Source organism: Buttiauxella sp. JUb87 (genome assembly GCF_004361975.1).
In the GTDB taxonomy this organism is placed as follows: Bacteria; Pseudomonadota; Gammaproteobacteria; order Enterobacterales; family Enterobacteriaceae; genus Buttiauxella; species Buttiauxella ferragutiae.
Genome location: NZ_SNVY01000009.1, coordinates 57672 through 115342, shown reverse-complemented (window position 1 = coordinate 115342; position 57671 = coordinate 57672). Strand labels below are relative to the sequence as shown.

The 57671-nt window shown below is 50.1% G+C and carries 58 protein-coding genes (2 of these 58 cut by a window edge); 38 read left to right on the top strand and 20 right to left on the bottom strand.

Annotation, left to right across the window (positions count from 1 at the left end):
• Positions 1-294: the beginning of an aspartate--ammonia ligase gene (asnA, locus tag EC843_RS21225; RefSeq protein WP_133523026.1), read on the bottom strand. The gene continues 699 nt to the left of window position 1, outside the view; 294 of the gene's 993 nt are visible here — the first part of the coding sequence; it begins with the start codon at positions 292-294; the stop codon falls past the left edge of the window.
• A gap of 156 nt (positions 295-450) precedes the next feature.
• On the opposite strand from asnA, the gene asnC reads away from it, so the two are divergent.
• From asnC to phoU, 22 genes are all read left to right on the top strand, one after another.
• Positions 451-909 (top strand): transcriptional regulator AsnC, encoded by a 459-nt coding sequence (gene asnC / locus EC843_RS21220; RefSeq protein ID WP_034499887.1) that lies wholly within the window; start codon positions 451-453, stop codon positions 907-909.
• A gap of 89 nt (positions 910-998) precedes the next feature.
• Positions 999-1448 carry an FMN-binding protein MioC gene (mioC, locus tag EC843_RS21215; RefSeq protein ID WP_064541961.1) on the top strand — a complete coding sequence of 150 codons (450 nt, stop codon included), beginning with the start codon at positions 999-1001 and terminating at the stop codon, positions 1446-1448.
• Positions 1449-1820: 372 nt separating this feature from the next.
• Positions 1821-3710 (top strand): tRNA uridine-5-carboxymethylaminomethyl(34) synthesis enzyme MnmG, encoded by a 1890-nt coding sequence (mnmG, locus tag EC843_RS21210; RefSeq protein ID WP_064541964.1) that lies wholly within the window; start codon positions 1821-1823, stop codon positions 3708-3710.
• 66 nt (positions 3711-3776) lie between these two features.
• A complete protein-coding gene (rsmG, locus tag EC843_RS21205) occupies positions 3777-4400 on the top strand; it encodes a 16S rRNA (guanine(527)-N(7))-methyltransferase RsmG (protein ID WP_064541966.1) in 624 nt (207 codons plus the stop codon).
• 619 nt (positions 4401-5019) lie between these two features.
• Complete coding sequence (atpI, locus tag EC843_RS21200) at positions 5020-5400, top strand: F0F1 ATP synthase subunit I (protein ID WP_064541969.1); 381 nt, start codon at positions 5020-5022, stop codon at positions 5398-5400.
• A gap of 8 nt (positions 5401-5408) precedes the next feature.
• On the top strand, positions 5409-6227 hold the full coding sequence (gene atpB, locus EC843_RS21195; RefSeq protein ID WP_064541971.1) for a F0F1 ATP synthase subunit A: 819 nt from the start codon (positions 5409-5411) through the stop codon (positions 6225-6227).
• Between the two features lie 48 nt (positions 6228-6275).
• Positions 6276-6515, top strand: a complete 240-nt coding sequence (gene atpE / locus EC843_RS21190; protein ID WP_000429386.1) for a F0F1 ATP synthase subunit C — start codon at positions 6276-6278, stop codon at positions 6513-6515.
• A 61-nt stretch (positions 6516-6576) separates the two neighbouring features.
• Positions 6577-7047 (top strand): F0F1 ATP synthase subunit B, encoded by a 471-nt coding sequence (gene atpF, locus EC843_RS21185; RefSeq protein ID WP_034499875.1) that lies wholly within the window; start codon positions 6577-6579, stop codon positions 7045-7047.
• Between the two features lie 14 nt (positions 7048-7061).
• A complete protein-coding gene (atpH, locus tag EC843_RS21180) occupies positions 7062-7595 on the top strand; it encodes a F0F1 ATP synthase subunit delta (protein WP_064541974.1) in 534 nt (177 codons plus the stop codon).
• Between the two features lie 12 nt (positions 7596-7607).
• A complete protein-coding gene (gene atpA / locus EC843_RS21175) occupies positions 7608-9149 on the top strand; it encodes a F0F1 ATP synthase subunit alpha (RefSeq protein WP_064541978.1) in 1542 nt (513 codons plus the stop codon).
• Positions 9150-9199: 50 nt separating this feature from the next.
• Positions 9200-10063 (top strand): F0F1 ATP synthase subunit gamma, encoded by an 864-nt coding sequence (atpG, locus tag EC843_RS21170; RefSeq protein ID WP_064541981.1) that lies wholly within the window; start codon positions 9200-9202, stop codon positions 10061-10063.
• A gap of 28 nt (positions 10064-10091) precedes the next feature.
• Complete coding sequence (atpD, locus tag EC843_RS21165; protein ID WP_064541984.1) at positions 10092-11474, top strand: F0F1 ATP synthase subunit beta; 1383 nt, start codon at positions 10092-10094, stop codon at positions 11472-11474.
• 20 nt (positions 11475-11494) lie between these two features.
• Positions 11495-11914, top strand: a complete 420-nt coding sequence (locus EC843_RS21160; RefSeq protein ID WP_064541987.1) for a F0F1 ATP synthase subunit epsilon — start codon at positions 11495-11497, stop codon at positions 11912-11914.
• 314 nt (positions 11915-12228) lie between these two features.
• Positions 12229-13599 (top strand): bifunctional UDP-N-acetylglucosamine diphosphorylase/glucosamine-1-phosphate N-acetyltransferase GlmU, encoded by a 1371-nt coding sequence (gene glmU / locus EC843_RS21155; RefSeq protein ID WP_133523025.1) that lies wholly within the window; start codon positions 12229-12231, stop codon positions 13597-13599.
• Between the two features lie 182 nt (positions 13600-13781).
• On the top strand, positions 13782-15611 hold the full coding sequence (glmS, locus tag EC843_RS21150) for a glutamine--fructose-6-phosphate transaminase (isomerizing) (protein ID WP_064541993.1): 1830 nt from the start codon (positions 13782-13784) through the stop codon (positions 15609-15611).
• A gap of 206 nt (positions 15612-15817) precedes the next feature.
• Positions 15818-16705, top strand: a complete 888-nt coding sequence (locus tag EC843_RS21145) for an AraC family transcriptional regulator (protein WP_243739175.1) — start codon at positions 15818-15820, stop codon at positions 16703-16705.
• 62 nt (positions 16706-16767) lie between these two features.
• Positions 16768-18528 carry an amidohydrolase gene (locus EC843_RS21140; RefSeq protein WP_064541999.1) on the top strand — a complete coding sequence of 587 codons (1761 nt, stop codon included), beginning with the start codon at positions 16768-16770 and terminating at the stop codon, positions 18526-18528.
• Positions 18529-18857: 329 nt separating this feature from the next.
• Positions 18858-19898, top strand: a complete 1041-nt coding sequence (pstS, locus tag EC843_RS21135) for a phosphate ABC transporter substrate-binding protein PstS (protein ID WP_064542002.1) — start codon at positions 18858-18860, stop codon at positions 19896-19898.
• A gap of 79 nt (positions 19899-19977) precedes the next feature.
• Positions 19978-20940 carry a phosphate ABC transporter permease PstC gene (gene pstC / locus EC843_RS21130; protein WP_064542005.1) on the top strand — a complete coding sequence of 321 codons (963 nt, stop codon included), beginning with the start codon at positions 19978-19980 and terminating at the stop codon, positions 20938-20940.
• Positions 20937-21827: a phosphate ABC transporter permease PstA gene (pstA, locus tag EC843_RS21125; RefSeq protein ID WP_064542010.1), complete on the top strand. Its 891-nt coding sequence runs from the start codon at positions 20937-20939 to the stop codon at positions 21825-21827. Before pstC ends, pstA begins: the two co-directional genes overlap by 4 nt.
• A gap of 47 nt (positions 21828-21874) precedes the next feature.
• A complete protein-coding gene (pstB, locus tag EC843_RS21120; protein WP_064514930.1) occupies positions 21875-22648 on the top strand; it encodes a phosphate ABC transporter ATP-binding protein PstB in 774 nt (257 codons plus the stop codon).
• Between the two features lie 13 nt (positions 22649-22661).
• The gene (gene phoU, locus EC843_RS21115) at positions 22662-23387 is read left to right on the top strand and encodes a phosphate signaling complex protein PhoU (protein WP_034460681.1); all 726 of its coding nucleotides are present in this window, start codon (positions 22662-22664) and stop codon (positions 23385-23387) included.
• A 64-nt stretch (positions 23388-23451) separates the two neighbouring features.
• Here phoU and EC843_RS21110 read toward each other — a convergent pair whose 3' ends face one another.
• From EC843_RS21110 to EC843_RS21100, 3 genes are read right to left on the bottom strand one after another with little or no spacing between them, the layout of a single operon-like run.
• Positions 23452-24708: a PTS ascorbate transporter subunit IIC gene (locus EC843_RS21110; protein ID WP_064514855.1), complete on the bottom strand. Its 1257-nt coding sequence runs from the start codon at positions 24706-24708 to the stop codon at positions 23452-23454.
• A 12-nt stretch (positions 24709-24720) separates the two neighbouring features.
• Complete coding sequence (locus EC843_RS21105; protein WP_064542013.1) at positions 24721-25008, bottom strand: PTS sugar transporter subunit IIB; 288 nt, start codon at positions 25006-25008, stop codon at positions 24721-24723.
• Positions 25009-25023: 15 nt separating this feature from the next.
• The gene (locus EC843_RS21100) at positions 25024-25467 is read right to left on the bottom strand and encodes a PTS sugar transporter subunit IIA (RefSeq protein WP_064542016.1); all 444 of its coding nucleotides are present in this window, start codon (positions 25465-25467) and stop codon (positions 25024-25026) included.
• Positions 25468-25737: 270 nt separating this feature from the next.
• Here EC843_RS21100 and EC843_RS21095 point away from each other — a divergent pair, with 270 nt between their 5' ends.
• Positions 25738-26772 (top strand): LacI family DNA-binding transcriptional regulator, encoded by a 1035-nt coding sequence (locus EC843_RS21095; RefSeq protein WP_064542019.1) that lies wholly within the window; start codon positions 25738-25740, stop codon positions 26770-26772.
• 47 nt (positions 26773-26819) lie between these two features.
• Here EC843_RS21095 and yieH read toward each other — a convergent pair whose 3' ends face one another.
• A complete protein-coding gene (yieH, locus tag EC843_RS21090) occupies positions 26820-27485 on the bottom strand; it encodes a 6-phosphogluconate phosphatase (protein ID WP_133523024.1) in 666 nt (221 codons plus the stop codon).
• A gap of 305 nt (positions 27486-27790) precedes the next feature.
• On the opposite strand from yieH, the gene EC843_RS21085 reads away from it, so the two are divergent.
• Entirely contained in the window at positions 27791-29128 is a 1338-nt protein-coding gene (locus EC843_RS21085) for an NCS2 family permease (RefSeq protein WP_064542024.1), read from the top strand.
• 60 nt (positions 29129-29188) lie between these two features.
• On the opposite strand, the gene EC843_RS21080 is transcribed toward EC843_RS21085, so the two are convergent.
• Together EC843_RS21080 and EC843_RS21075 are read right to left on the bottom strand one after the other, a co-directional pair.
• Positions 29189-29530 (bottom strand): RamA family antibiotic efflux transcriptional regulator, encoded by a 342-nt coding sequence (locus EC843_RS21080; RefSeq protein ID WP_064542027.1) that lies wholly within the window; start codon positions 29528-29530, stop codon positions 29189-29191.
• A 21-nt stretch (positions 29531-29551) separates the two neighbouring features.
• Positions 29552-30667 (bottom strand): MBL fold metallo-hydrolase, encoded by a 1116-nt coding sequence (locus EC843_RS21075; RefSeq protein WP_133523023.1) that lies wholly within the window; start codon positions 30665-30667, stop codon positions 29552-29554.
• Positions 30668-30853: 186 nt separating this feature from the next.
• Here EC843_RS21075 and EC843_RS21070 point away from each other — a divergent pair, with 186 nt between their 5' ends.
• Positions 30854-31426: a TetR/AcrR family transcriptional regulator gene (locus tag EC843_RS21070; protein WP_121814648.1), complete on the top strand. Its 573-nt coding sequence runs from the start codon at positions 30854-30856 to the stop codon at positions 31424-31426.
• Here the strand turns inward: EC843_RS21070 and EC843_RS21065 are convergent.
• The 7 genes from EC843_RS21065 to rpmH all read right to left on the bottom strand — a co-directional run bounded on the left by EC843_RS21065 (position 31423) and on the right by rpmH (position 36838).
• Complete coding sequence (locus tag EC843_RS21065; protein ID WP_121814649.1) at positions 31423-31989, bottom strand: NADPH-dependent FMN reductase; 567 nt, start codon at positions 31987-31989, stop codon at positions 31423-31425. The two genes, EC843_RS21070 and EC843_RS21065, sit on opposite strands and share 4 nt — an antisense overlap.
• Positions 31990-32023: 34 nt before the next feature.
• Positions 32024-32752, bottom strand: coding sequence for a hypothetical protein (locus tag EC843_RS21060; RefSeq protein ID WP_133523022.1), 729 nt, complete (start codon positions 32750-32752; stop codon positions 32024-32026).
• A gap of 227 nt (positions 32753-32979) precedes the next feature.
• The gene (mnmE, locus tag EC843_RS21055; RefSeq protein ID WP_064542047.1) at positions 32980-34344 is read right to left on the bottom strand and encodes a tRNA uridine-5-carboxymethylaminomethyl(34) synthesis GTPase MnmE; all 1365 of its coding nucleotides are present in this window, start codon (positions 34342-34344) and stop codon (positions 32980-32982) included.
• 106 nt (positions 34345-34450) lie between these two features.
• Complete coding sequence (gene yidC / locus EC843_RS21050) at positions 34451-36097, bottom strand: membrane protein insertase YidC (RefSeq protein WP_064542050.1); 1647 nt, start codon at positions 36095-36097, stop codon at positions 34451-34453.
• A gap of 2 nt (positions 36098-36099) precedes the next feature.
• On the bottom strand, positions 36100-36357 hold the full coding sequence (gene yidD, locus EC843_RS21045; protein ID WP_074388504.1) for a membrane protein insertion efficiency factor YidD: 258 nt from the start codon (positions 36355-36357) through the stop codon (positions 36100-36102).
• Positions 36321-36680 carry a ribonuclease P protein component gene (rnpA, locus tag EC843_RS21040; protein WP_034499799.1) on the bottom strand — a complete coding sequence of 120 codons (360 nt, stop codon included), beginning with the start codon at positions 36678-36680 and terminating at the stop codon, positions 36321-36323. The genes yidD and rnpA overlap by 37 nt, the downstream gene beginning before the upstream one ends.
• A 17-nt stretch (positions 36681-36697) precedes the next feature.
• On the bottom strand, positions 36698-36838 hold the full coding sequence (rpmH, locus tag EC843_RS21035; protein WP_003849659.1) for a 50S ribosomal protein L34: 141 nt from the start codon (positions 36836-36838) through the stop codon (positions 36698-36700).
• Between the two features lie 627 nt (positions 36839-37465).
• On the opposite strand from rpmH, the gene dnaA reads away from it, so the two are divergent.
• Genes dnaA through gyrB form a run of 4 tightly spaced genes read left to right on the top strand, consistent with a single transcriptional unit; the run spans position 37466 to position 43476 of the window.
• Positions 37466-38854 (top strand): chromosomal replication initiator protein DnaA, encoded by a 1389-nt coding sequence (gene dnaA / locus EC843_RS21030; RefSeq protein ID WP_064542053.1) that lies wholly within the window; start codon positions 37466-37468, stop codon positions 38852-38854.
• Positions 38855-38858: 4 nt separating this feature from the next.
• The gene (gene dnaN, locus EC843_RS21025; RefSeq protein WP_064542055.1) at positions 38859-39959 is read left to right on the top strand and encodes a DNA polymerase III subunit beta; all 1101 of its coding nucleotides are present in this window, start codon (positions 38859-38861) and stop codon (positions 39957-39959) included.
• On the top strand, positions 39960-41033 hold the full coding sequence (gene recF / locus EC843_RS21020; protein WP_064542058.1) for a DNA replication/repair protein RecF: 1074 nt from the start codon (positions 39960-39962) through the stop codon (positions 41031-41033). It begins immediately after the preceding gene.
• A 28-nt stretch (positions 41034-41061) separates the two neighbouring features.
• On the top strand, positions 41062-43476 hold the full coding sequence (gene gyrB, locus EC843_RS21015) for a DNA topoisomerase (ATP-hydrolyzing) subunit B (protein ID WP_064542061.1): 2415 nt from the start codon (positions 41062-41064) through the stop codon (positions 43474-43476).
• Position 43477: 1 nt separating this feature from the next.
• Here the strand turns inward: gyrB and EC843_RS21010 are convergent, their stop codons facing one another.
• Positions 43478-44380 carry a LysR family transcriptional regulator gene (locus EC843_RS21010; RefSeq protein ID WP_133523021.1) on the bottom strand — a complete coding sequence of 301 codons (903 nt, stop codon included), beginning with the start codon at positions 44378-44380 and terminating at the stop codon, positions 43478-43480.
• Positions 44381-44504: 124 nt separating this feature from the next.
• On the opposite strand from EC843_RS21010, the gene EC843_RS21005 reads away from it, so the two are divergent.
• The 3 genes from EC843_RS21005 to yidA all read left to right on the top strand — a co-directional run bounded on the left by EC843_RS21005 (position 44505) and on the right by yidA (position 46934).
• Positions 44505-45533, top strand: coding sequence for an NAD(P)-dependent alcohol dehydrogenase (locus EC843_RS21005; protein ID WP_133523030.1), 1029 nt, complete (start codon positions 44505-44507; stop codon positions 45531-45533).
• A gap of 44 nt (positions 45534-45577) precedes the next feature.
• Positions 45578-45967: a YidB family protein gene (locus tag EC843_RS21000; protein ID WP_121814654.1), complete on the top strand. Its 390-nt coding sequence runs from the start codon at positions 45578-45580 to the stop codon at positions 45965-45967.
• 148 nt (positions 45968-46115) lie between these two features.
• Positions 46116-46934, top strand: coding sequence for a sugar-phosphatase (yidA, locus tag EC843_RS20995; RefSeq protein ID WP_121814655.1), 819 nt, complete (start codon positions 46116-46118; stop codon positions 46932-46934).
• A gap of 82 nt (positions 46935-47016) precedes the next feature.
• On the opposite strand, the gene cbrA is transcribed toward yidA, so the two are convergent.
• A complete protein-coding gene (gene cbrA, locus EC843_RS20990) occupies positions 47017-48108 on the bottom strand; it encodes a colicin M resistance lipid reductase CbrA (RefSeq protein ID WP_133523020.1) in 1092 nt (363 codons plus the stop codon).
• Between the two features lie 109 nt (positions 48109-48217).
• Between cbrA and EC843_RS20985 the strand changes: the two genes are divergently transcribed.
• Complete coding sequence (locus EC843_RS20985) at positions 48218-49483, top strand: DUF3748 domain-containing protein (protein ID WP_133523019.1); 1266 nt, start codon at positions 48218-48220, stop codon at positions 49481-49483.
• Here EC843_RS20985 and EC843_RS20980 read toward each other — a convergent pair whose 3' ends face one another.
• A complete protein-coding gene (locus EC843_RS20980; RefSeq protein ID WP_064542202.1) occupies positions 49484-49801 on the bottom strand; it encodes a YceK/YidQ family lipoprotein in 318 nt (105 codons plus the stop codon).
• Positions 49802-50114: 313 nt separating this feature from the next.
• Between EC843_RS20980 and ibpA the strand changes: the two genes are divergently transcribed.
• The 3 genes from ibpA (at position 50115) to EC843_RS20965 (ending at position 52844) form a co-directional block, all read left to right on the top strand.
• Positions 50115-50528 carry a small heat shock chaperone IbpA gene (gene ibpA / locus EC843_RS20975; RefSeq protein WP_064542084.1) on the top strand — a complete coding sequence of 138 codons (414 nt, stop codon included), beginning with the start codon at positions 50115-50117 and terminating at the stop codon, positions 50526-50528.
• 107 nt (positions 50529-50635) lie between these two features.
• Positions 50636-51064, top strand: a complete 429-nt coding sequence (ibpB, locus tag EC843_RS20970) for a small heat shock chaperone IbpB (RefSeq protein WP_064542087.1) — start codon at positions 50636-50638, stop codon at positions 51062-51064.
• Between the two features lie 124 nt (positions 51065-51188).
• Positions 51189-52844: a putative transporter gene (locus EC843_RS20965; protein WP_064542090.1), complete on the top strand. Its 1656-nt coding sequence runs from the start codon at positions 51189-51191 to the stop codon at positions 52842-52844.
• 7 nt (positions 52845-52851) lie between these two features.
• Here EC843_RS20965 and EC843_RS20960 read toward each other — a convergent pair whose 3' ends face one another.
• Positions 52852-53565: a GntR family transcriptional regulator gene (locus tag EC843_RS20960; protein ID WP_064542093.1), complete on the bottom strand. Its 714-nt coding sequence runs from the start codon at positions 53563-53565 to the stop codon at positions 52852-52854.
• 308 nt (positions 53566-53873) lie between these two features.
• On the opposite strand from EC843_RS20960, the gene EC843_RS20955 reads away from it, so the two are divergent.
• Both EC843_RS20955 and EC843_RS20950 read left to right on the top strand, forming a co-directional pair.
• The gene (locus EC843_RS20955) at positions 53874-55496 is read left to right on the top strand and encodes an alpha-glucoside-specific PTS transporter subunit IIBC (RefSeq protein ID WP_133523018.1); all 1623 of its coding nucleotides are present in this window, start codon (positions 53874-53876) and stop codon (positions 55494-55496) included.
• Positions 55493-56815, top strand: a complete 1323-nt coding sequence (locus EC843_RS20950; RefSeq protein WP_133523017.1) for a 6-phospho-alpha-glucosidase — start codon at positions 55493-55495, stop codon at positions 56813-56815. Before EC843_RS20955 ends, EC843_RS20950 begins: the two co-directional genes overlap by 4 nt.
• Positions 56816-57120: 305 nt before the next feature.
• Here the strand turns inward: EC843_RS20950 and EC843_RS20945 are convergent, their stop codons facing one another.
• Both EC843_RS20945 and EC843_RS20940 read right to left on the bottom strand, forming a co-directional pair.
• The gene (locus EC843_RS20945) at positions 57121-57336 is read right to left on the bottom strand and encodes a hypothetical protein (RefSeq protein ID WP_133523016.1); all 216 of its coding nucleotides are present in this window, start codon (positions 57334-57336) and stop codon (positions 57121-57123) included.
• Between the two features lie 9 nt (positions 57337-57345).
• Positions 57346-57671 carry the 3' end of a helix-turn-helix transcriptional regulator gene (locus EC843_RS20940; protein WP_133523015.1) on the bottom strand. The gene runs 544 nt beyond the window's last position, so the window shows 326 of its 870 coding nt (coding positions 545-870); its start codon lies beyond the right edge, outside the window; the stop codon is at positions 57346-57348.

The window sequence follows — 57671 nt, the reverse complement described above, 5'->3', positions numbered from 1 at the left end:
GGCTTTCATGTGCGTGTAAAGCCCTTCGCCCGCGCTGAAGTCATGCTGGCCGAGTGTTTTTCTTTTCCATTTAGCCAGCGAATGCACCACTTCAAACTGCGCTTCAGGCAAAGTTTTCACTTTGACCTGCACGGCTTTCTCGCAACCAGACAGATTGTCCTGAGTCCCGTCACCCACGCGGCTGAGAATCGGAGCCTGGACTTCCATAAGACCAAGCTTTTCTTCCAGTTGACGGGAGAAGTGGGACTTAACAAAACTAATCTGGCGTTGTTTAGCGATGTAGGCAGTTTTCATGGCTTTCTCTTTATTGTGTTGTTTTACTGACGATGATTAAGCAACAAACACGGCATAACATTCAATAATCAACAATAAAAAAGCCTTACTGGTTTTCAATCGACTAATTTAAGGCTATAAAATCTGAACTATCGTTACTAATCATAGGAAAAAGTGATGGATAATTATCAGATCGACAATCTCGATCGCGGCATTCTTGACGCATTAATGGCAAATGCCCGTACCGCGTATGCAGAACTGGCTAAGCAATTCGGCGTTAGCCCAGGTACAATCCATGTGCGTGTCGAGAAAATGAAACAAGCCGGGATTATTACTGGCGCACGCATTGATATCAGCCCAAAACAGCTGGGTTACGACGTTTGCTGCTTTATCGGCATCATTTTAAAGAGTGCAAAAGATTATCCTTCTGCGCTGGCAAAACTGGAAAGCCTGGAAGAAGTCACTGAGGCGTACTACACAACGGGGCACTACAGCATCTTTATTAAGGTGATGTGTCGATCTATAGATGCCCTTCAACAGGTACTTATCAACAAGATCCAAACAATTGATGAAATTCAGTCCACTGAAACGTTGATCTCCCTCCAGAACCCGATCATGCGTACCATCAAGCCCTAAGCGTTATTTTTAATACCCATATTATCCACAGGTAGATCGCAGGCGTTACACAGCGTACAATGCCCATCGTTTCGAAAAGGTGGACAGCAATGACAGAAGTTACTCTGATTAGCGGCAGTACCCTGGGCAGTGCCGAATATGTGGCTGAACATCTGGCTGAAAAGCTCGATGAAGCGGGTTTTAGTACTCAAACGCTGCATGGGCCATTGTTAGAAGATCTGCAAACCAGTGGAATTTGGCTGATTGTCTCTTCTACTCATGGAGCAGGAGATCTTCCTGATAATCTGCAACCTCTGTTTGACGCTATAAATGAAGAACGCCCGGATCTGAGTGCCCTTCATTATGGTGCAGTCGGGATTGGTAGTCGTGAATACGACACTTTTTGCGGCGCGATCGAGAAACTCGACACCCTTTTGACCGAGTGCGGAGCTAAAAGAATTGGCTCTTTACTGAAAGTGAACATCCTTGATCACGATATTCCTGAAGATCCAGCCGAGATTTGGGTCGGATCATGGAAGAATTTACTCCAGGATTTGTAAAGATCTCACTTTTATCTGTGTATAAGTATGCTTAAAACCTTGGGTTAAGCAGTAGTTATCCCAATAACAACTCCTGTTCACTTTTTGAGTTGTGCATAAGTACCCGTTTTGATCCCAGCTTATACTGCGTAGGATCACCGATCATTCACAGCTAACGATCCTTCTTAATCGCTTGATCTCTTTACCATAAAAGCGCTTATCCACAGAACATGCCGATCATAATAAGAGATCATAATAAAGAGATCTTTAAATAAAAAAGATCTTCTTTTAATTACCGGGGATCCCAAGGCTTTCTCGAAAGGCTAAAGTTAAGTAGAATCGCCAACCCCGGGAATCAGTCATCCCCCATTTGCAAAACCGTGAGGCAGTACCATGTTTTATCCAGATCCTTTTGACGTCATCATCATTGGCGGGGGTCATGCAGGCACCGAGGCTGCAATGGCCGCTGCACGGATGGGCCAACAAACCCTTCTTTTGACTCACAATATCGACACGTTAGGGCAAATGTCTTGCAACCCAGCGATCGGTGGTATTGGCAAGGGACATCTGGTTAAAGAAGTGGACGCTTTAGGCGGTTTGATGGCAAAAGCTATCGACCATGCAGGCATCCAGTTTAGGATACTAAACGCGAGCAAAGGCCCCGCAGTTCGGGCTACTCGTGCTCAGGCTGACCGTGTGCTGTACCGTCAGGCGGTACGCACTGCGCTGGAAAACCAGCCCAATCTGATGATCTTCCAGCAAGCTGTTGAGGATCTGATTGTCGAGAACGATCGTGTCGTTGGTGCTGTGACGCAAATGGGCCTGAAGTTCCGCGCTAAATCCGTGGTACTGACCGTAGGTACTTTCCTGGATGGCAAAATTCATATCGGACTGGATAACTACAGCGGTGGCCGTGCTGGTGATCCACCGTCCATTTCGCTTTCACGCCGTCTGCGTGAATTACCACTGCGTGTCAGCCGCCTGAAAACAGGCACTCCTCCACGCATCGATGCACGCACCATAGATTTCAGCGTACTTGCGAAACAGCATGGCGATAACCCGATGCCGGTGTTCTCGTTCATGGGGAATGTGAACCAGCATCCTGCGCAAGTACCGTGTTACATCACGCATACCAACGAAAAAACACACGATGTTATTCGTAATAACCTCGATCGCAGCCCGATGTACGCAGGCGTTATCGAAGGGATCGGGCCACGTTACTGCCCATCAATCGAAGACAAAGTGATGCGTTTTGCTGACCGTAACCAGCATCAAATCTTCCTTGAGCCTGAAGGGCTAACCAGCAACGAAATTTACCCGAACGGTATCTCCACCAGCCTGCCGTTTGATGTCCAGATGCAGATCGTCCGTTCGATGGAAGGTATGGAAAACGCGAAGATCGTGCGTCCTGGCTATGCTATCGAATATGACTTCTTCGATCCTCGCGATCTGAAACCGACACTGGAAAGCAAATATATTCAGGGTCTGTTCTTTGCTGGCCAAATCAACGGTACTACCGGCTACGAAGAAGCCGCAGCACAAGGTTTGCTGGCGGGTCTTAACGCCGCACGCTTCTCGGCTGAGAAAGAGGGTTGGGCACCTGCACGCTCCCAAGCTTACCTTGGCGTACTGGTTGACGATCTTTGCACCCTCGGAACCAAAGAACCGTACCGCATGTTTACCTCACGTGCCGAATATCGTTTGATGCTGCGTGAAGACAACGCCGATCTGCGTTTAACCGCTGTTGGCCGTGAAATGGGCCTGGTGGACGATGCTCGTTGGGCACGCTTCAACGAAAAGCTGGAGAGCATCGAGCTTGAACGCCAACGTCTGAAAGACATCTGGCTGCACCCGCATTCTGAAAGTGTCGAAGAAGTGAACGCCAAACTGAGCGCACCATTGTCGCGTGAAGCAAATGGCGAAGATCTGCTGCGTCGCCCAGAAATGACCTATGCTGAGATGATGCAATTGTCCGTCTTTGCACCGGGCCTTGAAGATCCACAATCCGCAGAGCAGGTAGAAATTCAGGTCAAATACGAAGGCTACATCGCTCGTCAGCAAGAAGAGATTGAAAAACAACAACGTAACGAAAACACGTTGTTGCCTGCAACGCTTGATTATCGGCAGGTAAGTGGTCTTTCTAACGAAGTGATCGCCAAGCTTAATGATCATAAGCCCGTATCAATTGGACAGGCATCGCGTATTTCAGGGGTCACCCCGGCTGCGATTTCGATCTTGCTTGTCTGGCTAAAGAAACAAGGCTTGCTACGCCGTAGCGCCTGAGAACATATTTCAGGGCCGGGATATCCTGGCCTTTTTTTTGACAGATTTTGATGGATACAGACTGCCGTGCTTAACAAACTGAATCGCCTGCTGAAAAGCGCGGGTATCACGTTACCAGAAAACCAGAAAGTACAGCTGGTAGGGTATGTTGAATTGCTCCACAAGTGGAACAAAGCATATAACCTGACTTCAGTACGTAACCCAGATGACATGTTGGTGCGCCATATTCTCGACAGCATTGTTGTCGAACCGTATTTGCAGGGATCGCGTTTTATCGACGTCGGTACTGGGCCGGGTTTACCGGGTATTCCACTGGCGATTGTACGTCCTGATGCGCATTTTACGCTGCTTGATAGCCTGGGTAAGCGTGTACGCTTCTTACGCCAGGTTCAGCATGAGCTGCATCTTGAAAACATCACGCCGGTGCAAAGTCGTGTGGAAGAGTTCCCTGCACAACCGCCATTTGATGGCGTCATCAGCCGTGCTTTTGCTTCTATGACGGACATGGTGACCTGGTGTAAGCATCTGCCAGCGGAGAATGGTTGCTTCTACGCTCTAAAGGGTTTACGCCCTGATGATGAGATTGCAACCTTGCCTGAGAACTTTAGCGTTGAAGAAGTTATTCGTTTGCAGGTTCCGGAGCTTGATGGTGAACGACATTTGGTGATGATTAAGGCAAACAAAACTTAATATTTATCAAAAAAAGGTGAGAAAGGATTGTTTCGTGAACGTTAAAAATACAAGGGAAAATGGCTGACACCCCTGGTTACATTTAACGATATTTTAACTTTATCGCCCCTATTTTTTAACTAGCTATCTATTATCGAGCTTAAAAATAGTTAACATTGAAAATATAACCGTGCTAATTGTTTTGTGAATTTTTTACTTAGCCTAATGTTAAAAGCTTAATAAAAATGTCAATGAAATGTTTTTGCAGTGTTTCAGGTTGTTTTAAATAGACTAGACTGTAATCAGCTTATTTATCAGACATCTGTGTTTCGCACTTTAAGAGACAGACAAATGTCCAGAGCATATGACATGTTCGATTTGTGATCTGGTGCACGCTTTATTCTATGGGTATTTCGGTTATTTGCAGTTTTCAGGAAAATAACCGCTATTCAGCAAAAGTTGAAAAATAACGGTACAGGAAAATATTTAAACATTTGTTCACCTTTTTGCTACTTATTGTTTGAAATCACGGGGCCGCACCGTATAATTTGCTCGCTTTTTGAGGCTTGACTCGGAGTCGTAAAGGAAGTTTTATACGACACGCGACATACCCCGAAGGGAGCAGGAGTTAGGATACGCCATGTCTGTGTCGCTATTGAGTAGAAACGTTGCTCGTAAGCTTCTGTTCCTTCAGCTACTTGCAGTGATAGCAATTGGATTGCTGTTTTGCCTCAAAGACCCCGCGTGGGGTGCTTCTGCTTTCGGCGGAGGCCTGGCAGCCTGGTTGCCAAATGCAGTGTTTATGAATTTCGCCTGGCGTCACCAGGTGCATACACCGTCTAAAGGCCGTTTGGCCTGGACCTTCGCTATCGGCGAAGTGTTAAAGGTGATTGCGAGCTTTACCATACTGGTGGTGGCGTTAGCTGGTTTTAAGGCGGTATTGTTGCCGCTTATTGTGACGTGGGTTTCGGTGCTGGTTGTGCAGATACTCGCACCAGCTGTAATTAACAACAAAGGGTAAGAGGCATCATGTCTGCAGGAGAAATCTCTACACCGCAGGAGTATATAGGCCACCATCTGAATAACCTTCAGTTGGACCTGCGTACTTTCTCGCTGGTGGATCCGCATAACCCCCCGGCCACCTTCTGGACGCTCAATATTGACTCCATGTTCTTCTCCGTGGTTCTGGGTTTCTTGTTCCTGGTGTTATTCCGCAAAGTAGCTAAAAATGCTACCAGTGGTGTCCCAGGGAAATTCCAGACAGCAGTTGAGTTGATCATCGGTTTTGTTAATAGCAGTGTCAAAGACATGTACCATGGCAAAAGCAAGGTCATCGCACCGCTAGCCTTGACTGTCTTTGTCTGGGTATTCCTGATGAACTTGATGGACCTGCTGCCAATCGATTTCTTGCCATATATCGGCGAGCACATCTTTGGCCTGCCAGCCCTGCGTGTGGTGCCGTCTGCGGACGTGAATATCACCCTGTCTATGGCGCTGGGCGTGTTTATCCTGATTCTTTTCTACAGCATCAAAATGAAAGGCATTGGCGGCTTCACGAAAGAGCTGACGCTGCAGCCGTTCAATCACTGGGCATTTATTCCTTTCAACTTAATCCTTGAAGGTGTAAGCCTGCTGTCCAAGCCTATCTCACTTGGTCTGCGACTGTTCGGCAACATGTATGCCGGTGAATTGATTTTCATTCTGATTGCTGGTCTGTTGCCGTGGTGGTCACAGTGGATTCTGAGTGTGCCTTGGGCCATTTTCCACATCCTGATCATTACGCTGCAAGCCTTCATTTTCATGGTTCTGACGATTGTCTATCTGTCGATGGCATCTGAAGAGCATTGATTTTACTTACCACTACTGCGTTTTAACTGAAACAAACTGGAGACTGTCATGGAAAACCTGAATATGGATCTGCTGTACATGGCTGCCGCTGTGATGATGGGTCTGGCGGCAATCGGTGCTGCGATCGGTATCGGCATCCTCGGGGGAAAATTCCTGGAAGGCGCAGCGCGTCAACCTGATCTGATTCCTTTGCTGCGTACTCAGTTCTTTATCGTTATGGGTCTGGTGGATGCTATCCCGATGATCGCTGTTGGTCTGGGTCTGTACGTGATGTTCGCCGTCGCGTAGTAAGCATTGCTTAACATATCAAGCAATATCAGAACGTTAACTAACAAAGAGGCATTGTGCTGTGAATCTTAACGCAACAATCCTCGGCCAGGCCATCGCGTTTGTCCTGTTTGTTCTGTTCTGCATGAAGTACGTATGGCCGCCAATCATGGCTGCCATCGAGAAGCGTCAACAAGAAATTGCTGACGGTCTCTCTTCTGCAGAACGTGCCAAAAAGGACCTTGACCTTGCACAGGCCAACGCGACCGACCAGCTGAAAAAAGCCAAAGCGGAAGCTCAGGTGATTATTGAGCAAGCGAACAAACGCCGCTCACAGATCCTTGAAGAAGCTAAAACCGAGGCAGAGCAGGAACGTGACAAAATCGTTGCACAGGCTCAGGCAGAAATCGACGCTGAGCGTAAACGCGCTCGTGAAGAACTGCGTAAGCAAGTGGCTCTGCTGGCAATTGCCGGTGCCGAGAAGATCATTGAACGTTCCGTGGATGAAGCTGCTAACAGCGACATCGTTGATAAACTGGTCGCTGAACTGTAAGGAGGGAGGGGCTGATGTCTGAATTTGTAACTGTAGCTCGCCCCTACGCCAAAGCAGCTTTTGACTTTGCCGTCGAACACCAAGGCATTGATAACTGGCAGTCTATGCTAGCTTTCGCTGCTGAGGTGTCTAAAAACGAACAAATGACAGAGCTACTCTCCGGCGCTTTAGCCCCGGAAACGCTCTCTCAGTCGTTTATCTCTATTTGTGGTGACCAGTTAGACGCCAACGGCCAGAACCTGATTAAGGTGATGGCTGAAAACGGTCGTTTGAAGGTTCTTCCTGATGTTCTAGAGCAATTCGTTCAACTGCGTGCAGCCCGCGAGGCTACGGTTGAAGTCGAAGTGACTTCTGCCAGCGCGTTAAACGAAGCCCAGCTTTCGAAAATCAGCGCCGCGATGGAAAAACGTCTGTCACGCAAAGTTAAGCTGAATTGCAAAATTGATAAGTCTGTAATGGCAGGTGTCATCATCCGTGCGGGTGATATGGTCATTGATGGTAGCGTACGCGGCCGTCTTGATCGCCTGACAGACGTCTTGCAGTCTTAAGGGGACTGGAGCATGCAACTGAATTCCACCGAAATCAGCGAACTGATCAAGCAGCGCATTGCTCAGTTCAGTGTTGTGAGCGAGGCTCACAACGAAGGTACAATCGTTTCTGTAAGTGACGGTATCATCCGCGTACACGGCCTGGCCGATGTAATGCAGGGTGAGATGATTTCCCTTCCGGGAAACCGTTACGCCATTGCACTGAACCTTGAGCGCGACTCTGTAGGTGCGGTAGTAATGGGTCCGTACGCTGACCTTGCCGAAGGCATGAAAGTTAAGTGTACTGGCCGTATTCTTGAAGTACCAGTTGGCCGTGGCCTGTTGGGCCGCGTGGTGAACACCCTGGGTGCGCCAATCGACGGTAAAGGTCCTCTGGACCACGACGGCTTTGCTGCTGTTGAAGCGATTGCTCCGGGCGTAATCGAGCGTCAATCGGTAGACCAACCAGTTCAGACTGGTTATAAGTCTGTTGATGCCATGATTCCAATCGGCCGTGGTCAGCGTGAGCTGGTCATCGGTGACCGTCAGACTGGTAAAACAGCGCTGGCGATCGATGCCATCATCAACCAACGTGATTCCGGCATCAAATGTATCTACGTTGCTATCGGCCAGAAAGCATCCACTATTTCTAACGTGGTTCGCAAACTGGAAGAACACGGCGCACTGGCTAACACCATCGTGGTGGTTGCTACTGCTTCTGAATCCGCTGCACTGCAATACCTGGCTCCGTATGCTGGTTGCGCAATGGGCGAATACTTCCGTGACCGCGGTGAAGATGCACTGATCGTATACGATGACCTGTCTAAACAGGCTGTTGCGTACCGCCAGATCTCCCTGCTGCTTCGTCGTCCACCAGGTCGTGAAGCATTCCCAGGCGACGTGTTCTACCTCCACTCCCGTCTGCTGGAACGTGCTGCGCGTGTTAACGCCGAGTACGTTGAAGCATTCACCAAAGGTGAAGTGAAAGGTAAAACCGGTTCCCTGACTGCTCTGCCGATTATCGAAACTCAAGCTGGCGACGTTTCCGCGTTCGTTCCGACCAACGTAATTTCTATTACCGATGGTCAGATCTTCCTGGAATCCAACCTGTTTAACGCCGGTATTCGTCCTGCGGTTAACCCGGGTATCTCCGTATCGCGTGTTGGTGGTGCTGCTCAGACCAAGATCATGAAAAAACTGTCCGGTGGTATCCGTACCGCTCTGGCACAGTATCGTGAACTGGCTGCGTTCTCTCAGTTTGCATCTGACCTTGACGACGCGACCCGTAAGCAGCTGAATCACGGTCAAAAAGTGACCGAGCTTCTGAAGCAGAAACAATATGCGCCGATGTCTGTTGCGCAGCAGTCTCTGGTTCTGTTCGCTGCTGAACGTGGTTACCTCGAAGATGTGGAACTGGCTAAAATCGGTAGCTTCGAAGCCGCTCTGATGGCTTACGTTGACCGTGACCATGCTCCACTGATGCAAGAAATCAACCAATCTGGTGGCTATAACGACGAAATCGAAGGCAAGCTGAAAGGCATCCTCGATTCCTTCAAAGCAACTCAGTCCTGGTAAAGTCTGGCGGCTTGTCTTAGGGCAAGCCGCAAGGCATTGAGGAGAAGCTCATGGCCGGCGCAAAAGAGATACGTAGTAAGATCGCAAGCGTCCAGAACACGCAGAAGATCACCAAAGCAATGGAAATGGTCGCCGCGTCCAAAATGCGTAAATCGCAGGAACGCATGGCTGCCAGCCGTCCTTACGCAACAACAATGCGTAAAGTGATTGGCCACCTTGCTCTGGGTAATCTTGAATACAAACACCCTTACCTGGATGAACGCGAAATCAAACGCGTGGGCTACCTGGTGGTGTCCACTGACCGTGGTCTGTGTGGTGGCTTGAACACTAACCTGTTCAAAAAGCTGCTGGCTGACATGAAAGAGTGGTCCGATAAAGGCGTTCAAAGCGAAATCGCAATGATCGGCTCCAAAGGCGTCTCTTTCTTCAACTCTGTAGGCGGCAATATTGTTGCCCAAGTGACAGGTATGGGTGATTTCCCTTCCGTGTCCGAGTTGATTGGCCCGGTGAAAGTGATGTTGCAGGCCTACGATGAAGGCCGTCTGGACAAGCTGTATGTTGTCAGCAACAAATTTATTAACACAATGTCTCAGGTTCCTACCCTCACCCAACTGCTGCCGTTACCGCCAGCAGAAGACGGTGAGTTGAAGAAGAAATCCTGGGATTATCTGTATGAACCTGATCCTAAAGCGCTGCTGGACACCTTGCTGCGCCGTTATGTGGAATCTCAGGTTTATCAGGGCGTCGTAGAAAACCTGGCCAGCGAGCAGGCCGCACGAATGGTGGCGATGAAAGCCGCTACCGACAATGGCGGCAGCCTGATTAAAGAGCTGCAGTTGGTTTACAACAAAGCTCGTCAGGCCAGCATTACTCAGGAACTCACCGAAATCGTCGGTGGCGCTTCCGCGGTATAACCAGGTTTACGTATTTAGAGGATTCGAGATGGCTACTGGAAAGATTATCCAGGTAATCGGCGCCGTGGTGGACGTCGAGTTCCCTCAGGATGCCGTACCAAAAGTGTACGACGCCCTTGAGGTTACAAATGGTAAAGAACGTCTGGTGCTGGAAGTTCAGCAACAGCTGGGTGGTGGCGTAGTTCGTACTATCGCCATGGGTACTTCTGACGGCCTGCGTCGCGGTCTGGAAGTGACTAACCTCGATCACCCAATTGAAGTGCCGGTAGGTAAAGCGACTCTGGGCCGTATCATGAACGTCTTGGGCGAGCCTATCGACATGAAAGGCGATATCGGCGAAGAAGAGCGTTGGGCTATTCACCGTGCTGCACCAAGCTACGAAGAACTGTCTAGCTCCCAGGATCTGCTGGAAACCGGCATCAAAGTAATGGACCTGATTTGTCCGTTCGCTAAGGGCGGTAAAGTCGGTCTGTTCGGTGGTGCGGGTGTAGGTAAAACTGTAAACATGATGGAGCTTATTCGTAACATCGCGATTGAGCACTCCGGTTACTCTGTGTTTGCAGGCGTGGGTGAGCGTACTCGTGAGGGTAACGACTTCTACCACGAAATGACCGACTCCAACGTTCTGGACAAAGTATCACTGGTTTATGGCCAGATGAACGAACCACCAGGTAACCGTCTGCGCGTAGCACTGACCGGTCTGACCATGGCTGAGAAGTTCCGTGACGAAGGTCGTGACGTTCTGCTGTTCGTTGATAACATTTACCGTTATACCCTGGCCGGTACAGAAGTATCTGCACTGCTGGGTCGTATGCCATCTGCGGTAGGTTACCAGCCAACTCTGGCAGAAGAGATGGGTGTTTTGCAGGAGCGTATTACCTCCACCAAAACTGGCTCAATCACTTCTGTTCAAGCGGTATACGTACCTGCGGATGACTTGACTGACCCATCTCCAGCCACCACCTTTGCGCACTTGGATGCAACCGTGGTACTGAGCCGTAACATCGCGTCTCTGGGTATCTACCCTGCGGTAGATCCACTGGATTCCACCAGCCGTCAGTTAGATCCACTGGTTGTTGGCCAGGAACACTACGACACCGCGCGTGGCGTGCAGTCAATCCTGCAACGTTACCAGGAACTGAAAGATATCATCGCCATTCTTGGTATGGATGAACTTTCTGAAGAAGATAAATTGGTTGTAGCACGTGCGCGTAAGATCCAGCGCTTCCTGTCTCAGCCATTCTTCGTAGCAGAAGTCTTTACCGGTTCTCCGGGCAAGTTCGTATCGCTGAAAGATACTATCCGTGGCTTTAAAGGCATCATGGACGGCGAGTACGACCATCTGCCAGAGCAGGCGTTCTACATGGTTGGTACTATCGACGAAGCTGTTGAGAAAGCCAAAAAACTTTAACGCCTTAATCGGAGGGTGATATGGCAATGACTTACCACCTGGACGTCGTCAGCGCGGAGAGCCAAATGTTCTCCGGTCTGGTTGAGAAGATCCAGGTAACGGGTTGCGAAGGCGAACTGGGTATTTACCCTGGTCACGCACCGCTGCTCACCGCCATTAAGCCTGGTATGATCCGCATCGTGAAACAGCACGGACAAGAAGAGTATATCTACCTGTCCGGTGGTGTGTTGGAAGTGCAACCTGGCACCGTTACGGTGCTGGCCGATACCGCGATTCGTGGGCAGGACCTCGACGAAGCTCGAGCCCTGGAAGCGAAGCGTAAAGCGGAAGAGCGTATGCACACTTCCCACGGAGATGTGGACTACGCTCAGGCTTCTGCTGAACTGGCTAAAGCGATCGCGAAACTTCGTGTTATCGAGTTGACCAGAAAAGCGATGTAACTACCTGCTTGAAAAGACAAATGCCAGCCAGGTTTCCCTGACTGGCATTTTTTTTTACCTCTTCGACAGCCATTCTTAGCAATAAACCAGGCTTTATTTCAGGTTGAAAATAAGCTTTAAACCAATGGCATAGCTCCTTTCATACGCATCTGTAGTACTTGTTTGCAGCAAAAAAGCCTAAACTTAGCCGTCAAATCTGTCTGCATTCTGCCGCGATGTATAAATTTCCGGCTGTGCAATTTGTGTTGCAAAATATGTAGAATTTTCAACGAGAAATCGTTTTACTTCACTCTCAAATTAAAGTCAGGACGCGTATGTCAAACAATGCGATGAGCGTGGTTATCCTAGCCGCAGGCAAAGGGACCCGCATGTATTCAGATCTCCCGAAGGTATTACATACCCTTGCCGGGAAACCTATGGTTCAGCATGTTATTGATGCGGCGAATAATTTAGGCGCGCAGCGTGTGCATCTGGTTTACGGTCACGGTGGTGACTTGCTGAAAAACACGCTCGGTGATGGCGTACTGAACTGGGTTTTGCAGGCTGAGCAATTAGGCACCGGCCACGCGATGCAGCAAGCGGCACCTTTCTTTGCCGATGATGAAGATATCCTGATGCTCTACGGCGACGTGCCGCTTATTTCTGTTGAATCCTTACAACGCCTGCGTGATGCCAAACCGCAAGGTGGCATTGGTCTGCTCACGGTAAAACTGGACGATCCAACCGGTTATGGCCGCATCGCTCGTGAAAATGGCAAAGTTGTAGGTATTGTTGAACATAAAGATGCCACAGAAGAACAACGCAAAATTGACGAAATCAACACCGGTATTCTGGTGGCCAATGGCGCTGACCTGAAACGTTGGTTGGCGAACCTCGATAACAACAATGCTCAGGGTGAATACTATATCACCGATATTATCGCGCTGGCACACCATGAAGGCCGCGAAATAACGGCAGTTCATCCCGATCGTTTAAGTGAAGTTGAAGGCGTAAACAACCGTCTGCAACTGTCCCGCCTTGAGCGCGTCTACCAAACTGAGCAGGCGGATAAACTGCTGTTAGCAGGAGTCATGTTGCGTGATCCGTCTCGTTTCGACCTACGCGGTGAACTGACACATGGGCGTGATGTTGAAATTGATACTAATGTCATTATTGAAGGAAAAGTGACGTTAGGTCATCGCGTCAAAATTGGTACCGGTTGCGTGATTAAAAACAGCGTGATTGGCGATGACTGTGAAATCAGCCCGTATTCCGTTGTGGAAGATGCAAATCTTGCGAGCGCGTGCACCATCGGTCCATTTGCTCGTTTGCGTCCTGGAGCCGAACTGGCAGAAGGCGCGCACGTTGGCAACTTCGTGGAAATGAAAAAAGCCCGTTTAGGTAAAGGTTCCAAAGCCGGTCATTTGAGTTATTTAGGCGATGCTGAAATTGGCGATAACGTGAATATCGGTGCCGGCACCATTACCTGTAATTACGACGGTGCGAACAAGTTTAAAACTATCATCGGCGATGACGTATTTGTCGGTTCCGACAGCCAGCTGGTGGCACCGGTGACCGTGGCTCGTGGCGCAACCATTGGCGCGGGCACGACTGTCACGCGTAACGTGGGTGAAGATGAACTGGTAGTGAGTCGCGTGAAGCAGACTCATATCCAGGGCTGGCAGCGTCCGGTGAAGAAAAAATAATTTTATCCCCTCTCCCTCAGGAGAAGGCGTTTTTTTGGTGAGGGGAAAACATATTCCCCCGCCCAATTGCAGTACCAAAACTATAACCCCACTCTCTACAAGGCTCGGGGCTCCGGAAAATACCGGAAAATACAGGTCAGCGACAACACATGGCGTAATGCCATTATCAGGAAACTAATCTTATGTGTGGAATTGTTGGCGCGGTTGCGCAACGTGATATCGCTGAAATCCTTCTCGAAGGACTACGTCGTCTGGAATACCGTGGTTATGACTCCGCGGGTCTGGCTGTAGTTGACGAAAAAGGTCATATGACCCGTCTGCGCCGCTTGGGTAAAGTGAACAAACTGGCTGAAGCAGCAGCGGAAACTGCGCTGCATGGCGGTACCGGTATAGCTCACACTCGCTGGGCGACTCACGGCGAACCTTCCGAAGTAAACGCTCACCCGCATGTTTCCGAACATATTGTTGTGGTTCACAACGGTATTATTGAAAACTATGAACCACTGCGTGAAACACTGCAGGGTCGCGGTTACACCTTCGTTTCACAGACCGATACCGAAGTTATCGCGCATTTAGTTCACTGGGAACTGGAGCAAGGCGGTACTCTGCGTGAAGCCGTGCTGCGTACTATTCCGCAACTGCGTGGCGCTTACGGTACTGTGATCATGGATACCCGCAATCCGGACGTTCTGTTGGCTGCGCGTTCTGGTAGCCCGATGGTTATCGGCCTCGGCATGGGTGAAAACTTTATCGCATCCGACCAACTGGCTCTGTTGCCGGTCACGCGTCGCTTTATCTTCCTGGAAGAAGGCGACATCGCGGAAGTGACTCGTCGTGCTGTCACCGTGTTTGACACCAAAGGCGAGCAGGTTAAACGTCCGGACATCGAATCTAATCTGCAATATGACGCGGGCGACAAAGGTATTTATCGCCACTACATGCAGAAAGAAATCTACGAACAACCGAACGCGATTAAAAATACCCTGACCGGGCGCATTAGCCACGGTGCGGTTGATCTCTCTGAGCTTGGCCCGAAAGCTAACGAAATGCTGTCTCAGGTTGAGCACATCCAGATTGTGGCGTGCGGCACTTCTTATAACTCGGGCATGGTTTCGCGCTACTGGTTTGAATCACTGGCAGGCGTGCCGTGTGATGTCGAAATCGCTTCTGAATTCCGCTACCGTAAATCGGCGGTGCGCCGTAATAGCCTGATGATCACCCTTTCTCAGTCCGGCGAAACGGCAGATACCCTCGCGGCGCTGCGTTTGTCCAAAGAGTTGGGTTATTTGGGTTCACTGGCTATCTGTAACGTGCCGGGTTCTTCCCTGGTGCGCGAATCCGATCTGGCGCTGATGACTAATGCGGGCACTGAAATCGGTGTCGCATCCACCAAAGCATTTACCACTCAGCTTACCGTTCTGCTGATGCTGGTGGCGAAACTGAGCCGCCTGAAAGGGGCTGATGCGTCTATTGAGCAAGATATTGTTCATGGTTTGCAGGCGCTGCCGAGCCGCATTGAGCAAATGTTGTCTCAGGACAAACGCATTGAAGCGCTGGCTGAAGATTTCTCTGACAAACATCATGCGCTGTTCTTAGGCCGTGGCGACCAGTATCCAATCGCAATGGAAGGCGCGCTGAAGCTCAAAGAGATTTCTTATATCCACGCAGAAGCCTACGCGGCGGGTGAGCTGAAACACGGCCCACTGGCGCTGATTGATGCGGACATGCCGGTTATCGTTGTGGCTCCAAACAACGAACTGCTGGAAAAACTGAAATCGAACATCGAAGAAGTTCGTGCTCGTGGCGGTCATCTGTATGTCTTCGCCGATCAGGATGCAGGATTTACCAGTAGCGACAACATGCACATCATCGAGATGCCACATGTGGAAGAAGTCATCGCACCTATCTTCTACACTGTACCGTTGCAGTTGCTGTCTTATCACGTTGCGCTGATCAAAGGCACCGACGTTGACCAGCCACGTAACCTGGCGAAATCTGTCACCGTAGAATAAAGCGCGTTCGCTAAGGCGATTCTGCTTACAGAATCGTCACTAATAAAAAATCCGGTGGTGCTGATAGAAAAGCACACCGGATTTTTTTATGCCCGGCTCACACGTTGCTGATTAATGCGTACCCTAACAGGCTTTCTGTCCGTAAATTACCGGAATGAACTCGCGCCATTCAGAAGATAGTTAACGCTATGCCTCAGGATTACCGAATGCAGGTATTTAAGGCGATGGATTACATTAGCCAGAATCTCTGCTTTAACCCGACACTGGAAGATATCGCCAGTGCTGTCGCCGTCTCCAGTTTTCACTTCCATCGTATTTTCAAGGCTCAGGTAGGGGAAACCATTGCTGGTTTTACCCGTCGTTTGCGTATGGAAAGGGCGGCGATGTGGCTTATCGAGTCTCCTCGAAAAGATATTACCGACCTTGCACTACGGGTCGGGTTCTCAAGCTCGCAGAACTTTGCCAAAGCATTCCGCCAGCATTTTTCTGTCTCGCCTGGGGAGTTTTACCGTCAGTATTCCGCGGAGACGAAAAGCAAGACAGGAAACGTCGGAGCCGAAAAAAGCACCTATTCTCTGAGGGATGAGGACATGCAGAGCGGCTGGCAGGAGGCCAACTTCGTCTCTGCCAGCATTGTTTCGCAGCCTGCTCGACGGGTGGCATATATGCGCAGATTTGGAGCTTATGGGAAAGAGACTTGCTGGCTAACGCACCAGGATCTGTTTAACTCATTCCCTGTCAGGACACCTCTGCAACCAGCTGGGATGATATGTATTTACTGGGATGCGCCAGAGGTAACCCTGGAATCGCGATGCCGCACCGATGTCTGTATTGAACTGCACGATGGGGAAAAGCCTGGCCGAGGTGTTGCCGTTCAGACGATAGCCGGTGGGACTTACGCCGTGTGTAAATTCGCTGTCTGTGGCGAGCATCTGGATACCGCATGGGATATTGCTTTTGCCTGGATAAAGAACCGGGGATTAACCAGAAGCGATATTCCGTGTTATGAGAAATATCATAACGAAACAGATGTTGCCCTGGATTATTATGTTTTTGATATTTTTATTCCGTTAAAAAGCACACCAGCAGTATAAATATTTACAACAATAACTGTCGTATTTATTTGCAAATGTAATACAACACAATGGAGTTAATAATGAAACGCTCGATGCTTTATCTGGTGTGTGCCCTCGCTATTTCTTCTTATTCTGTCGCTGCCCAGCAGAGTGATAATAAAACGATTATCTATGGCGGGGAAATATATAGTTCTGATCCGAATGTTCTCCATCCTGAAGCCATAGGTATAGAAGGCAAAAATATTATTGCTGTGGGTAAATATCAGGATGTTCTCCAACAGCTAGGGGAAAACGCTCAGCGTGTTGATTTAAAAGGCAAGTACCTCATGCCTGGACTCATCGACAGCCATGCGCATGTGGCTTATGCCGGGTTCCAGACACTCACCCTGGAGTTTCCAGATGGCATGAATGATGCCGCTGCTATTCGTGCATTTGTCGAGAAAAATAACAATAACCCGCAACGCGATATTCGCGGTATACAATTTTACAGTAATGTACCGCTAAGTTATTGGGATAATATACCACTGCTGGATAGCGTGTTTAATTCGCCAGAATATAAAAATATCCCGGTGGTATTAGCGGGAGCAGATGCTCATACCGGTTGGGCTAATCAGGCGATGCTAATTAAATCGGGTGTTACCGCCGAAACGCTTGAGAAGGCAGATGCCAATATAAAATCTGGAACGATATTAACGCCAGACGGTAAAATAACCGGTTTCATGACGGAAGGCGCATGGGACCATGTAATGGGTTCTATTCCACCTATGGATGACGCCAAACTTTCCCGCGCTGTTATAGCGGGAGCGGATGTAATGAACAGTTTTGGGTTAACGGCCTGGATGGAGCCACTGAGCAATACTCGCCCGCTGTCACCGATGTTTAATGCAAGCCCTGGGCGCAATGATTTAGGCGTGCTTCCGGCTTATACCGCTCTGGCAAAAGCCGGTAAATTAACCGGCCATATGACCGGACTGGCATTGGTCAATATCAACGCTTCTCCTGCCACCATTGATGATATTGCCGCGATCAGAGAACAATTCTCGCAGACGCCTGATGTCAAACTGATGGGCATTAAAATCTTCCAGGATGGCGTAATCGAATACCCTTCTCAAACGGCGAAGCTGAGCCAGCCTTATCTTAATCGACCAGGGTACAGCGGTAACGATACGCTCGACAAGGCGAAGTATTGCCAGCTGATTGCTAAGGCTGATGCCGAAAACATGATTGTGCATTTCCATGCCATCGGTGACCGTGCGGTTCAGGAATCACTGGATGCCGTTGCCTGTACCCGCAAAGCGAACGGTAACAGCAATATTTTGCACAGCATTACCCACCTTGAAGTGGTCAGCCCGGAAAGTCTTCCACGCTTCCAGCAACTTAACGTGGCGGCATCAATGCAACTGTTGTGGGCTGGTATAGATAGTGATGGTGCGACAACTACCATGCTGGAAGGAAAAGTTCCGGCACCGTTATTAACACATCTCTATCCGGCTGGGGACTTATACCGCCATCACGCCTTAATTGCGGGAGCCAGCGACTGGCCGGTCTCCAGCCCTAATCCGTTACTGGCAATTTACACTGCAGTGACGCGTAAAGGGGAGCTGGGTGAGCTTCCTCCAGATAGTGAAAAGATCGACCGGGCAGCGATGTTGCAGGCCTATACCATCAATGCGGCGAAAGTGATTGGTCGTGATAAAGAGATTGGCTCCATTGCTGTAGGCAAGAGTGCGGACTTCGTGCTGTTTGATCGCAATCTCGAGAAAGTCAGCATTGAAAGCCTCAGGGACGCAAAAGTTCTGTGGACGATGTTCGAAGGCCAACAGGTGTATCGCGGCAACTAGGTTGGGTTGATTGTCACAGTCGTTACAAGAGCTGCCACTTGGCGGCTCTTTTTTCGCTGTCATGGCAGAAGCTCTGTTCACGGCTTTTATGACAAACTGTCATCTTCAACTACAATTCTATCTGTCACACAAAAATAATCTTCGACAAAGTGATTGTTGTTATTGATGTCAATTGATTGATTTTAAATGTTTTTATTTGTTGGTATTCTGGTTGCAGGATGCTGTCATAAAACTGTCATATTTCGTACATTTAACTGTCACTAAACTGTCCTATTTTCTATCCTGCATTCACTAAACAACGATTTACGTTCACCTCTGCAGGAGACATTATGAAAGTTATGCGTACCACTGTCGCAACTGTTGTCGCCGCGACCTTATCCCTGACTGCTTTTGGCGCAAACGCCGCTGCAAGCCTGACTGGTGCCGGTGCAACCTTCCCTGCGCCGGTGTATGCCAAATGGGCAGATACCTACAATAAATCAACTGGTAACAAAGTAAATTACCAGGGTATCGGCTCCTCCGGTGGCGTTAAACAAATCATTGCTAACACTGTTGATTTCGGTGCGTCTGATGCCCCACTGGCTGACGACAAACTGCAACAAGAAGGGCTGTTCCAGTTCCCGACTGTTATCGGCGGTGTTGTTCTGGCAGTAAACCTGCCGGGCGTGAAATCCGGTGAGCTGGTGCTCGACGGTGCAACACTGGGTGACATCTACCTGGGCAAAATCAAAAAATGGGATGATGCAGCTATCGCTAAACTCAACCCAGGCATGAAACTGCCATCACAAAACATCGCTGTTGTGCGTCGCGCTGACGGTTCCGGTACTTCTTTCGTCTTCACCAGCTACCTGGCGAAAGTGAACGAAGAGTGGAAAACTAAAGTGGGTGCAGGCTCAACGGTAAACTGGCCGACAGGTTTGGGCGGCAAAGGTAATGACGGCATCGCAGCCTTCGTACAGCGTCTGCCTGGTTCAATCGGTTATGTTGAATATGCTTACGCTAAGCAGAACAACCTGGCTTATACCAAACTGGTTTCCGCTGATGGCAAGCCGGTAGCCCCTTCTGAAGAAAACTTTGCTAACGCGGCTAAAGGCGCGGACTGGAGCAAAACCTTCGCTCAGGATCTGACTAACCAGAAAGGTGAGGCTGCGTGGCCAATCACGTCCACGACCTTCATCCTGGTTCACAAAGAGCAGAAGAACCCAGAGCAAGGTGCTGAAGTGCTGAAGTTCTTCGACTGGGCTTATAAAGAGGGTGCAAAACAGGCTAACGAGCTGGATTATGCTTCCCTGCCAGATTCCGTGGTTGAGCAGGTTCGTGCTGCATGGAAGACCAACGTAAAAGACAGCTCCGGTAAAGCGCTGTACTAATTTTTTAAAGCTCGGGTGATAAAACCCGGTGTATAGAGTAACTTACGCCGGGTCAACCCAACACTACAAAGAGTAAGCTATGGCGGTAAGTAAGCCGACGTTCAAGTCCCCTGGCAAACAAGGTGATGTCATTTTCAGCGCGCTGGTAAAACTGGCTGCGCTGATTGTGCTATTTCTTCTTGGCGGCATCATCATCTCCCTAATTATCTCCTCCTGGCCGAGCATTCAGAAGTTTGGTTTCTCGTTCCTGTGGACGAAAGAGTGGGATGCTCCTAACGATATTTACGGTGCACTGGTGCCGATTTACGGCACGCTGGTAACCTCGTTTATCGCGCTGTTAATTGCTGTGCCAGTCAGTTTTGGTATCGCATTGTTCCTGACAGAACTGGCACCGAACTGGTTGCGTCGCCCGTTGGGTATCGCCATCGAACTGCTGGCGGCAATTCCAAGTATTGTGTACGGCATGTGGGGCTTGTTCATCTTTGCTCCGCTGTTTGCGAAGTACTTCCAGGAACCTGTTGGCAACGTGCTTTCTTCTGTGCCGATTGTTGGCGAGCTGTTCTCCGGCCCGGCGTTCGGTATTGGTATTCTTGCCGCAGGCGTCATTCTGGCAATCATGATCATTCCGTACATTGCGGCGGTTATGCGTGATGTATTCGAACAAACTCCTGTGATGATGAAAGAGTCAGCCTATGGTATTGGCTGCACCACATGGGAAGTTATCTGGCGCATCGTTTTACCGTTCACTAAAAACGGCGTGATTGGTGGTGTGATGTTGGGGCTGGGCCGTGCATTGGGTGAAACCATGGCGGTGACCTTTATCATCGGTAACACCTACCAACTCGACAGCGCCTCGCTGTATATGCCGGGCAACAGTATTACTTCTGCTCTGGCTAATGAATTTGCTGAAGCGGAATCTGGCCTTCACACCGCAGCATTAATGGAACTTGGCCTGATTCTGTTCGTGATCACCTTTATCGTACTGGCTATCTCGAAGTTCATGGTTATGCGTCTGGCGAAGAATGAAGGAGCGCGTTCATGACGACAATGGAAATGCAAAGCCGCGCGGCGTTAGCTGAATCTCGCCGCAAAATGCAGGCTCGTCGTCGGTTCAAAAACCGCGTAGCTCTGACACTTTCAATGGGAACCATGGCGTTCGGCCTGTTCTGGCTGGTATGGATTTTGTTCTCAACCGTTACGCGCGGTATCGACGGTATGTCGATTGCGCTGTTTACCGAAATGACACCACCGCCAAATACCGAAGGCGGGGGCTTAGCAAACGCCCTTGCGGGTAGCGGCTTGTTAATTCTGTGGGCGACTGTTTTCGGTACGCCGCTGGGCATCATGGCCGGGATTTATCTGGCTGAGTACGGTCGCAAATCCGCTCTGGCTGAAGTCATTCGTTTTATCAATGACATCCTGCTTTCTGCACCATCAATTGTTGTCGGCCTGTTTGTTTACACCGTTGTGGTGGCGAAGATGCAGCATTTCTCCGGTTGGGCCGGGGTGATTGCGCTGGCATTGCTGCAAATCCCAATTGTGATTCGCACCACTGAAAACATGATGAAACTGGTGCCAGACAGCCTGCGTGAAGCGGCTTACGCGCTGGGTACGCCAAAGTGGAAAATGATTTCCGCGATAACGCTGAAAGCGTCTGTTTCCGGGATTATTACCGGGGTATTGCTGGCGATTGCACGTATCGCGGGTGAAACGGCCCCTCTGCTGTTCACGTCCCTCTCCAACCAGTTCTGGAGCACGGACATGATGCAGCCGATTGCCAACCTGCCGGTGACGATATTCAAATTTGCCATGAGCCCGTTTGCCGAATGGCAACAGTTAGCCTGGGCTGGTGTTCTGATTATTACCCTTTGCGTACTGCTGCTAAATATTCTGGCGCGTGTGATTTTCGCGAAGAGTAAACACGGTTAAATTTTACGGCGCGGCAAAGGCGGCGTCGGATGGAGATTAAGAAACAGATGAGTATGGTCGATACTACCCCAGACAAAATTCAGGTTCGTGATTTGAACTTCTATTACGGTAAGTTCCATGCCCTGAAAAACATCAATCTGGATATCGCTAAGAACCAGGTTACCGCGTTCATTGGCCCGTCAGGCTGTGGCAAATCCACCCTGCTGCGTACATTTAACAAAATGTACTCGCTCTACCCAGAGCAACGTGCCGAAGGTGAAATTCTGCTGGATGGGGAAAACATCCTCACTCAGAGCCAGGATATCGCCCTGCTGCGTGCCAAAGTGGGCATGGTGTTCCAGAAGCCGACGCCATTCCCAATGTCGATTTATGACAACATCGCCTTCGGTGTGCGTCTGTTTGAAAAGCTGTCACGCAGTGATATGGACGAACGTGTGCAGTGGGCTTTGACCAAAGCCGCATTGTGGAATGAAACCAAAGATAAATTACACCAGAGCGGATACAGTCTCTCCGGTGGCCAGCAGCAGCGTCTGTGCATCGCGCGTGGTATTGCGATTCGCCCGGAAGTGTTGCTGCTTGATGAACCGTGTTCAGCGCTTGACCCAATCTCTACCGGTCGCATTGAAGAGCTTATCACCGAGCTAAAAGAAGATTACACCGTGGTAATCGTGACCCACAACATGCAGCAGGCGGCACGTTGTTCAGACCACACCGCATTTATGTACCTGGGTGAGCTGATTGAATTTAGCGAAACCGACACGCTGTTTACCACGCCTGCCAAGAAGCAGACTGAAGACTACATTACTGGCCGCTACGGTTGATTTGGAGAACAAAATGGATAGCCTCAATCTCAACAAACACATTTCCGGCCAGTTTAACGCCGAGCTGGAATATATCCGCACTCAGGTAATGACCATGGGTGGGCTGGTGGAGCAACAGCTTTCTGATGCTATCACCGCCATGCACAATCAAGATGGCGAGCTGGCAAAGCGCGTTATCGAAGGTGATCAGAAAGTTAACATGATGGAAGTGGCGATTGATGAAGCCTGTGTGCGCATCATCGCTAAACGTCAGCCAACCGCCAGTGACTTGCGCCTGGTGATGGCCATCATCAAAACGATTTCTGAGCTGGAACGTATCGGCGACGTAGCAGATAAAATCTGCCGCACGGCGCTGGAGAAATTCTCGCAGCAACATCAGCCACTGCTGGTGAGCCTGGAATCATTAGGCCGCCACACCGTGCAAATGCTGCATGACGTGCTCGACGCGTTTGCGCGTATGGATCTCGACGAAGCGGTGCGTATCTATCGCGAAGATAAGAAAGTTGACCAGGAATATGAAGGCATCGTGCGTCAGTTGATGACTTATATGATGGAAGACTCACGCACTATTCCAAGTGTGCTGACTGCACTGTTCTGTGCGCGTTCTATCGAACGCATCGGTGACCGTTGCCAGAACATCTGTGAGTTTATTTTCTACTTCGTTAAAGGACAGGACTTCCGTCATGTCGGCGGCGATGAGCTGGATAAGCTGTTGGCTGGTAAAGACCCGAAAGAGTAATCATAAAACTCATAAAAAAACGCCAGCGAATCGCTGGCGTTTTTATTGGTGCGTCGTTCAACGATTAGCGAACGATAATGCCTAACAGAATCCCCAGGGCACCAAAGTCAGCATCACTGAACGTGGTGTTAGCAAAGCCGATATCGCCCAGTACTGGCAGCAAGAACACTGGCAGGAAGGTAATCAGCAAGCCCTGCGCAAACGCCCCCAAAATCGCCCCTCGACGCCCGCCGGTTGCATTGCCAAACACACCTGCCGCAGCACCCACGAAGAAGTGTGGCACCACACCTGGAATAATCACCGTCATGTTCAGCAGATACAAAGCGAACATACCGATTAAACCTGCGGCAAAGCTGCTCAGGAAGCCAACCAGCACCGCGTTAGGCGCATAAGGGAAGACGACCGGGCAATCAAGCGCAGGCTTCGCGTTCGGCACTAGCTTGTCGGAAATACCTTTGAACGCCGGAACGATCTCCGCAATTACCATACGCACACCTTGCAGAATGATGTATACACCAGCCGCGAAAGTGATGGATTGCATGATAGAGAACATGAACCAGTTCTTACCACCGCTTAGCTCTTTCACTACGTCTGCACCAGCAAACAGGCAGGTCACCAGGAAGATAATGCTCATGGTAAAGGAGATAGCCACTGGTGTATCACGCAAGAACAGCAGACTTTTCGGCACATTCATGTCTTCAGTCGAGTGTTCTTTATTACCAAATTTGCTGCCGATGAACCCTGCCAGCACGTAAGACAATGTTGAGAAGTGGCCGATTGCGACGTCGTCAGAACCGGTGACTTTCTTCATGTAAGGGTGCGCAATGGCTGGGAAAAAGACCATTGCCACGCCAACTACCAAAGAGCCAACAGCAATCAGCGTTACACCGCTCATGCCTGCGGTTGCCAGGATCACAGCTACCATCATCGACATAAATAATGTGTGATGACCGGTCAGGAAGATAAATTTCCATGGTGTGAAACGGGCAATCAATATATTGATAACCATCGCGAAGAACATGATCATCGCCATCTCTTTACCGAAGCTTTTCTGTGCGACGGAAACAATGGCTTCATTGTTTGGTACCACACCCTGAATACCAAAGGCGTGCTGGAAAATGTTCGCAAAATCACCCAGAGAAGAAACTACCAGTCCGGCACCTGCACCTAAAATCACAAAACCCATAATGGTTTTGACGGTGCCTTTAATGCATTCTGTGACCGGTTTTTTCTGTGCGATCAGACCAATCAAGGCGATTAGACCTACCAACACTGCTGGTTCAGAAAGCACATCGCTCATCAAAAAACGAAAGAAATCCATATCGACTCCTGCTTACAGTGCGCCTAATTCGGTTAATGCCACGGACAAACGTTCTTTCATGGCTTTCTTATCGATCATGTTGTCCAGTGCGACGATTTTTCCGCCTACAGACTGCGCGACTAACTGCTCGGCAATGTCTTTAGTGCCGACATAGATATCGCTTGGCGTGCCTTTAGCTGAACCGAGATCGACATGGTCGACGTCTGCATTAACGGAAAGATCTTTCAGAATGGTTTTAATGCTCATTTCCATCATCAGGCTAGTACCTAAGCCGTTACCGCAAACCACTGTAATTTTCATAATTGTTCCCCTGGATTAATAGCGCGCAATGACGGACAAAATGTCCTGCGTTGTTTTGGCCTTCAAAATGGCCTGAATGTCTTGTTCGTTATCGAATAACTGGGCGAGTTGGGAAATCGCTTCGATGTGGCTGGTGCTGTCAGTCGCGGCCAGCACAATCAGCAATTTCACCGGATCGTTTTCATCCGCATCAAAATTCACACCTGAAGTAATCAGCGTCAGCGCCAGTGCGAGTTTATTTGCACCTTCTTCCGGACGAGCGTGTGGCATCGCAATGCCTGGCCCTACCACGTAATACGGACCGATAGATTCATGAGTGCGATAAATAGCGTCAACATAACGTGGTTCGATCGAACCATTTTCAATCAGCGGACGACATGAAATAGCCACGGCATCGCGCCAGTCTTTAGCCTGTTCTACGACCTGAATGACCTCTGTGGTTAATAGATTCTTTAACATGCGACTGATAACTCCCGATGATAATTAACAGGAGGGTAGATTTTTTGCGCAGACATTAATGTGATGGTTGTCTCATTTGATAGCGCTACCTGATAGCGCTATCAAGGATTGTGATAGCGCTATCATTTATCCCAGGTCTGACTTTGGCTATATCCAGTTCCTGCATATACAATGCGTGAGAGTTTTTGCTAACGTGATCAATAGTCTGACGAACAGACGGTGAATTAAAAATAATGAAAACAGTTAGTTGTATTAACTCGGGGAGCCAGAATGGAAAAAACGCGTAAGCGCCGAGGTACCGGGCGGGTCACACTGCAAGAAGTTGCCAATTATGCAGGCGTTGGAACCATGACCGTTTCTCGGGCATTAAGAACGCCGGAACAGGTTTCCGATAAACTGCGCGAGAAGATAGAGCAAGCGGTGGAAGAACTGGGTTATATCCCCAATCGGGCAGCTGGTGCGCTCGCTTCTGGCCACAGCAATACCATCGCGGTGTTGATTCCTTCCTTGATCGACAAAGCCAGTTCGCGCTTTATGCAGTCGCTGCAGCAAGTGCTGAATAAAAACGAATTCCAGTTACTGCTTGGCTGTCATGAACATAATCAGCATAAAGAAGCTGAAATATTAATGACGCTGCTGCAAAGCAACCCGGCGGCACTGGTGATTTTTGGTTCGCAGCTGGCAGAGAAAACCTGGCAAATACTCGAAAAGGCTAACATTCCGACGATAAACGTTGTGGGTTCCCCATTTAGTCAGGCGAAAATTTCCCTCGAAACCGGCTTTTTTGAGGCCTCGCATAAACTGACGGAACATTTGCTGGATCAGGGTTATAAAAATATCGGCTTTATTGGTGCGCATATGGACAACCGCCTGCAACGCCAGCAGCTTAATGGCTGGCATAAAGCGATGCTCAGCCGCTATCAAAACTCTGATCAAGTGATTACCACTCCGGAAGCCGCCAGCCTGCAGTTCGGGCGTTATGCATTAACTGAAATACTGCAACGCCAGCCGGATCTGGATGCGGTTATTTGCAGCCATGAAGAAATTGCCCTGGGGATTATGTTTGAGTGCCAGCGCCGCTTGCTGAAAATTCCTGGAAACATCGCAGTCGCTTGTCTTGATGGCTCTGACAGTTGCGATCAAACCCATCCGACACTAACGTCCATACGTATAGATTATAAAAAAATGGGCAAAGAGGCGGGCAAAATGCTGATTGAGTTACTAAATAACGATGATGACGATGAGTTAGATGAATCACGTGTTGAGTTGTTCAACTACCAGGTTGAATTACGTCAAAGCACCTGAGCGCGGTCGTTGTAGGGCGGATAAGCTTGCGCCATCCGCCATCGTTCTTAAACCGTGATATTCCAACCCCGCGCACGCCACAACTCCGGCAACTGCGCTAAATCGGTAAACGTCGTTACTTTCGGGTGATCAATCGGCTGGTTGTGTGGGTCGGCGCAAAAATAGAAAACTTCCATGCCTGCGGCAATACCGGATTGCGCACCGGCCATAGAGTCATCCACCAGCACACAGTTTTTGATATCCACATTCATTGCCTCGGCGGCGTGGAACATCAGTGCCGGATCCGGTTTCCACGTCTGTATATCGTAGCCGCTAAACAGTTTGTCCAGGAAATGGTGGAGCATGCCGGTTTTGCCCAGTGAATGCTGCATTTTGCTGACCGGGCCGTTGGAAACGATACACATCGGCACGTTGATTTGCGCAATTAGTGCTGCTGCGCCGTCAATCTCTACCAGCTCGCTATCAAACAGACGCGAAACTTCGGCGCGATAAACCGGCTCCAGTTCATCTTTTGGCAAGTTCACTCCATAGCGGGTATTAATCGTGTCGATTATTTCGTAGAGCTTGATTCCCTTGAAAGTTTTGAAAACCTCCTCGAGCGCAAGTTCGATGCCGTATTGCGCAAACATATGCACGTAGGCTTTGGAGCAAATAACCTCACTATCGACCAGTGTGCCATCGCAGTCGAAGAACACCGCATCTATCCGGGACATACCGCTTCCTTATTTCTACCCATCGCCCTTCAATATGCAGGGGTGTTGACTGCTCTCATTCACCCGAATCACTTACTTGAGTAAGTTCATCGGGATTCATTCGATTGCCGCCTACCTGCATCTTGAAGTAGCTCGGGTATAAGATTAAATATCTACTTTACCCAATTTGCAGAATTTTTGCGGCACGCAATCGTTGCCGTATAAGTAAATTCAATGAAAAAAAATTAGCGTGGGTCATTATGTTTGGGAATTTTTGGTATAGGATAACGACGGATTTTCCCTCTCAATGTTCGGAATTAACACTAATGAGCCAACCACAATCTACTCCGGCCGCAAATCCGGGGCTGCTCGAGCGCGTGTTTAAACTGCGCGAACACGGCACCACGGCACGCACTGAAGTGATCGCCGGTCTTACGACCTTCCTGACGATGGTGTATATCGTTTTCGTCAACCCGCAGATCCTTGGCGCCGCTGGTATGGATACCCAGGCCGTTTTTGTCACCACCTGTTTGATTGCCGCATTAGGTAGCATCCTGATGGGTATTTTCGCCAATCTGCCAGTCGCATTGGCTCCGGCAATGGGCCTGAACGCCTTCTTCGCCTTTGTGGTGGTAGGTGCGATGGGGATTTCCTGGCAAGTTGGGATGGGTGCTATTTTCTGGGGTGCAGTAGGCCTGCTGTTGCTGACCATTTTCCGTGTGCGTTACTGGATGATTGCGAACATTCCGGTGAGTTTGCGTGTCGGTATCACCAGCGGTATTGGTCTGTTCATCGGCATGATGGGCCTGAAAAATGCCGGGATCATCGTGGCTAATAAAGACACGCTGGTGGCCATCGGTAACCTGACTTCGCACAGCGTACTGCTTGGCGCGCTGGGCTTCTTTATCATCGCCATTCTTGCCTCGCGCAATATTCACGCTGCCGTGCTGGTTTCAATTGTAGTCACCACGCTGCTGGGCTGGATGATGGGCGACGTGCAATACCACGGTATTGTTTCCGCGCCACCAAGCGTGCTGTCTGTTGTGGGCCAGGTTGATTTAGCCGGTTCGCTGAACATTGGTCTGGCGGGTGTTATCTTCTCCTTTATGTTGGTTAACCTGTTTGACTCATCCGGCACGCTGATTGGCGTGACAGACAAAGCCGGGCTTGCCGACGAAAAAGGGAAATTCCCACGCATGAAGCAGGCGCTGTACGTTGATAGCGTGTCTTCAGTTGCGGGTGCATTTATCGGGACTTCTTCCGTTACCGCGTATATCGAAAGCTCTTCTGGCGTGTCTGTTGGCGGGCGTACTGGCCTGACGGCGGTCATCGTTGGTTTGCTGTTCTTGTTGGTTATCTTCCTTTCCCCGTTAGCAGGCATGGTTCCGGCATATGCTGCAGCTGGTGCGTTGATCTACGTTGGCGTGTTGATGACGTCGAGTTTATCGCGCGTGAAGTGGGACGACCTGACAGAAGCGGTTCCTGCGTTTATTACTGCGGTAATGATGCCTTTCAGCTTCTCCATCACCGAAGGCATCGCGCTGGGCTTCATCTCTTATTGCGTGATGAAACTCGGCACGGGCCGCTGGCGTGAAATCAGCCCATGCGTGATTGTTGTGGCGCTGCTGTTCATTCTGAAAATCGTATTTATCGACGCACATTAATCGTTTTTGCCGGATGGCGCTTGCGCTTATCCGGCCTACGAAACAGTGAACCATGGCCGGTTATTGTGGCTGGCTGTGGTTCTCTCTGCGATACCTGCCCGGTGGCTGATGAAAGGTGCGCGTAAATATCCGCGTAAACGTCTGCTGCGAATCAAAGCCATACTTCAGACTAATATCGTAAACCTTGTTATCGGTGTCGCGTAAATCACGCGCGGCCAGCAACAATTTGCGCTCACGAATGTATTTCCCCAGACTTTCACCTTTGTAGTGCATAAACAAACGCTGTAAGTGCCACTTCGAATACCCCGCGTGATCGGCAATATCATCAATGCGTAATGGTCGATGCAAATTGTCATCAATCCACTGAACAATCGTATCGATAACCTGAGCTGAAATCGTCATACATCCCCCTGCGTGGTTCGCTTACATTGCGCTGGCAGATTCCCACCAGGCGCTAAATTGTTGTGCGTTATCATTTACCCGCACAGGCTCACCCTGCTTTGGTGTTAACAGGCGATAATTTTTCCCGATACTGGCTTCAGCGAGGCTTTTATAAGGCGCATCCCACGTATGATTTGCCAGTACAAAACGGCCTGCATGGCCCGGAAGTATGGCGCGAGCTTTGAGGTCTACTGCGGCTTGTGCAGTTTCTTGCGGCATCATATGAATATTGCTCCAGTCCTTGTCATATTGGCCGTTTTCCATAATGGCTAAATCGATCGAACCGAACTGTTCACCGATAGCTTTGAAGTGTGGCCCGTAGCCGGTATCACCGCTGTAATAGACTTTGTTGTCATTGGTCACGAACATAAAACTCGCCCATAACGTCTGGTTGCTCTTCAGACTGCGGCCAGAGAAATGCCGGGCGGGTAACACATGCACCGTCAGGTCGTTCGAGATTTTTACCGTCTGGTTCCAGTCTTTTTCATGAATGATGTCGCTATTTATGCCCCAGTAACGCAGATGCGAACCAACGCCCAATGGCGTAATCACCTGGCGGATTTTTGGCTTCAGTGCTTTGATGGTGGCGTAATCCAGATGATCGTAATGGTCGTGGGAGATAATCAGCAGATCGATTTCAGGCATCGACTCAGCCGTCCACGGGTAATCCCCAGGGAAGGCTTTATTGATAAATGAAAACGGGGCGGCGTAACTGCTGAAAACGGGATCGATAAGAATGCGTTTGCCGGCCAGCTGGATGTACCAGGAGGAGTGCCCGAGCCAGACCATCGTATCTTGTTCCAGCGGCAGATTAGCCAGTGAAGTTTTCACTAGTGGTAGAGGTTGTTGAGGGCGAGAATTTTCCCGCTTCGCGGTTAAAAATCCCCACCATGCCGCAAGCTTACTTTTCTGCCCGGTATAGCCAAGCGTTGGGATCTGGTTGCGAAATTGTCCATCAACGTAATTTGCAGAGCGTTCGACTAAACTTAGACCTTCTCCTTGCGGAGCCTGGCCAAACCCGGCATTCAGGACAAAAGGCAAACTGGCTGCTGTTGCAATCAACATAATTATTACCGCGCATATGGAGAATCGTTTCATTTCCTGGCCTGCACAAATCGTTCCATCCATTGGCACGAAGCTGTAAACTTGATAATGAGTGAGTAAGCACTCATTATAGATAAGGAGTGACGACCGTCAAGATGCTTTTCAAACGCTGACATTGAACGTTGCAGTGGCGAAGTTGGCGTGATTCAATTTGGTTTTTAAAATATGGGGTAAAACGTTGTGGCTCGTCCGAAGAGTGAAGATAAAAAATTAGCGTTACTGGATGCAGCAACCATCGCCATAGGCCAGTCGGGGATTGCGGCATCAACTGCGCAAATTGCCCGTGGCGCAGGCGTCGCGGAAGGTACTCTATTTCGTTATTTTGCCACTAAGGACGATTTGATAAACGAGCTGTACCTGTATTTGAAACAAAGCTTACTTATTTCCATGCAGGCGAATCTCGACCGCACACTGAAAGACCCGAAAGAATATACCCGCTATATCTGGAACAGCTACATCGACTGGGCGATTGGTCACCCTGAAGCGCATCGGGCGATTCGTCAGCTGTCGGTGAGCGATAAGATTGATGATGACACGAAGCAAAAAGTGGCGGAGTTATTCCCGGAATTACATGAGATCTGTTCGCAATCGATACTGAAGGCTTTTCAGTGCGGCCCGTATCGCGCGTTTAGTGATGCGATTTTTTCTTCGCTGGCAGAAACGACCATGGAATTCGCCAGCCGTGAACCGGAACGTGCTGGCGATTTTAAGGCTTTAGGCTTCGAAACGATGTGGCGCGCTTTAGCTAATTAGTTTTTAACTCGCTGAATATAATTACCAAATGCCGTCAGCTGCCCGGCCAAATGATCGAGCGTGCTTTGATCAACCACTTCGCCAGTTTGCACATCCACTTTGTTTTGAATCACGCCGCCCATAAATTCAGGCTTGTTCATCACCATCGCGTCGAGGAACACCAGAATCTGGCGCAGATGGTACTGGCAGCGTGCGCCACCAATCGCGCCCATGGAACAGGTCTGAATCAGCACTGGTTTCCCAGCCAGTGGCTGTTCCGGTAAACGTGACAGCCAGTCGATGGCGTTCTTCAGGCCACCTGGCACCGAATAGTTATATTCTGGCGTGACAATCACAACGCCATCTGCGGTGCGGATTTGCTCAGCAATCGCTTCAACCGTTGCCGGGAACCCCTCTTCTTGCTGTATATCGGCGTCATACAATGGAATGTCTTTGATCGACGGCAATGCCTCAATGCTCATCCCCGCTGGGGCGATGCCAGGCAAAGTGCGGGCGACCATCGCGTTGAATGAGCCATGGCGCAGGCTACCTAATAACGTGACTATCTTTAACGTGTCGGACATGAATACCTCTTTTTGTCAGGACGTTCAGGAAAGATCAGTTTTGATATAACGCTTTTTCTGACGACATACTGGTTAAGCGAATTATGCTGCCGTTAGGATCGCGATAACGTGATTTGACATCCCACAGACTATGCCAGCTTTGCGGGCTTTCAAACTCCCACAAACTCAATTTTTCTATGGCGGGCGACACTACGCATCCCCAGATTAACAGGCCTTCCACATCACTGATCGCTTCAATTTCTGATTGATCATTTGTGCGAATCCGACCCGCACCAGGCAGAAGCTGCCAGCTTTCTTCACGACCGGTCAATTTAAAAGCACTTTGATGCAGTGTGCGTAACTGTGCTCTGGCCTCACCTGGGTTTTTTTGAGTGTTTATCCAGATAGACTCATTGCTGCGGAAAATGGAAGCTGAAGCAACAGAAGGAAGATTGCCGAACGACTGATTAATTTCGAAATCGAGTCCGCAACGGCCTTCGGTGGTGACCAACACACCGACTTTGTTTCCGGCATAAGCAATGCTGAAGTCCATCAACGACGTGTCAGCAAAATGCGGGCGCCCGGCGGAAGTGGTGACAATCTTGGGCAGTTGTTGAATGCCATACAGCATATGAAGGAGTTCAGCCAACAGGCTACGTGAGGCTAAGAATCGTGAACGGCGATGTTCCGGCATTTGTTGAGCGAAGGCGAGGCATTCTTCATTCAGCCGGCTCGAAAAGGGGAATTTGGGATTGATCGTCCATCTTGCGAAATGCGTTGCCATTTTTCTCTCCTTGATAATGGGCAATCTACTTTTCATTCAATTGTAGATTTTTTAGCAACGAAACGCACGGGGATGAGCGTGTAAAAAAACATCAATTGATCAACCCTATGAATACTTAGGTTTTTAAATTACAGACGAAACGGTAAAAAAATCCCGCAACACTTATCCTGCTAAATCAGGCGCGTTGCGGGATGAGTAAAAAGTGAGCACACGCTTACTTTTTTAGTTTATTTACCGATACAGAAGCTGGAGAAAATGCGTCCAAGCAAATCATCAGAGGTAAATTCGCCGGTGATTTCGCTCAGGCTTTGCTGAGAAAGTCGCAGTTCTTCAGCCAGTAATTCCCCGGCCCATGCGCCCAGCAACTGCGCTTTGCCTTGTTGCAGATGGGTTGCTGCCTGTTCCAGCGCTTGCAGGTGGCGACGACGCGCCAGGAAGCCGCCTTCCATATTGGTTTCAAAGCCCATGCTCTGTTTTAGATGATCGCGCAGCACATCTACACCTTCACCGGTACGCGCAGACAAGCGTACAAGTGAGTGACCATTCACATCGCTCAGACCCAGCGTTTCGCCGGTGACATCAGCTTTATTACGCACTACGGTAATCGGTAAACGTGCCGGTAAGCGCGCAATAAAGTCTGGCCAGATTTCAGCAGGGTCAGTGGCAGCGGTCGTGGTTCCGTCAACCATAAACAGCACACGGTCTGCTTGTTCAATCTCATTCCACGCACGTTCGATGCCGATACGCTCAACTTCGTCGTTCGCTTCACGTAAACCGGCGGTATCGATAATATGCAGTGGCATGCCGTCGATATGAATATGTTCGCGTAATACGTCACGGGTGGTTCCGGCAATATCCGTCACAATCGCCGCTTCGCGGCCAGCCAGAGCATTCAGTAGACTTGATTTCCCGGCATTTGGACGCCCTGCAATCACCACTTTCATGCCTTCACGCAGCAAACTGCCCTGGCGTGCTTCGGCGCGCACCGCATCCAGATCGCCAATCACCTGGTTCAGCTGGGCTTCAATTTTGCCGTCAGACAGAAAGTCGATTTCTTCATCCGGAAAATCAATCGCTGCTTCCACGTAAATACGCAGATGTGTCAGCGCTTCAACTAAATGGTTTACGCGTGCGGAGAAAGCACCCTGCAGAGAATTTAATGCTGAACGCGCGGCTTGTTCGGAACTGGCATCAATCAGGTCAGCGATGGCTTCGGCCTGAGCCAAATCCAGCTTGTCGTTCAGAAATGCACGTTCGGAGAACTCACCAGGCCTTGCGATACGCACGCCTGGGAGCGCCAGGATGCGCTTTAACAGTAAATCCAGGATAACTGGGCCACCGTGTCCCTGAAGTTCCAGCACATCTTCACCCGTGAAGGAATTCGGGCCAGGGAACCACAACGCGATACCTTGATCGAGAACGCTGCCGCCAGCATCACGGAATGGCAGATAATCGGCGTAACGTGGTTTCGGTAATTTGCCCAGAATGGCTTGTGCTACTTCACGTGCCTGAAGGCCTGAGACGCGCAGGATACCGACCCCACCACGTCCCGGCGGTGTCGCCTGGGCAACGATTGTCTCGTTATGGCTCATTACTATCCCTTCGTGATTGATTGGTGGATGGCGCTTCGCTTATCCACCCTACAAAAGAAAAAGGCGGTCTATTGACCGCCTTTCGTAAGCTTCTCGCTAATTTTTATCAGGTCTTTTTCTTATCGCGGCTGTGTAAGCCACGTTTCTCAAGACCGCGATAAATCAGCTGCTGCTGGATGATGGTCACTGTGTTACTGACGATATAGTACAGTACCAGACCTGACGGGAACCACAGGAAGAACACCGTGAAGATGACCGGCATAAAGGTCATGATCTTCTGCTGCATCGGGTCGGTCACTGTGGTCGGCGACATCTTCTGAATGAAGAACATCGTCAAGCCCATCAGGATCGGCAGGATGTAGTACGGGTCTTGTGCAGACAAGTCATGAATCCACAGTGCGAACGGCGCATGGCGCAGTTCCACAGAACCCATCAGCATGTAGTACAACGCCAGGAAGATTGGCATCTGGATAACCAGCGGGAGACAACCACCCAGCGGGTTAACTTTCTCAGCTTTATACAGGGCCATCATTTCCTGGCTCTGGCGCTGCTTATCGTCACCAATACGTTCACGCATGGCTGCCAGTTTCGGCTGCAACATACGCATTTTCGCCATGGAGGTGTACTGCGCTTTAGTCAGCGGGTACATGATGCCACGAACGATGAAGGTGATAACGATAATGGAGAAGCCCCAGTTACCGATAAAGCCGTGCAGGAATTTCAACAGCTTGAACAGCGGCTGAGAAATAAACCACAACCAGCCATAATCCACAGTCAGGTCAAGGTGCGGCGCAACGGCTGCCATTTTGTCCTGAATTTCCGGGCCAACCCACAGGGTGCTACCCAGTTGAGCGGTTTGACCAGGCTGAACCAGTTGTGGCGCGGATTTATAACCAATCGCCGCCACATCATTGCTCAGTTTGGTGGTATAGAAGTTGTTAGTACCCTGATTACGCGGAACCCACGCTGTTGCGAAATACTGCTGCAACATCGCCACCCAACCGTTGTTGGCATTAACGTTCAGGTTTTCCCCGTCAGCGATGGTGTCGAATTTATATTTTTCGTATTTCGCATCAGGAGTGGAATATGCAGCGCCACGGAAGGTGTGCAACGCAAAGTTGTTGCTTCCAGTATCGCGGTGTGACGGTAGATTGATGGACTGCTTCAACTGACCAAAAGTAGCCAGTTCCAGCGGTTTCTCACCGGCGTTCTTCACATTGTAATCCACGCTTACCGCGAACTCGCCGCGTTTCAGGGTGAAGGATTTCGTGAAGACGTTGCCCGCTGCATCAGTATAAGTCATTGGAATAACAAGTTCGTTCTGGCCTTCTGGCAGTACGAAGCTGTCGCTTTCAACGTTATACAGTGGGCGATCACCGTTAGCCGGGTTATCTGGGCCATCACGACCCGTCAGGCCACTTTGTGCCTGGTAGACAAACTCTGGCGTGGTTTCCAGTAACTGGAACGGCTCATTAGATTTGAGCTCTTTCGGGTAGGTCAGCAACAGCGCCTGCTCAACATCACCACCACGGGTGTTGATGGAAAGCTCAAGGACGTCAGTTTTAACCGTGATGATTTTTCCCTGGCCACTGGTCGGCACACCCTGGCTTGCGGCGTTACCTGCTGCGGTGGTCGTAGTCTGCGTGGTCTGCTGCACCTGTGGTTTTGGAGCGTTATCCTGCTCCCAGGCTTGCCAGATCATGAAAGACACGAACAACAAAGCGATGAGAAAGAGATTGCGTTGCGAATCCATCGTTAGTGTTCTCTGGTATCAAAAGGTCCAGGTGGGACGGGATCGTCTCCACCGGGGTTCAAAGGGTGGCATTTTAATACGCGTTTCACTGTCAACCAACTGCCTTTTAACACCCCAAACCTGCGCAATGCCTCAATTCCGTAGTGAGAACAGGTAGGAGTGAAACGGCAATGCGGCCCGAGAAGCGGACTTATCAGGCGCTGATAGACCTTAATCAGGCCTATCAGGAGCCGGGAGACAGGCGACAGTGACGGCGCCATAACTTTTCCAATGCTTCCGATAAAGCCCGGTTATCCAGGTCGGCAACCCCTTTCTTAGCCACTACCACGAAATCCATAGGAGGAAGTTCATGCTGACGCAAACGGAAACTCTCACGCGTCAGACGTTTAATCCGATTGCGTTCGTGTGCGCGTTTAACGTTTTTCTTAGCGACTGTTAGACCGATGCGGGGATGCCCCAGCGAATTTAGGCGGCCGAGGATGGTGATTTGCGGCGTGCCAGCCCGTTGAGGCTGCTGGAAGACGAAAGTGAAATGAGTGGGAGTTAACAAGCGTAACTCCCTGGGAAATGCGAGCTTAACCACTCAGGGGTTAGCTTTTATTACTTAGAAACGGTCAGACGGGAACGGCCTTTAGCACGACGACGTGCCAAAACCTGACGACCATTTTTAGTTGCCATACGAGCACGGAAACCGTGTGAACGGTTACGCTTCAGTACGGACGGTTGAAAAGTGCGTTTCATGGCGATTTCTACCTAAACTTGGATAAATTTCACTGGGTTAGCGAAGAGCCCTGCATAAACTGCAAAAGACTTACGCCTCAGTGTGGCTGATTAAAGAGGCCGGATTGTAATAATTGTACACTCCGGAGTCAATTCTCTTTCCTTAATTCCCGTGCCTTAATTCGCTTTTTGACCCTAAAAATGACCAGGATCTGTCCAAAATAAAGCCGTGGTGACACGCGACGGGTGGGGAATTATACGGCGTCCCCATTAAAGAGCAAGGATCGTTAGGGATCTTCCTTAGATCAGTTAAGACGATTTTGTGCGCTAGTCATTAAATTTTCCTATTTAGGAATGATATGCGCTGCGCGTTTGGCAGGATCGTTTACACTTAGACTCCACAAAACAGCCCTGTGGATAAATCGGGAAGAAACTGTGAGAAACAGAAGATCTCTGGCGCGCTTTAGGCTATGATCCGCGGTCCCGATCGTGATCCTTTAGCGTTCACCCTGGGGTAAACCGCAGATAGCGGTTCGCACGCTTCCCGTACCGGGGTTCCGTTGAGGAAGAGTCGGCGTGTGTCAACAATCATGAATATAAACTTTCAGTCTTCGTCATTTTATCGACTTTGTTCGAGTGGAGTCCGCCGTGTCACTTTCGCTTTGGCAGCAGTGTCTTGCCCGATTGCAGGATGAGTTACCAGCCACAGAATTCAGTATGTGGATACGCCCCCTACAGGCGGAACTGAGCGATAACACGCTGGCCCTGTATGCGCCAAACCGTTTTGTTCTCGACTGGGTACGAGATAAGTACCTCAATAATATCAATGGATTACTTAACGATTTTTGCGGTACAGATGCGCCCGTATTACGTTTTGAAGTGGGCAGCAAACCGGTCAGCCAGACGTTAAATCAGCAAGCAGTAGCGACTGCTCCTGCTCATGCGCAAATGGCTCGCCCTGCGGCACCTATGCGTCCGAGTTGGGATAATCTTCCAGCCCCGGCTGAGCAACTGTACCGTTCCAACGTCAACGTAAAACATACTTTCGATAACTTCGTTGAAGGTAAATCGAACCAACTGGCTCGCGCGGCGGCACGCCAGGTGGCAGATAACCCCGGTGGCGCTTATAACCCTTTGTTCCTTTATGGCGGCACAGGCCTGGGTAAAACGCACCTTTTGCATGCTGTTGGCAACGGTATTATTGCGCGCAAACCGAATGCAAAAGTGGTGTACATGCACTCTGAACGTTTCGTTCAGGACATGGTAAAAGCACTACAAAATAACGCTATTGAAGAGTTCAAACGTTACTACCGTTCTGTTGATGCGCTGCTAATAGATGATATTCAATTCTTTGCCAATAAAGAGCGCTCACAGGAAGAATTCTTCCACACCTTTAATGCCCTGCTTGAAGGTAACCAACAGATCATTCTGACCTCGGATCGTTATCCAAAAGAGATCAACGGCGTTGAAGATCGTCTGAAATCGCGCTTCGGTTGGGGGTTAACGGTTGCCATCGAACCACCAGAGCTGGAAACGCGAGTTGCGATCCTGATGAAAAAAGCAGATGAGAATGACATTCGTCTGCCGGGTGAAGTGGCCTTCTTTATTGCCAAGCGTTTACGCTCGAATGTGCGTGAACTGGAAGGGGCATTGAACCGTGTTATCGCCAACGCTAACTTTACTGGCCGGGCGATTACCATCGACTTCGTGCGCGAAGCACTGCGTGATCTTCTTGCGCTGCAAGAGAAGCTCGTCACCATCGACAATATTCAGAAGACGGTGGCTGAGTACTATAAAATAAAGATTGCTGACCTGTTGTCCAAGCGTCGTTCCCGCTCGGTTGCCCGTCCACGTCAAATGGCGATGGCGCTGGCGAAGGAACTGACTAACCATAGCTTGCCAGAAATCGGCGATGCCTTTGGTGGCCGCGACCATACTACGGTTCTCCATGCCTGCCGTAAGATTGAGCAGTTGCGTGAAGAAAGCCACGACATCAAAGAAGATTTCTCTAACCTAATCAGAACATTATCTTCGTGACGCTATGAAATTTACCGTTGAACGTGAAACTTTATTAAAACCGCTGCAACAGGTGAGTGGCCCGTTAGGTGGCCGTCCTACGTTACCGATTCTCGGCAACCTGCTGTTGCAAGTCGCGGAAGGAACGCTCTCATTAACAGGGACTGACCTGGAAATGGAGATGGTGGCGCGTGTCGCTTTAGTTCAAGCGCATGAGCCGGGTGCCACCACAGTGCCTGCGCGTAAATTCTTCGACATCTGTCGTGGTTTGCCAGAAGGCGCGGAAATCGCTGTACAGCTTGAGGGCGACCGCATGTTAGTGCGCTCCGGGCGTAGCCGTTTCTCGCTCTCCACGCTGCCGGCGGCAGATTTCCCGAATCTCGACGACTGGCAGAGCGAAGTAGAATTCACGCTCCCACAAGCGACCATGAAACGCCTGATTGAAGCCACGCAGTTTTCTATGGCTCATCAGGACGTTCGTTATTATCTGAACGGCATGTTGTTTGAAACCGAAGGCGAAGAACTGCGCACCGTGGCGACCGATGGTCACCGCCTGGCGGTGTGTTCTATGCCGGTGGGTCAGTCTCTGCCAAACCATTCGGTGATCGTGCCGCGTAAAGGCGTGATTGAACTGATGCGTATGCTGGACGGCGGTGATTCACCACTGCGCATACAAATTGGCAGCAACAACATCCGTGCTCATGTCGGTGACTTTATCTTCACTTCTAAGCTGGTTGATGGCCGTTTCCCGGATTATCGCCGCGTATTGCCGAAGAATCCGGACAAACACCTGGATGCCAGCTGTGATTTGCTGAAACAAGCATTTTCGCGTGCGGCGATTCTCTCGAACGAGAAATTCCGTGGCGTTCGTCTGCAAGTGATTCAAAATCAATTGAAAATCACGGCTAACAACCCGGAACAGGAAGAAGCCGAAGAAATTCTCGACGTCACTTACGACGGCACAGATATGGAAATTGGTTTCAACGTCAGTTACGTGCTCGATGTTCTGAACGCTCTGAAGTGCGAGAACGTGCGCATTTTACTGACCGACTCTGTTTCTAGTGTGCAGATCGAAGATGCAGCCTCTCAAGCGGCGGCTTACGTAGTCATGCCAATGAGACTGTAGATGTCGCTGTCGCGTTTGTTGATCAAAGACTTTCGTAATATCGAAAATGCTGATTTGGCTCTGGCTCCAGGTTTTAATTTTCTGGTGGGAGCCAACGGAAGCGGCAAGACCAGCGTGTTAGAGGCGATTTATACCCTCGGTCACGGGCGCGCTTTTCGCAGTCTGAAGATTGAGCGCGTTATCCGCCATGAAACAGAATCCTTTGTACTGCATGGTCGTTTACAAAATGGCGAGCGGGAAATCTCACTTGGCCTGACCAAAGACCGTGCGGGCGACAGCAAAGTGCGTATTGACGGCAGCGACGGCCACAAAGTGGCTGAACTTGCGCTGTTGATGCCGATGCAACTCATCACCCCTGAAGGATTTACACTGCTCAACGGCGGCCCGAAATACCGTAGAGCTTTCCTCGATTGGGGATGTTTCCACAACGAACCAGGATTTTTTGTCGCCTGGAGCAATCTCAAACGCCTGCTTAAGCAACGTAACGCTGCGTTGCGACAAGTAACGCGTTATGCGCAATTGCGGCCATGGGATCAAGAGCTTATCCCACTAGCGGAGCAAATTAGCCGCTGGCGTGCCGACTACAGTGCAGCCATTGCCGATGACATGGCTGATACTTGTGCGCAATTTCTGCCGGAGTTCTCGCTTAGTTTCTCCTTCCAGCGCGGCTGGGAAAAAGAGAGTGACTACGGCGAGCTACTGGAACGCAACTTCGAACGCGATCGAATGCTGACCTACACCGCTCACGGCCCTCACAAAGCTGATTTCAGGATCCGTGCTGACGGTGCTCCGGTCGAAGATACCTTGTCGCGTGGGCAGCTTAAATTACTGATGTGCGCTTTAAGACTGGCGCAGGGTGAGTTTCTCACCCGACAGAACGGGCGGCGTTGCCTGTATCTGATAGATGATTTTGCCTCTGAACTAGATGATGCACGCCGTGGTCTATTAGCCAGCCGGCTAAAGGCGACGGAATCACAGGTTTTTGTTAGCGCAATTAGCGCAGAACATGTGATGGATATGGCGGACAAAAATTCGAAGATGTTCGTCGTGGATCAGGGTAAAATAACGGATTAACCCAAGAATAAATGAGCGAGAAACGTTGATGTCGAATTCTTATGACTCCTCCAGTATCAAAGTCCTTAAAGGGCTGGATGCGGTACGTAAGCGCCCGGGAATGTATATCGGCGATACGGACGACGGCACCGGTCTGCACCACATGGTATTTGAGGTCGTAGATAACGCTATCGACGAAGCACTTGCCGGTCACTGTAAAGACATCGTTGTCACCATTCATGCTGATAACTCTGTCTCCGTCACCGATGATGGCCGTGGTATTCCTACCGGTATTCACCCGGAAGAAGGCGTATCTGCTGCCGAAGTTATCATGACCGTGCTGCACGCTGGCGGTAAGTTCGATGACAACTCCTATAAAGTTTCTGGCGGTCTGCACGGCGTAGGTGTTTCTGTTGTTAACGCCCTGTCCCAGAAACTGGAACTGCTGATTCGCCGCGAAGGCAAAGTACACCAGCAAACTTACGTTCACGGCGTGCCACAGGCACCGCTGGCGGCGACGGGTGATACCGATGCCACCGGTACGCAAGTCCGTTTCTGGCCAAGCCATGAAACCTTCACCAACGTGATTGAGTTTGAATACGACATTCTGGCCAAACGCCTGCGTGAACTGTCATTCCTGAACTCCGGTGTTTCTATCCGCCTGATTGATAAGCGTGATGGCCGCCAGGACCACTTCCACTACGAAGGTGGTATCCGCGCATTCGTTGAGTACCTCAACAAAAACAAAACCCCAATTCACCCAACCGTGTTCTATTTCAGCACTGAAAAAGACGGTATTGGCGTAGAAGTGGCGTTGCAGTGGAACGATGGTTTCCAGGAAAACATCTACTGCTTTACCAACAACATCCCGCAGCGCGATGGTGGTACTCACCTGGCAGGTTTCCGCTCGGCGATGACACGTACGCTGAATGCGTATATGGAAAAAGAAGGCTACAGCAAAAAAGCGAAAGTGAGCGCCACCGGTGACGATGCCCGTGAAGGCCTGATTGCTGTTGTCTCCGTAAAAGTTCCGGACCCTAAATTCTCTTCTCAGACCAAAGACAAACTGGTTTCTTCGGAAGTGAAAACCGCGGTTGAGCAGCAGATGAACGAACTGCTGTCTGAATACCTGCTGGAAAACCCGTCTGACGCGAAAATCGTCGTCGGCAAAATTATTGATGCGGCTCGTGCTCGTGAAGCAGCACGTCGTGCACGTGAAATGACTCGTCGTAAAGGCGCGCTGGATTTGGCTGGTTTGCCAGGCAAACTGGCTGATTGCCAGGAACGCGACCCGGCTCACTCCGAACTGTACCTTGTGGAAGGGGACTCTGCGGGCGGCTCTGCAAAACAGGGGCGTAACCGTAAGAACCAGGCGATCCTGCCACTGAAAGGTAAAATTCTGAACGTTGAGAAAGCGCGCTTTGACAAAATGCTCGCCTCTCAAGAAGTCGCAACGCTGATTACGGCGCTGGGCTGCGGCATTGGCCGTGACGAATACAACCCGGACAAACTGCGTTATCACAGCATCATCATCATGACGGATGCGGACGTCGACGGCTCACACATTCGTACCCTGCTGTTGACCTTCTTCTACCGTCAAATGCCTGAAATCGTTGAACGCGGCCATGTGTATATCGCACAGCCACCGCTGTACAAAGTGAAGAAAGGCAAGCAAGAGCAGTACATCAAAGATGATGAAGCGATGGATCAATATCAGATCTCTATCGCACTGGATGGCGCAACACTGCACACCAATGCCAGCGCACCAGCCATCGCCGGTGAAGCACTGGAAAAACTGGTGTCCGAGTTCAATGCTTGCCAGAAAATGATTGGCCGCATGGAGCGCCGTTATCCGCGCAACCTGCTGAATAACCTGGTTTATCATGCAACGCTTGCCGATGCCGATCTGACTGACGAAAGCAAAGTGAACGACTGGGTTTCTAAGCTGGTCATCGCGCTGAACGAAAACGAGCAACACGGCAGCACCTGGAATTCTATCGTGCGTCACAACCGCGAGCTGAATATCTTTGAGCCAGTGATTCGTGTGCGTACTCACGGTGTGGATACCGACTACCCGCTGGAGCAAGAATTCATAGTTGGTGGCGAGTACCGTCGTATTTGCACACTGGGCGAGAAACTGCGCGGCTTAATCGAAGAAGATGCGTTTATCGAACGTGGCGAACGCCGTCAGCCAGTTGCCAGCTTTGAGCAGGCGCTGGAATGGCTGGTGAAAGAGTCCCGTCGTGGCTTGTCTATTCAGCGCTACAAAGGTTTGGGCGAAATGAACCCGGATCAGCTGTGGGAAACCACAATGGATCCGCAAAGCCGTCGTATGCTGCGTGTCACCGTAAAAGACGCGATTGCTGCCGATCAGCTGTTCACCACCCTGATGGGTGACGCGGTTGAACCACGTCGCGCATTTATCGAAGAAAACGCCCTGAAAGCGGCGAACATCGATATCTAAGTTAGTTAATGCTGGTGGGCAATCTGCTCACCAGCATATCTACTGCCAGCCGTACTTTTAGCGGTAGATGAGATGTCTGGAGCCACACCGCATGGCTTTCATAAACGTTGTCCAGGTCTTCGCGCAGTATCCTCACCAGTTTCCCATTCTGTAACTCTTCCTCAATCAGCCAGCAAGGCAGCAGCGCAATACCCAATCCAGCAATCGCCGCATCCGCAATCGCTTCTAAATCATCCATCAGAACACGTGCTTTGGGGATAAACTCGCTTTTCTTGCCGCCATCGGCATTGATAACCCAGCGATGTGGCACGCCAGCGTTAATGTAATTGAACACTTCATAATGCGATAAATCGTCAATGGTTTGCGGCTCACCGTGTTGCAGCAAATAGCGAGGCGACGCGCAGATCATCATGCGATGCTCACCGATCTTCCGCGCGACCAGGCCGCTGCTATCAGGTAATTTTCCGTTGCGAATCACCAGATCTAATCCATCTTCAACCAGGTCAGAAACCTTGTCGCTAAACAGCAAATCCATACTCAGGTTGGGATGCTGGCTGGCAAATTCTGCGAGCAGTGGCGCAATACACATACGCCCATACAGCACTGGCATTGAAACCCGTAACCGCCCGCTGACACTCTGTTTTCCATTTTCGAGTAGTGTTTCAGCGGTATTAATTTCTGCCAGCGCTCGTAAACAATGCTCATAGAAAAGTGCGCCGTCATCGGTCAGCGTTACGCTTCGCGTGGTGCGCTGAAAAAGCCGCACACCGAGTCTTTGCTCTAGTTGAGAAACTGTTTTACCGACCGCCGAACGTGAAAGATGCAGGCGCTGCGCCGCCAGTGCAAAACTCCCCGCCTCAACTGCCGTAACAAAAACAGAAATCCCCTTCAGTTGTTCACTCATCATTTGTATCCATTCAGGAACCAATACCGAGAAAATCTATCGCCACTGGTGATTGTAGGCCAACGATATACTTTGAGTGGTGATGAATGAAGCCAAATTCCTGGAGAAAATAATGAGCCAAACGATCAGCAAAACCATGCAGCGCTGGACCATGAGCGCCGTTGGGCGTGACAACCTGACACTTTCTACAGCAGCGATTCCTGAGCCTGGACCTGGCGAGGTTTTGGTTCGGGTTAACGCTATTTCGCTCAATTACCGCGACAAAATGGTCATTGATGGCACGATGCCGCTGGCGCTTCCTTTCCCATTTACCCCGGCGTCAGACATGGCGGGCGTGGTGGAAAACCTCGGTGAAGGCGTGACTCGTTTTCAGCCTGGTGCGCGCGTTATCTCAACGTTTTCGCCCGACTGGATTGACGGAAAACCCAACGGCACCGCACGCACTCCGCCTTATCGCACGCTCGGCGGGGTTTATCAGGGCATGCTCGCGGAATATGTAGTCATCAACGAAAACTGGCTGGTGGCATCACCGACAAGTCTTGATGATATTCAGGCCAGTACGCTACCTTGCGCCGGGCTTACCGCCTGGTTTGCTCTGGTGGAGCGTGGCAGTTTGCACGCCGGGCAATCGGTGCTGGTGCAGGGAACGGGCGGCGTTTCGATGTTTGCGCTGCAAATCGCCAAAACCCACGGCGCCAAAGTATTTGTGACTTCGAGTAGCGACGAAAAACTGGCTCGCGCCAAAGCGTTAGGTGCCGATTACGGCATTAACCGTTTGCAAAGTGATTGGGTGGATACCGTCTACGAACTCACTGATGAGTATGGAATCGACCATATTATTGAAACTGTTGGCGGCACGAATCTGTCTAATTCCCTGCGCGCAGTTGCGGTGCATGGGCGTATTTCAGTGATTGGCGTGCTTGATGGCTATGAGATCTCTGGCCCTGCAGGCGAACTGTTATTGAAATCCCCGACCATTCAGGGCATTGGCGTCGGGCATCGCCGTGCGCTAGAAGATTTTATTCGTGCCATTGACGCAAACCGCATCAAACCGGTCATCGAAACCTGTTATCGCTTTGAAGAATTGCCGCAAGCGCTGGCACATCTCGACCGCGGCGCATTCGGCAAAATCGTCTTAACCCCGCGTGATTGACTACACTTCTATTGCACACTTCGTGCATGCAGGAGGACAAGGTCATGGGCTTTTTCGATCAAGTTACTGGCATGATGAGGGGTGGCGATGCAGATAAATTCAAAGTCATCCTTACGTGGATTAATGAACAGGGCGGCATTCAGGCCATTCTTGAACAGTTTCGGGAAAAGGGTTTTTCTGATGTCGTCACTTCATGGTTAAGCGGCGCGCATAATCAAAGCGTTAGCCCTGAGCAAATACAAGAGGTGCTGGGTCTGCCCGCAATTAGCGGACTAGCCGAGAAACTCGGGATTGACGTGGGAAGCGCGTCACAACTGCTGGCAGAGCAGTTCCCGAAAATAGTCGATACGCTTTCACCAGCGGGTGAAGTCGCTCACGATGAAGATTTGCTCACCAAAGGCTTCCACATGTTGAAGGATAAATTCTTCAGCTAGTTGAAAAACGCCACTCACGCTTTTTATTTGCGGTTCTGGGTGGCGTTTTCTTATGTTTAAAACGGACCTTTTTCTCGCGAAACGTAGCGCTATTTTTGCGAGCTTAATCGCGTTAGCATGAGATAAACTCATTACCTCAGAAAATCCTATGCCTATAAAACTCATTGCTATTGATATGGACGGCACATTGTTGCTGCCAGACCACACCATTTCTCCAGCCGTTAAAGCCGCTATCGCCAGTGCGCGCGAACGTGGTGTTAACGTTGTTTTGTGTACCGGACGCCCTTTTGCAGGTGTTGAGAGCTATCTCAAAGAACTGCATATGGATAAGCCGAACGATTACTGCATCACTTACAACGGCGCTCTGGTTCAGAAAGCAAGCGATGGCAGCACCGTGGCGCAAACGGCGCTGAACTACGACGATTACCGTTATTTGGAACAGCTTTCTCGTGATGTCGGTTCCCACTTCCACGCGCTGGACCGGTACACGCTGTACACCGCCAACCGCGACATCAGCTACTACACCGTTCATGAATCCTTTATCGCTAATATCCCACTGGTGTTCAGCGAGCCAGAAAATATGGATAAAAACGGCGCCTATCTGAAAGTGATGATGATCGATGAGCCAGCCATTCTCGACAAAGCGATCGCTAAAATTCCAGCCGAGGTCCACGAGCGCTATACGCTGCTGAAAAGCTCGCCATACTTCCTCGAAATCCTCGATAAGCGTGTCAACAAAGGTACTGGCGTGAAAGCGCTGGCTGAAACACTCGGTATCAAACAAGAAGAAGTGATGACGCTGGGCGACCAGGAAAATGACATTGCGATGCTGGAATATGCCGGGATGGGGGTTGCGATGGAAAATGCTATCGATAAGGTGAAAGAAGTCAGTAACTTCGTCACTAAATCTAACCTTGAAGATGGCGTTGCATACGCGATTGAGAAGTTTGTGTTGAACGTCCAGTAATCTCTTAGCCCCGGTAGCCAACTGATACTTATCATTTTTGTAGGTCGGATTAGCGCAGCGACATCCGACATTACCGGCAACATTACTGCTCTGTCGGCCTGCATACCGCAGTGATGCGATTCTGCGGGATATGTGCGACATTGCTCTGCATCAGTAATTTTCTTAACCCCGGAGCCGTTAAGCATCGGCTTTTGATAATTTTGCTGTAGAGTTTAATGCGTAGTTTCCGTGTGGCGCGCCAGTACGCATCGTTGGGATTGACCGTTGTTTTCATCAGCACTGAATTAAGGATCTCGGCACTGTCCAGCGCATAGCTAATACCTTCCAGTGAACTTGCGCTGATAAAGCCTGCCGCCTCGCCAATCAAAAACGCATTTTCTTTCCCGCAAATAAAATCCGCCCATCGCGAAGGAAAGAGTACGGTGCATTTTTCACTTTTTACCTTTTCTCCGAATCGGAAATGGAATGCTGCCATCTTTTCTTTCAGTTTTTCAAAGCATTGCTGTCCATCTTTCATTGGGTATGCGCCACCAAAGATAAAATAGCCGTCTTTACTGATACTCCAGGAATAACAATCCGTTACGTCATTATCAAAAATACATGAGTAAAACGGCGCGGGGTGCTGTTCTACAAACCACTGCTGAATGGCGACGTATTTGCGAATCTGATGATCAGGATACAGGTGACGACGAACCAGAGAATTAGCCCCGTCGGCACCGACCAGATAATCAGCGGTAACTTGCTGTTTTTGGCCATCGCTGTGAAAAATCACCTGCCATTTGCCTTCTTCACGCCAGATTTTCTGGCACAGACTGTCATGGTGAACCACGACGTCATCAGGAATAAGCGATTTCATCCATAAATCAAATGCGTGGCGATTGATGTTGATATAGCTACGCTGGTAGTTACGAGTGAGTGATGTCTCCACATCTACCGTCTTGACGCTAAAAATTTGCGGGTTGGCGATAACCTCGACTGGCAGGGTTATACCGTCACGAATAAACGAACGTTGGGCATCCGGAGCCAGAAGTCCACCGCAGGGTTTGGTGAATCCATCAGTGCCGTGCTGGCGTTTTTTATCCAGCGCAATCACACGCTTCGACCCGGCTAATTGCCGTGCCAGCGCCGAGCCTGCTGGCCCTAACCCGATAATTGCTACGTCGAAATGTTCCATTGTCTTTGCCTCAGGGAGAGAATAAACGGTACTGTAGAAAACGAATATGAAGTCAGCGTGAAGTTTTGCTGTACTCCTGCTTCCTCGACGTCATCGCCTGGATAACAACATGAAACAACTCACTTTTGCACCTCGTCATCACCAGCTCACCAATACCAACGTCTGGACGCCAGATAGCCAATATTTGGTGTTTGATGTGCGCCCTTCAGGAGCCTCGTTTACCAGTGAAACCATTGAGCGCGTAAATGTCCAAACGGGTGAAGTAGAGGTCGTGTATCGAGCTTCACAAGGTGCGCATGTCGGGGTGGTGACGGTGAATCCGCAACGTCCGGAAGGTTATGTTTTTATTCACGGCCCGGAAAATCCGGATGCAAACTGGCAGTACGATTTTCATCACCGCCGCGGTGTAGTGGTTGAAAATGGTACTGCAAGCAATCTTGATGCGATGGATATCACTCCGCCGTTTACACCCGGTGCGCTACGGGGCGGCAGCCATGTTCACGTCTGGAGCCCTGACGGCTCGCGCCTGAGCTTCACTTATAACGACCATGTCATGCATGAATATGATGCGGCGCAAGATTTGCGTAACGTCGGCATCGCGCTGCCTTTCGGCCCGGTGAAACCCACGAAACAACATCCCCGTGAATATGACGGCAGCCATTATTGTGTGCTGGTCAGCCGCACGACACCAACGCCACAGGCTGGCAGTGACGACATAAATCGCGCCTATGAAGAAGGCTGGGTCGGCAATAACGGTTACCGTAAAGCAGATGGAAGCCAACAGCGCTGGGCGCTGGCGTTTATCGGCGATACGCTTTCAGAAAGCGGCAACAAAGTGCCCGAACTGTTTATCGTCGATTTACCCGAGAACAAAGAGGCGTACTTCGAGGCTGGCGCTGAGCCTATCGAAGGAACGCCAACCACCTTACCCGCACCGCCTGCGCAAGTGCAGCAACGGCGGCTCACCTTTACTCAGCAGCGCCGTTATCCCGGTTTAGCTACTCAGCCCCGTCATTGGGTGCGCAGCAGCCCGGATGGCAGTTTGCTGGCGTTTTTGATGCGTGACGATTCGGGTGTGGTGCAAATGTATGTGCTCTTGCCAAATGGCGGTGAACCACGCCAGGTTACGCAGGGAAAAGACGATATTCAGTCGGCGTTTAACTGGCATCCGGCTGGGAAAATAGTGGGTTTTGTGCAGAACAATCAGATTGTTTTGTGTGATGTAAGCACTGGAGCAATCACGGCGCTGACGCAGGCAGGCTGCGATGCACCATCGGCGGATGCCGTCGTGTTTTCGCCAGAGGGAAAACACATTGCCTGGATGCAGAACGTCGCTGGATTCCGTCAGTTATTTATGACGGAAACAGGCGTGTAATTACTGAACGGGCGGGATCACCGAATTGGTGGCCAAATTCTGATCTTCGCTCTCTTCTACCTTTGATTTCAGCGATTTGTCGGTACGGTACATATCCCATGGTATCAGCACCGTATCCGCCACCGCCGTAAACGGCATATCGAGTGCGACAAAAGGTTTGTAGCCCCAACTGGTGTTGCTGTCGGTCAGCATTGCGTAACTTGCTCGTGTCCCGGAATAAGTCCCTTCTTGCCCACCGGTGTGGGTCATAACACTTGAGCATCCACTGGCGGTAAGTATCCCGCTGCCCAGAATTATTGCCTGAATATTAGTTTTCATCATCACTGTTAAATTTTCGTCTTCCAGGGGCCTGGCTGCACTGGGTTATATCATCCAGGCTGAGAATAAAAATAATGTGTTTGCCACTCTGTGGCAGCTATCGCAGATTAATCCTGTTTACTCCACACACAGTCTATGTATAGACACCGGAAGGCGCAAAAAATTTCCCAATGCACCCTTGAAAAGCGTGAAACAGGACCGATTTTATTAACGTAGCCAGTTAAGAGTACGCCGTAAGGGTACTCAGTAACCTAAGCCTGTCCATGATGGAAGGCAATATTAGAGTCTCGCTGATAATCAGGAGTGTTAATTTATGCGTAATTTCGATTTATCCCCGCTTTATCGTTCTGCTATTGGTTTTGACCGTCTGTTTAATCTGCTGGAAAACAACCAAAGCCAGAGCAACGGCGGCTATCCTCCATACAATGTTGAATTAGTTGACGAAAACAACTATCGCATTGCCATTGCTGTTGCCGGTTTTGCAGAAAGCGAACTGGATATAACTGCCCAGGATAACCTGCTCGTTGTAAAAGGCGCGCATACAGATGCACAACCAGAGCGCACTTATCTCTATCAGGGGATTGCTGAGCGCAACTTCGAACGTAAATTCCAGTTAGCTGAAAACATCCACATCCGTGGTGCTAACCTGGTAAATGGCCTGCTGTATATCGACCTGGAACGTGTGATTCCGGAAGCGATGAAACCGCGCCGTATCGAAATCAATTAATTTCGCGGGTCGCCGTATTGTGCGGCCCAACTCAAAAGTTGTACCCAAACTTAGGCTTGCCGTCAGGGAGCCGAAGATTTAACTCGCTTCAAAGAAGGAGAATACTCATGCGTAACTACGATTTATCACCTCTGCTGCGTCAATGGATCGGTTTTGACAAACTGGCTAATGCCTTACAAACCAGCAGCGAAGGGCAGACATTCCCGCCTTACAACATTGAGAAAGGCGATGATAACCACTATCGGATAACCCTGGCATTAGCCGGTTTCCGCCAGGAAGATCTTGAGATTGAACTGGAAGGCACGCGTCTGAATGTCAAAGGGACGCCAGTCAAACCAGAGAAAGAAACGACCTGGCTGCATCAAGGGTTGGTGACTCAGCCATTTAGCCTGAGCTTCACCCTTGCGGAATACATGAAAGTATCCGGTGCGACATTTACCAACGGTCTGTTGCACATCGATCTGGTACGTGAAATTCCTGAAGAGGTTGCACCGAAACGCATCGCTATCAGTGAGCGCCCGGCGTTAAATAGCTAATCGCATCAACTGCGTTCAAGGCCCCATTTTATGGGGCCTTTTTTGTGCTCTGCACCCCAGTAACGCCGCTGTCTCTCTGCCAGAATCCCTGATAACAACGATGTTATTCACAGGGAATTCTTCGATGAGTGGAATAGCGTTAACAGTCAGTATGTTGGCATTGGTCGCCGTCATCGGCTTGTGGATTGGTAACATCAAAATTCGCGGGATCGGATTTGGCATCGGCGGTGTGCTATTCGGCGGGATTATTGTCGGCCACTTTGTTAATAAGGTCGGGATAGACCTGAATAGTGACATGCTCCATATTATCCAGGAGTTTGGCCTGATCCTGTTCGTCTACACCATTGGGATTCAAGTCGGACCGGGGTTCTTCTCTTCTTTGCGCGTGTCGGGCTTGCGGCTCAATCTCTTCGCGCTGCTTATTGTGGTGATCGGCGGGCTGGTAACTGCGCTCATCTACAAAATCTTCGATGTCCCGCTGCCCGTGGTGTTAGGTATTTTCTCGGGTGCCGTGACCAATACCCCTGCACTGGGCGCGGGGCAGCAAATCCTGACCGACCTTGGTACCCCTGCGGAATTGGTTGATAAAATGGGGATGAGTTACGCGATGGCGTATCCGTTCGGCATTTGCGGCATCCTGATGACCATGTGGCTGATTCGAATGATATTTCGCGTCAATGTCGATCAAGAAGCGCAGCACTTTGAAACCAGTACCGGGCAAAGTCATGCTCAACTCCAGACCATGAATATCTGTGTCGCCAACCCCAATCTTAACGGCTTGCCTATTCAGGATGTGCCGGTCCTCAACAGCGACACCATTATTTGTTCGCGCCTGAAACGCGGTGAATTACTGATGGTGCCAGCGCCTGGTACAGTGATTCAAAGCGGAGATTTATTGCACCTGGTTGGGCAGGAAAAGGATCTGCACTCCGCACTGCTGGTTATCGGTACGCAAGTGGACACCTCGCTTTCTACGCACGGGACCGACCTGCGAGTGGAGCGCGTGGTGGTGACCAACGAGAAAGTCCTCGGCAAAAAAATCCGCGATCTGCACCTAAAGCAGAAGTACGACGTGGTGATTTCACGCCTGAATCGCGCGGGTATCGAGCTGGTTGCTGGCAGCAATGTCAGCCTGCAATTTGGCGATATCCTCAATTTGGTTGGTCGTCCTGAATCAATAGAAGCGGTGGCTGCACAAGTGGGCAACGCGCAGCAAAAACTCCAGCAAGTACAAATGCTGCCGGTGTTTATTGGCATTGGGCTTGGCGTGCTGCTGGGTTCTATCCCGCTATTCATTCCTGGCTTCCCTGTCGCACTGCGCCTGGGTCTCGCGGGCGGGCCACTCATCATGGCGATTATTCTTGGGCGTATTGGCAGTATCGGCACGTTGTATTGGTTTATGCCACCGAGTGCCAACCTCGCGCTGCGCGAGCTGGGAATTGTGTTGTTCCTTGCGGTAGTCGGCTTGAAATCAGGAGGGGATTTCGTCACGACGTTGCTGCATGGCGACGGTGTCAGCTGGATTGGCTACGGCATTCTGATTACCGGTATTCCGTTGCTGGTGACGGCGCTCATCGCCAGATTGCTCGCCAAAATGAATTATCTTACGCTGTGCGGCATGTTGGCCGGTTCGATGACCGACCCGCCTGCGCTGGCTTTCGCTAACGGTTTACATGCCACCAGTGGCGCTGCAGCACTCTCTTACGCCACCGTTTATCCGTTGGTGATGTTCTTGCGCATTATCACACCGCAGCTTCTGGCGGTGCTGTTCTGGATGTGATGCACGATCAGGCGGGTAAATGCACCCGCCGTAAATGGTAATCCACCTGGTATTCGCTGGCGTTACGGAACATCACCGAGTAATTCACATACTCGCCGCTGTCGCTATATGACAGCGATGTGATGCGCAGAATTGGTGTTAGCTCGTCGATATTGAGCAATTTTGCCATCTGCCTGTCTGCCAGCACCGGCGTCAGGCTTTCGTAGTTGCCACACACGATGATGTGGCATTCATCCTCGATATAACTGAATTTAGACCCTTCCAGATGTGCAACGGACAAATTACGAAATAATTTCAACGGCATATAGCTGTCTTCTACCATCAGCGGTTTGCCATCTACTGAGCGCACCCGGCGCGAGAAATAGATCCGTTCATCAATATTAATGCGCAACTGACTGGCGATGGCGGGTGGTGCGGGCATTATCAGAAACTCCAGCACATTGCTTATCACCTCTTTGCCCTGGTTGCGCATTACCTCGATAAAACCCGTCAGGTTGCTGGTTTCGTGGTGAACATCTTTATTCGCCACGTAGGTGCCGCTGCCGTGGCGGCGCACAACTAACCCCCAGCTCACCAGTAAATCGATAGCCTTGCGTAAAGTCATTCGTGATACGCCGAACTCGCTCGCCAGACGCTTTTCAGATGGCAATGGGCTGCCAATATTGTAATCCGCTGAATTAAGCCGGATTCGTAACCTGTCAGCGATAGATTTGTAGATCACCTGTAGACCTCTTAATGGCTTCACGCTGGGCTTAATAAACCCTCGTTCCATTAATCAATTATATGATTTAAATGATTTTAATTTCGCATTCACCTAATGAATTAGAAAGGAAAAATCACCGTGTCTAGTTATTAATCAAAAAGTAGACAACTTACACCAAATAAAAACTATGAAAGCGATCACGAATCGGTGCGACGGGCAACGATAAGTCACCTGCGTCTCCCTACTCTCAGTCTCAGGCCAGCGTTAAAATCAGCGTTAAAAAATAAGGCCATTTACCCTACAGGTTGTTACGTGAGGATTTAAAAATGCTCAGTCAAATACAACGTTTTGGTGGCGCAATGTTTACCCCGGTTTTGTTGTTTCCGTTCGCCGGGATTGTCGTAGGCATCGCCATTATGTTGCGCAATCCGATGTTCGTCGGCGAAGCGCTCACCGCACCCGATAACTTATTCGCGCAAATTGTTCACATTATTGAAGAAGGTGGCTGGACGGTATTCCGTAATATGCCGCTGATTTTTGCTGTCGGCTTACCTATTGGCCTCGCTAAGCAAGCGCAGGGCCGTGCTTGCTTAGCGGTGCTGGTGAGCTTTATGACCTGGAACTACTTCATCAACGCCATGGGGATGACCTGGGGCCATTATTTCGGTGTCGATTTCAACGCCGATCCGGTGGCGGGATCCGGACTAACTATGATTGCCGGGATCAAAACGCTTGATACCAGCATCATCGGCGCGATTGTTATCTCCGGGTTTGTCACGGCTATCCACAACCGCTATTTCGAAAAACAACTCCCTGTTTTTCTCGGCATCTTCCAGGGCAGCTCATTCGTCGTGATTGTTGCTTTCTTCGCCATGATCCCTTGCGCCTGGATTACCCTGTTTGGCTGGCCAAAAGTGCAAATGGGCATTGAATCACTTCAGGAATTTTTGCGCAGCGCCGGCTCGCTTGGCGTCTGGGTGTATACGTTCCTGGAACGCATTCTGATTCCAACCGGCCTGCATCACTTCATCTACGGTCCATTCATCTTTGGCCCGGCGGTCGTGGAAGGTGGCATCCAGGTTTACTGGGCGCAGCATTTACAGGAGTTCAGCCAGAGCACGCTGCCGCTGAAAACGCTGTTCCCGGAAGGAGGATTTGCACTGCACGGTAACTCCAAGATATTTGGTTGCCTGGGAATTGCACTCGCGCTGTACGCCACTTCTGCACCCGAAAACCGCGTGAAAGTCGCAGGCTTGCTGATACCTGCAACACTCACCGCGATGCTGGTGGGCATCACTGAACCACTTGAATTTACCTTCCTGTTTATCTCGCCGGTTTTATTTGCAGTGCATGCATTTCTCGCCGCAACGATGGCGACCGTAATGTACATGTGTGGCGTGGTGGGCAACATGGGTGGCGGGCTTCTCGACCAGTTCCTGCCGCAAAACTGGATACCGATGTTCCACAATCACGCGTCGATGATGTTTATCCAGATTGGTATCGGTCTGGCCTTCACCTGCATCTACTTTGTGGTGTTCCGCACCCTAATCTTGCGCTTCAACCTGAAAACGCCAGGCCGTGAAGAGAGTGAGATCAAGCTGTACAGCAAAGCGGATTACCAGGTATCCCGCAGTCAGACAACGGCTGCTGCCACCAAAGAAACCAAACAAGGTCAGGCTGCTGGCATCCTCGAAGCGCTGGGCGGTACTGGCAACATTCTTAGCGTCAATAACTGTGCGACTCGCTTACGCATCACCCTTGCGGATATGGCGCAGACGCAAAGCGACGACATTTTTAAAGCGCTGGGCGCCCACGGTGTGGTGCGACGCGGCAACGGTATTCAGGTGATTGTGGGCCTGCATGTCCCGCAAGTCCGAGACCAACTTGAAACCCTGATGAAAGACACTTCTTTGACCGAACTTAAATCCATGACGGAGGCAGTATCATGAAAAAATTCTCTGTAGTTGTAGCCGGTGGCGGCAGCACATTCACTCCTGGTATCGTATTGATGTTACTGGCAAACCAGCACCGCTTCCCGCTGCGCGCCCTGAAATTCTATGACAACGATGGCGCGCGTCAGGAAACCATCGCCGAAGCGTGCAAAGTTATCCTCAAAGAGCAGGCTCCTGAAATTGAGTTCAGCTACACCACCGACCCGAAAGAAGCCTTTACCGATGTGGATTTCGTGATGGCGCATATCCGCGTGGGCAAATACCCGATGCGTGAACAAGACGAGAAGATCCCACTACGTCACGGCGTTCTGGGCCAGGAAACCTGCGGCCCAGGCGGGATTGCCTACGGCATGCGCTCCATCGGTGGGGTATTAGAGCTGGTTGATTTCATGGAAAAATATTCGCCAAACGCCTGGATGCTTAACTATTCCAACCCGGCAGCGATTGTGGCTGAAGCCACGCGTAAACTGCGCCCGAACGCAAAGATTCTCAACATTTGCGATATGCCCATCGGCATTGAAAGCCGTATGGCGCAAATCGCTGGCCTGAAAGATCGTAAAGAGATGCGCGTACGCTATTACGGCCTCAACCACTTTGGCTGGTGGACATCTATCGAGGACCAGAATGGTAATGATTTAATGCCAAAGATCCGCGAACACGTCGCTAAATTTGGTTATGTTCCGCCATCAGATGAACATGGGACAGAAGCCAGCTGGAACGACACATTCTCTAAAGCAAAAGACGTATGGGCTTTGGACCCGAGCACCTTCCCGAATACTTACCTGAAATACTATCTGTTCCCGGATTACGTGGTTAAGCACTCCAATCCAGCACACACCCGCGCCAATGAAGTGATGGAACACCGTGAAAAACATGTGTTTGGTTCCTGTAATGCCATCATTCAGTCTGGGAAATCATCAGCAGGGGAACTGGAGATTGACGAACATGCCTCGTACATCGTCGATCTGGCGGCGGCCATAGCTTTTAACACCCAGGAACGCATGCTGCTGATTGTGCCAAACAATGGGGCAATCAATAACTTTGACCCGGAAGCGATGGTTGAAATCCCTTGCCTGGTCGGAAAAAGTGGGCCGGAACCGTTGGTAGTCGGCAATATTCCACAGTTCCAGAAAGGGTTGATGAGCCAGCAGGTTGCGGTTGAAAAACTGGTAGTAGAGGCGTGGGAAGAAGGCTCTTACGTGAAGTTGTGGCAGGCGATTACGCTTTCTAAAACGGTGCCAAGTGCTTCGGTGGCCAAAGCGATTTTGGATGATTTGATTGAGGCGAACAAAGGTTACTGGCCTGATTTGAAATAAGTTTTTTTCACGGATCATAATATGGCAATCGGCCTGGGCATCAGGCCGATTTTTTAATGAAAATAGATCATTAATCAGAATGGTAAATTCCCTGTGAGCGCGGAAACCAGCATCACAAAAAATAACACTACCAGCAGTACAGAAAACCAAAATATAGCGATTTGAAACGAGAGAACACTCAACCCGAAAAACAGTGCAGCCTGCACTCCCCATCTGTTTTCTTTATAGAACCCTGCGATAACACCCAGCACAATTGTGACAACGGCCAACATTGAGGGAGATACCGACAAAATGGTATCTATACTCTAGTTTTTGGCGGTTTTGACTTCCGGAACAGGGTTTCCCATCAGTGCCGCTATCGCAGCTTCTCTGACTGAGGTGGTTTTTTCGGCGACTAGGGTTTCAAGTGTGGCCGGGTGTGTGGTGAATGGACCGGCCCAAAAATGGAACAGCGCCAGCAGCAAAGCCAGGGTTCCAACTAGCAGACCGATAAAGCTAAACAAATTCCCTTTAATTGGCATTAATGCTGTTTACAGTGCCTGATATAACCCTTTCACACCCGATGGCGCATATCCGAATTTATTCTTAAACGCTTTACTGAAGTGGAACGAGTCAAAGAAATTCAGCATATCTGCTACCTGATTGACGTTGTAACTTCCTTGTTTTAATAGCGATAGAGCTAGCTCGAGGCGTGCATCCAGATAAAATTCTTTCGGCGTTTTTCCGGTGTATTTTTGGAATAATCGCCGCAAATATTGCTCGCTACATTGCATCCACTGCGCCATTTCTGCCACTGTCCAGCGTTTCTGGATGTCGGTATGGATTTCCGAAAGTAGCTTTTCAATTTTAATCAACC

What these genes read in the sequence shown, in the direction of transcription:
- pstB (WP_064514930.1), top strand. Translation starts at nt 21,875, where the DNA reads ATGAGTATGGTCGATACTACCCCAGACAAAATTCAGGTTCGTGATTTG.
- EC843_RS21080 (WP_064542027.1), bottom strand. Translation starts at nt 29,530, where the DNA reads ATGACGATTTCAGCTCAGGTTATCGATACGATTGTTCAGTGGATTGAT.
- EC843_RS21110 (WP_064514855.1), bottom strand. Translation starts at nt 24,708, where the DNA reads ATGGATTTCTTTCGTTTTTTGATGAGCGATGTGCTTTCTGAACCAGCA.
- EC843_RS21010 (WP_133523021.1), bottom strand. Translation starts at nt 44,380, where the DNA reads ATGAGTGAACAACTGAAGGGGATTTCTGTTTTTGTTACGGCAGTTGAG.
- atpA (WP_064541978.1), top strand. Translation starts at nt 7,608, where the DNA reads ATGCAACTGAATTCCACCGAAATCAGCGAACTGATCAAGCAGCGCATT.
- EC843_RS20955 (WP_133523018.1), top strand. Translation starts at nt 53,874, where the DNA reads ATGCTCAGTCAAATACAACGTTTTGGTGGCGCAATGTTTACCCCGGTT.
- EC843_RS21100 (WP_064542016.1), bottom strand. Translation starts at nt 25,467, where the DNA reads ATGTTAAAGAATCTATTAACCACAGAGGTCATTCAGGTCGTAGAACAG.
- atpG (WP_064541981.1), top strand. Translation starts at nt 9,200, where the DNA reads ATGGCCGGCGCAAAAGAGATACGTAGTAAGATCGCAAGCGTCCAGAAC.
- EC843_RS20980 (WP_064542202.1), bottom strand. Translation starts at nt 49,801, where the DNA reads ATGAAAACTAATATTCAGGCAATAATTCTGGGCAGCGGGATACTTACC.
- mnmG (WP_064541964.1), top strand. Translation starts at nt 1,821, where the DNA reads ATGTTTTATCCAGATCCTTTTGACGTCATCATCATTGGCGGGGGTCAT.
- dnaN (WP_064542055.1), top strand. Translation starts at nt 38,859, where the DNA reads ATGAAATTTACCGTTGAACGTGAAACTTTATTAAAACCGCTGCAACAG.
- glmU (WP_133523025.1), top strand. Translation starts at nt 12,229, where the DNA reads ATGTCAAACAATGCGATGAGCGTGGTTATCCTAGCCGCAGGCAAAGGG.
- atpB (WP_064541971.1), top strand. Translation starts at nt 5,409, where the DNA reads ATGTCTGCAGGAGAAATCTCTACACCGCAGGAGTATATAGGCCACCAT.
- rpmH (WP_003849659.1), bottom strand. Translation starts at nt 36,838, where the DNA reads ATGAAACGCACTTTTCAACCGTCCGTACTGAAGCGTAACCGTTCACAC.
- EC843_RS21160 (WP_064541987.1), top strand. Translation starts at nt 11,495, where the DNA reads ATGGCAATGACTTACCACCTGGACGTCGTCAGCGCGGAGAGCCAAATG.
- mnmE (WP_064542047.1), bottom strand. Translation starts at nt 34,344, where the DNA reads ATGAGCCATAACGAGACAATCGTTGCCCAGGCGACACCGCCGGGACGT.
- atpD (WP_064541984.1), top strand. Translation starts at nt 10,092, where the DNA reads ATGGCTACTGGAAAGATTATCCAGGTAATCGGCGCCGTGGTGGACGTC.
- recF (WP_064542058.1), top strand. Translation starts at nt 39,960, where the DNA reads ATGTCGCTGTCGCGTTTGTTGATCAAAGACTTTCGTAATATCGAAAAT.
- pstA (WP_064542010.1), top strand. Translation starts at nt 20,937, where the DNA reads ATGACGACAATGGAAATGCAAAGCCGCGCGGCGTTAGCTGAATCTCGC.
- yidD (WP_074388504.1), bottom strand. Translation starts at nt 36,357, where the DNA reads ATGGCGCCGTCACTGTCGCCTGTCTCCCGGCTCCTGATAGGCCTGATT.
- EC843_RS21105 (WP_064542013.1), bottom strand. Translation starts at nt 25,008, where the DNA reads ATGAAAATTACAGTGGTTTGCGGTAACGGCTTAGGTACTAGCCTGATG.
- atpE (WP_000429386.1), top strand. Translation starts at nt 6,276, where the DNA reads ATGGAAAACCTGAATATGGATCTGCTGTACATGGCTGCCGCTGTGATG.
- pstS (WP_064542002.1), top strand. Translation starts at nt 18,858, where the DNA reads ATGAAAGTTATGCGTACCACTGTCGCAACTGTTGTCGCCGCGACCTTA.
- EC843_RS21145 (WP_243739175.1), top strand. Translation starts at nt 15,818, where the DNA reads ATGCAGGTATTTAAGGCGATGGATTACATTAGCCAGAATCTCTGCTTT.
- EC843_RS21060 (WP_133523022.1), bottom strand. Translation starts at nt 32,752, where the DNA reads ATGGCAACGCATTTCGCAAGATGGACGATCAATCCCAAATTCCCCTTT.
- EC843_RS21095 (WP_064542019.1), top strand. Translation starts at nt 25,738, where the DNA reads ATGGAAAAAACGCGTAAGCGCCGAGGTACCGGGCGGGTCACACTGCAA.
- yidC (WP_064542050.1), bottom strand. Translation starts at nt 36,097, where the DNA reads ATGGATTCGCAACGCAATCTCTTTCTCATCGCTTTGTTGTTCGTGTCT.
- EC843_RS21140 (WP_064541999.1), top strand. Translation starts at nt 16,768, where the DNA reads ATGAAACGCTCGATGCTTTATCTGGTGTGTGCCCTCGCTATTTCTTCT.
- atpH (WP_064541974.1), top strand. Translation starts at nt 7,062, where the DNA reads ATGTCTGAATTTGTAACTGTAGCTCGCCCCTACGCCAAAGCAGCTTTT.
- EC843_RS21085 (WP_064542024.1), top strand. Translation starts at nt 27,791, where the DNA reads ATGAGCCAACCACAATCTACTCCGGCCGCAAATCCGGGGCTGCTCGAG.
- EC843_RS20950 (WP_133523017.1), top strand. Translation starts at nt 55,493, where the DNA reads ATGAAAAAATTCTCTGTAGTTGTAGCCGGTGGCGGCAGCACATTCACT.
- asnC (WP_034499887.1), top strand. Translation starts at nt 451, where the DNA reads ATGGATAATTATCAGATCGACAATCTCGATCGCGGCATTCTTGACGCA.
- ibpA (WP_064542084.1), top strand. Translation starts at nt 50,115, where the DNA reads ATGCGTAATTTCGATTTATCCCCGCTTTATCGTTCTGCTATTGGTTTT.
- pstC (WP_064542005.1), top strand. Translation starts at nt 19,978, where the DNA reads ATGGCGGTAAGTAAGCCGACGTTCAAGTCCCCTGGCAAACAAGGTGAT.
- phoU (WP_034460681.1), top strand. Translation starts at nt 22,662, where the DNA reads ATGGATAGCCTCAATCTCAACAAACACATTTCCGGCCAGTTTAACGCC.
- cbrA (WP_133523020.1), bottom strand. Translation starts at nt 48,108, where the DNA reads ATGGAACATTTCGACGTAGCAATTATCGGGTTAGGGCCAGCAGGCTCG.
- gyrB (WP_064542061.1), top strand. Translation starts at nt 41,062, where the DNA reads ATGTCGAATTCTTATGACTCCTCCAGTATCAAAGTCCTTAAAGGGCTG.
- yidA (WP_121814655.1), top strand. Translation starts at nt 46,116, where the DNA reads ATGCCTATAAAACTCATTGCTATTGATATGGACGGCACATTGTTGCTG.
- EC843_RS20965 (WP_064542090.1), top strand. Translation starts at nt 51,189, where the DNA reads ATGAGTGGAATAGCGTTAACAGTCAGTATGTTGGCATTGGTCGCCGTC.
- yieH (WP_133523024.1), bottom strand. Translation starts at nt 27,485, where the DNA reads ATGTCCCGGATAGATGCGGTGTTCTTCGACTGCGATGGCACACTGGTC.
- EC843_RS21075 (WP_133523023.1), bottom strand. Translation starts at nt 30,667, where the DNA reads ATGAAACGATTCTCCATATGCGCGGTAATAATTATGTTGATTGCAACA.
- EC843_RS21065 (WP_121814649.1), bottom strand. Translation starts at nt 31,989, where the DNA reads ATGTCCGACACGTTAAAGATAGTCACGTTATTAGGTAGCCTGCGCCAT.
- EC843_RS20985 (WP_133523019.1), top strand. Translation starts at nt 48,218, where the DNA reads ATGAAACAACTCACTTTTGCACCTCGTCATCACCAGCTCACCAATACC.
- ibpB (WP_064542087.1), top strand. Translation starts at nt 50,636, where the DNA reads ATGCGTAACTACGATTTATCACCTCTGCTGCGTCAATGGATCGGTTTT.
- EC843_RS21000 (WP_121814654.1), top strand. Translation starts at nt 45,578, where the DNA reads ATGGGCTTTTTCGATCAAGTTACTGGCATGATGAGGGGTGGCGATGCA.
- mioC (WP_064541961.1), top strand. Translation starts at nt 999, where the DNA reads ATGACAGAAGTTACTCTGATTAGCGGCAGTACCCTGGGCAGTGCCGAA.
- glmS (WP_064541993.1), top strand. Translation starts at nt 13,782, where the DNA reads ATGTGTGGAATTGTTGGCGCGGTTGCGCAACGTGATATCGCTGAAATC.
- EC843_RS20945 (WP_133523016.1), bottom strand. Translation starts at nt 57,336, where the DNA reads ATGCCAATTAAAGGGAATTTGTTTAGCTTTATCGGTCTGCTAGTTGGA.
- atpI (WP_064541969.1), top strand. Translation starts at nt 5,020, where the DNA reads ATGTCTGTGTCGCTATTGAGTAGAAACGTTGCTCGTAAGCTTCTGTTC.